This is a genomic window from Streptomyces sp. NPDC055815 (assembly GCF_053616475.1).
In genome coordinates this window covers 1-46395 of the sequence record NZ_JBSHDU010000066.1, presented here as the reverse complement: position 1 = coordinate 46395, position 46395 = coordinate 1, and the positions used below count along the sequence as shown (strand labels likewise).

Below are 46395 nucleotides of genomic sequence, written 5' to 3'. Positions count from 1 at the left end.
CGCCACCTTCCAGTCGATCGGGATCATGGTCCTGATGCGCGGGGTCGTCGACGGCGGCTCCGAGGCGCGCGCCGTCGTGGCCGGCTCCACCGTCCTCGTCGTCGCCTTCGTCGCGCTCAACCTGCTCGCCCAGTACTTCGGACAGCTGCGGGCCGGCGGCGGCCTCGACCACTACGCCACCCTGCCCGTGCCGCCCGCCGCCGTCGTGCTCGGCGCCGCCGGGGCGTACGCCTCCTTCACCGTGCCCGGCACCGCCGTCACCGCCGTCGCCGGCTCCGTGCTCTTCGGGCTGCCCCTCGCCCACCTGTGGATCCTCGCCGCCGTCGTCCCGCTCGCCGGGGCGGCCCTCGCCGGTCTCGGCGCGGCCCTCGGGCTCCTCGCACCCCGCCAGGAGCTGGCCACCCTGCTCGGCCAGCTCGGCATGTCGGCGGCCCTGCTCCTCGGCGTCCTCCCGGCCGAACGGCTGCCGGGACCGATCGGCTGGGCGCGGGACCTGCTGCCGTCCACGTACGGCGTGGAAGCCATGGCCCGCACCTTCGACCCGCACCCCGACTGGGCGGCCGTCGCCCTCGACCTCGCCGTGTGCGGGGCCGTCGGCCTCGTCTCGCTCGCCGTCGCCACCTGGGCCTACCGGCGGGCCGCCGTCCGCTGAGGCGGGCCACAGGGACACCTGGCACGATGGCGGGGTGACCGCACCTCTGACTCCGCCTCACCAGCCACAGCCGCACGATCCCGACCGGCCCCCGCCGCCCCCGCCGTCGGACGGCCCGGCCGGTGACCCGATCACGGCCGCCGAGGTCGTACAGGGCGTGCTGGTGACCCTCGTCTCCGCGGTCGCGGGGGCGCTGCTCGGGGTGCTGTGGCTGAACCTGGCCCCGCGGGTCCTGCTCATCTCGGACGGCAAGGGCGTCTACCTGCGGAACTCGGAGGGGGAGCAGGCGATCGGCGCCGACGGAACGTTCGTCCTCCTCGCGCTCGCCTTCGGCGCGGTCGCCGCGCTCGTCGTCTTCCTGCTGCGCCGCAAGGGCGGGGTCCCGCTCGTGCTCGGCCTGGCCGTCGGCGGCGGCCTGGGCTCGCTGCTCGCCTGGGGGATCGGCACCTACTTCGGCCCCACCGACGACGTCGTCGCCCATGCCAAGGCCGTCGGCCCGAACGTCACCTTCGAGGCGCCGCTCGAACTGAACCTGGGGGCCGCCGCGATGCTGGCCTGGCCGCTCGCCGCGATGATCGTCCACCTGGCGCTGACGGCAGCCTTCGGACCCCGCGACCCGGAGCCGGAGGCCTGGGGCCGGCCGACGCCGTACACCCCGGGACCGGGCACCCACTGACGACCGCGCGCGGCCGCGCCTGATCTCAGGCGCGGCCGATCGGGGCCACCACCGCCGAGGTGAGGGCGGCCAGGTCCGCGGGGGAGAGCTCCACCTCGAGCCCGCGGCGGCCCGCCGAGATGCAGACCGTCGCGTGGTCCGAGGCCGAGGAGTCGAGGACGGTACGGAGCCGCTTGCGCTGGCCCAGCGGGGAGATGCCGCCCCGGACGTACCCCGTCGTGCGCTCCGCCGCCGCCGGGTCCGCCATCGCGGCCCGCTTCCCGCCGACCGCCGAGGCCAGGGCCTTCAGGTCCAGCTGGCCCGCCACCGGGACCACCGCGACCGTCAGCTCCCCGTCCACGTCGGCGACCAGCGTCTTGAAGACCCGGTCGGGGGAGACGCCGAGGGCCTCCGCCGCCTCCTCGCCGTACGAGGGCGAGGCCGGGTCGTGCTCGTACGCGTGCAGGGTGAACGGGGTGCCGGCCGCCGTCAGGGCCACCGTCGCCGGAGTGCCTCCGCTGTTCTTCTTCTGCTTCTTCGCCACGCGCTCTTCCTCGGCTCGGTCGGCTCAGTTCGGGTACGTCGGGGCCTGCGTCAGGTCCACCACCGGCAGTGACGGCAGATGCCGCAGCACCGCCGTCTCCGCGCGCAGCAGCGTCAGCTCCTCGCGCAGCCGGGTCGCCGTGTCCGGCGCCTGGAGCAGCCGCTGCTTCGACGGCGTGTCCAGCACCGCGGCGGCCGCGACCAGGTACGACACCACGGAGGGCTCGTCCGGCAGCTCACTCGTCGTCAGCGAACGCTCCCGGGCCCCGGCGAGACGCTTCTGGTAGTTCCGGAAGGCCCGCAGCACCCCCTCGGCGAGCGTGCCCGCCTCCTCGCCCTGCTCCTCGGGGATCTCCTCGACCTCGGCCGTCAGGAACGGCCCGCTCGCGTCGACCGACAGCAGCTTCACCCGGGTCGTACCGGTCGCCATCACCTCGAAGCTGCCGTCGGCGCGCTCCCGGATCGACGCCGCGTCGGCGACGCAGCCGACGCGGTGGAAGGACTGGAGGGGATCGGAGCCGAAGCCCGCCGCCGGGCCCTTCTCCGGCAGCGCGGTCTGGTCCGGCATTCCGGGAGCCGTCGGCGCGACCTCGCGGCCGTCGCGGATGGCGACGACGGCGAACCGGCGCGGCTGGGCGTCATCGATCGCGAGCAGTTCGCGCATCATGGCGCGATAACGCTCCTCGAAGACGTTCAGGGGCAGTACGAGGCCCGGGAACAGCACCGTGTTGAGCGGGAAGAGAGGCAGACGGGCGGTGGTCACAGCCGCCAAGCCTAATGGCCGCCGGGCCCGCCCCGTCCGGCCCTTCCACGACCCGTGCCGCGGAGGAGCGTCCGAGGGGCCGGTTCGCCCCACACCCGGTCCCGCGCGGCCAGGAACCGCACCAGGGGATCCTGCGGTGCGGCACCCCGCGCGGCACCCCAGGGGAACGAGGTCGCGTACGGGCCGATCCGCCCGAACTCCTCCCGCGCCTCCTCCCAGCGCCCCAGCTCGACCAGCACGAACGCGAGCAGGTTGCGGACCTCGGCCGGCCACGGGTCGCCCGGCGGGAACTCCGCCGACAGGCCCAGCGCACGGACCACCGCCCGGTCGACCCGGGCGGCCGGCACGGACCCGTCGGGACCCGGCGGCACCCGGAGCCCGTCGTAGGCCGCGCGGACCGGCAGCGCCCCGACGAGCGAGCCCGGCGCGGCGTCGTCGGCGGCCTGCTCGGCGAAGTCGAAGGCGGCCCGGTGCGACCCGTACCACTGCGCCGAGAGGTACTTCAGGGCCGCGACATGGCAGCCGTAGTGGTGCGGGGACCGGCGCACGGCCTGCTCCCACAGCGACTCGAAGACCGCGTGCCCGGCGTGCGCCCCGCGCGCGTGGTCGAGGGCGAGCCGCCACGGCACCGGGTCGTGCGGCGCGTCCCCGGCGATCTCCTGGATCAGCGGGGCGAGTTCGCGCAGCCGCTCGGCCCGCGCCGGGGACTCCCAGGCCCGGCGGACGGCGAGCTGCGCCGTGACGAGGAGGGCGTCGGGATCGCCGGGCGTGGCGGCGACCCACCGGGTGAGCCAGTCGCCCCTGTGGTACGCGAAGGTGGCGAGCCGGGTGACGTACCGGTCGCGGTCCTCCCACTCGCCGGCGTCCCGGGTGGTGGCCAGCAGTTTCGCCGCGGGCTCCGGATCGCCGAGGGCGGCGGCGACCAGGGCGGGGGCGAGCCGCTCGTCCGGGGCGTCGAGCAGCACGTCGTCGTCCGGCACGAACCCCGCGGCGAGTCGCGGTGCGTGCCGGGCCGAGCGGAGGGTGCCGACCAGGGCGCGGAGCAAGGACATGGTGCTGTGTATTCTCCCTCGGCCCGGCCCGCCCCGGCAGCCGCATCACCAGGTCACGACAGCACCCTCACCCGGCGGTGACAGCGCTCTCACCCCCTCTGCGCGAGCACGGCCCCGCCCCCGCGCGGCCGCGGCCCTCACCCCCTCCGCGCGGCCGCGGCCCTCACCCCCTCCGCAGCAGCCGGGTCGCGCCCGCCGCCACCGTCGTCGCCAGGATCCAGCCGAGCAGGATCAGGGCCGCCGCCGCCCACTGCCAGATGCCTTCGAGCCGCCAGTAGCCGTCCTGGCCGAGGTTGATCACGGGCAGCAGCAGATCGAGCGCGTACAGCGTGCCGTTCCACTCGGGCGCCTCGTCCGCCTTCAGGGCTATCGGGCGGTAGTGGGAGAAGGCCACCGTGCCCGCCGCCCACAGCACGGCCATCCACAGCGCCGCCCGGCCCGGCCGGTAGCCGTACGCCACCGTCCAGTCCTGGAGGTACCCCCACAGCTTCCCCGCGATCGGCAGGGTCTCCCGTCTGCGCCGCTGCTTGGCGAGCAGCACCTCACGGGCGTCCGCGTCCTCGCCGCTGTTCCGCAGCACCGTCGCGAGCCGCTCGTACGGCTCCGGGGCGTACTCCGGGGTCGCCGCCGCCACCCACTCCAGGCGCCGGGCCAGCGGGAAGTGCCCGTACGGCACGAGGTTCTCGTAGACGAAGCCGCCCATCGCGAGACCGCCGGGCCCGGGCCAGCTCGTCGACAGGTCGATCAGGGTGACGACCTTCGCGCCGTTGAGCACCACCCTCCCCTCCTCCGGCCGCTCGCCGTTGAACCGCAGCTCCGGGGTGACGATCCGGCGCAGCGACAGCTCGTCCCGACGCGCGCCGTTCAGCAGGAACCGGGCGCTGTGCAGGTCCACCGCGTCCCCGAACCGGCCGTCGTCGAGCCGCACCCCGCCGTGGCACTCCACCGGCTTGCGCCGGGTGCCCTGGGCGGGCGTCACCCCGTACGGCGGAGTGGCCGTCGTGTTCCCCGTCCGGCCCGAGCTCCCCGACTCCTCGTACACCCAGGCCGCGTTCAGATAGAGCGAGCGCTCCACCGTCAGCTGCGGGGCGTTCAGCGCGCGGCGGCCCTGCGCCCCGCGCAGCACGCTGCCGCGCAGGCTGAGCGAGACCCCGACCTTCGCCCCGCGCAGGCTCAGCTCCCCGTGGGTCTCGATCAGCTCGGCCTGGAGGTCCTGGGCGACCACCATCCCGTCCGCCGTGATCGCCCGCCCCCGCCGGTCCGGCCACACCTGGATCTGGTTGATCAGCAGGTCCGTGCCGATCTGGGCGTCCGTCAGCCGGATGCCCCGCCGCACCCGGCAGCGCGGCAGGTGCAGGTCCCCCTCCGTGTGCAATCGGGCCGCCTCCATGCGCGGCAGCGCGCACTCGACCATCCGCAGCGTGCCGAACCGGGCCTCGGGCAGCACCACCTCGCCGTCGAACCGGCAGCCGTGCAGCTCCACGTACGGCCCTATCGTCCCGCCCGCCAGGTTCAGCACGCCGGTGATCCTGACCCCGCGCAGCTTCAGCGCGGCCACCCGCCCGGACCGGGCCGGCGGCCCGTCGAGCAGCAGCAGCGCCACCACGTCGGCGCGGACGCTCCGCTCCTCCCCCCACTCCCGTCCCCCGAAGGGGTCGTCCCGCTCCGCGATCCCCTCCGTCAGATCACAGGTCCTGCCGATCCGGAACGCCCGCCACACGGCCCGCTCCGGACCCGTGAGACCCTCCGGCATCCCGTCCTCGTGCGGCTCGGTCACTGCCGCCCCCTCGCTTTCCCCGATGCGCTCCCACGATTCCGCTTACCGGGATTCGTGGATTCGTACAGTCGTTCTTCCCGCGCTGTGACGGGCTGAACGCTAACGGTCAGGAGTGGCGAGGAGACGCCACCGTGGCGTGTATCAGCCAGTGATACGGGCGTCCGGCGCTGTGGGCCGTCTGAGAGAATTGACCCGTGATCTCTCGAATCGATCTGCGCGGCGAGGCCCTCCCCGAGGGTTCCGCACTGCGCGACCTGCTGCCCCGTGCCGAGTTCGACGTGGAAGCCGCCCTGGAGAAGGTGCGGCCGATCTGCGAGGACGTACGGCATCATGGCGCAGCGGCGGTGATCGACTACGGGGAGAAATTCGACGGCGTCCGCGTCTCCACGCTCCGCGTCCCCGCCGAGGCGATCAGCCGCGCCCTCGACGAGCTCGACCCGGCCGTCCGGGCCGCCCTCGAGGAGTCCATCCGGCGCGCCCGGCTCGTCCACCGCGAGCAGCGCCGCACCACCCACACCACCCAGGTCGTCCCCGGCGGCACGGTCACCGAGAAGTGGATCCCCGTCGAGCGCGTCGGTCTGTACGTGCCGGGCGGCCGCTCCGTCTACCCGTCCTCCGTCGTGATGAACGTCGTCCCGGCCCAGGAGGCCGGCGTCGAGGGCGTGGCCATCGCCTCGCCCCCGCAGAAGGAGTTCGGCGGCCTGCCGCACCCGACGATCCTGGCCGCCTGCGCCCTCCTGGGCGTCGACGAGGTCTACGCCGCCGGCGGCGCCCAGGCCATCGCCATGTTCGCGTACGGCACGGAGGGCACCGCCGACGAGCCCGGCTGCGCCCCCGTCAACCTGGTCACCGGCCCCGGCAACATCTACGTGGCCGCCGCCAAGCGCCTCCTCAAGGGCCGCATCGGCATCGACGCCGAGGCCGGTCCGACGGAGATCGCGATCCTCGCGGACTCCACCGCCGACCCCGTGCACGTCGCCGCCGACCTCATCAGCCAGGCCGAGCACGACCCGATGGCCGCCTCCGTCCTCGTCACCGACTCGGACGATCTTGCCGCCGCCACCGAGGCCGAGCTGAAGACCCAGGTCGCCGCCTCCAAGCACGTCGACGACCGGATCGTCCCGGCCCTGGCCGGCCGCCAGTCCGCGATCGTCCTCGTCCGCGACCTCGCCGACGGCCTCAAGGTCGTCGACGCGTACGGCGCCGAGCACCTGGAGATCCAGACCGCCGACGCCGCCGCCGTCGCCGACCGCGTCCGCAACGCGGGCGCGATCTTCGTCGGCCCCTGGGCGCCGGTCTCGCTCGGCGACTACTGCGCCGGCTCCAACCACGTCCTGCCCACCGGCGGCTGCGCCTGCCACTCCTCCGGGCTCTCCGTGCAGTCCTTCCTGCGCGGCGTGCACATCGTGGACTACACGCGCGACGCCCTCGCGGACGTCGCCCACCACGTCGTCACCCTCGCCGAGGCCGAGGACCTGCCCGCCCACGGCGCGGCGATCAAGGCACGGTTCGGATGGAAGGTTCCGTAGAGCAAGTGAGCCAGATCAAGATCGACGACCTCCCCGTCCGGGACGAGCTGCGCGGCAAGTCCCCGTACGGCGCGCCTCAGCTCGACGTCCCCGTCCAGCTGAACACCAACGAGAACCCCTACCCGCTGCCCGAGCCCCTGGTGGCCCGGATCGCGGAGCGGGTCACCGAGGCGGCCCGCGGCCTCAACCGCTACCCCGACCGCGACGCGATCGAGCTCCGCACCGAGCTCGCCGCCTACCTCACCCGGACCGGCGGCCACCGCGTCGGCGTCGAGAACGTCTGGGCGGCCAACGGCTCCAACGAGGTCCTCCAGCAGCTCCTGCAGACCTTCGGCGGCCCCGGCCGCACCGCGATCGGCTTCGAGCCCTCGTACTCGATGCACGCCCTGATCGCCCGCGGCACCGGCACCGGCTGGATCTCGGGACCGCGCAACGAGGACTTCACCATCGACGTGGAGGCCGCCGTCCAGGCCATCGCGGAGAACGCGCCGGACGTCGTCTTCATCACCTCGCCCAACAACCCCACCGGCACCGCGGTCGCGGCCGGCACCGTCCTCGCCCTGTACGAGGCGGCCCAGGCGGCCAAGCCCTCGATGGTGGTCGTGGACGAGGCGTACGTGGAGTTCAGCCACCGCGACTCGCTGCTGCCCCTCATCGAGGGGCGCCCGAACCTGGTGATCTCCCGGACCATGTCCAAGGCCTTCGGCGCCGCCGGCCTCCGCCTCGGCTACCTCGCCGCGCACCCGGCCGTCGTCGACGCCGTGCAGCTGGTCCGCCTGCCGTACCACCTCTCGGCCGTCACCCAGGCCACCGCGCTCGCCGCCCTGGAGCACACCGACACCCTCCTCGGGTACGTCGAGCAGCTCAAGGCCGAGCGCGACCGCCTCGTCACCGAGCTGCGCGCCCTCGGCTGCGAGGTCACCGACTCCGACGCCAACTTCGTGCAGTTCGGGAAGTTCCCCGACACGCACGCGGCCTGGCAGTCGATCCTCGACCGGGGCGTCCTGGTCCGGGACAACGGCGTACCGGGATGGCTGCGGGTCACCGCCGGCACCCCCGAAGAGAACGACGCGTTCCTCGACGCGGTCCGTGAACTGATGAAGGAGCAGAAGCGATGAGCCGCGTAGGCCGCGTTGAGCGCACCACCAAGGAGACCTCCGTCGTCGTCGAGATCGACCTCGACGGCACCGGAAAGGTCGACGTGTCGACCGGGGTCGGCTTCTACGACCACATGCTCGACCAGCTCGGCCGCCACGGGCTCTTCGACCTGACCGTCAAGACCGACGGCGACCTCCACATCGACTCGCACCACACCATCGAGGACACCGCCCTCGCCCTCGGAGCCGCTTTCAAGCAGGCCCTCGGCGACAAGGTCGGCATCTACCGCTTCGGCAACTGCACCGTCCCGCTGGACGAGTCGCTCGCCCAGGTCACCGTCGACCTCTCCGGCCGGCCGTACCTCGTGCACACCGAGCCCGAGAACATGGCGCCGATGATCGGCTCGTACGACACGACGATGACCCGGCACATCCTGGAGTCCTTCGTCGCCCAGGCGCAGATCGCGCTGCACGTCCACGTGCCGTACGGCCGCAACGCCCACCACATCGTGGAGTGCCAGTTCAAGGCCCTCGCCCGCGCCCTGCGCTACGCCTCCGAGCGCGACCCGCGCGCCGCCGGAATCCTCCCCTCCACGAAGGGCGCGCTCTAGTCGTGAACGGCCTCTCCACCATCCTGATCCTCGTCGGGCTCTTCCTGCTCGGCGGCATCTACTCCTTCGTCAAGCAGCAGATGCCCAAGGGCCTCATCGTGCTCCTCGCCATCGGCGCCGCGATGTCCCTCTCCGCCGGTGTGCTGCGTCTGGACGTGTGGTCATGAGCACGACTTCCCCGAAGAAGGTCGTCGTCTTCGACTACGGCTTCGGCAACGTGCGCTCCGCCGAGCGCGCCCTCGCCCGCGTCGGCGCCGACGTCGAGATCACCCGCGACTACGACAAGGCCATGAACGCCGACGGACTCCTCGTCCCCGGCGTCGGCGCGTTCTCCGCCTGCATGCAGGGCCTCAAGGAGGCCCGCGGCGACTGGATCATCGGCCGCCGGCTCTCCGGCGGCCGCCCGGTCATGGGCATCTGCGTCGGCATGCAGATCCTCTTCGCCGAGGGCATCGAGCACGGCGTGCAGACCGAGGGCCTCGACGAGTGGCCCGGCACGGTCGAGCCGCTGAACGCCCCCGTCGTCCCGCACATGGGCTGGAACACCGTCGACGCGCCCGCCGACACCCAGCTCTTCGCGGGCCTCGACGCCGACGCCCGGTACTACTTCGTGCACTCCTACGCGGTGCGCGAGTGGACCCTGGAGGTCGGCAACCCCAACATCCGCGCCCCCAAGGTCACCTGGGCCACCCACGGCGAGCCCTTCGTCGCCGCCGTCGAGAACGGCGCCCTCTGGGCCACCCAGTTCCACCCCGAGAAGTCCGGCGACGCCGGCGCCCAGCTCCTCACCAACTGGATCGGAACCCTGTGAGCACTCTCGAACTCCTCCCCGCCGTCGACGTCCGCGACGGCCAGGCCGTCCGCCTCGTCCACGGCGAGTCCGGCAGCGAGACCTCCTACGGCTCCCCGCTGGAGGCCGCCCTGGCCTGGCAGCGCGCCGGCGCCGAGTGGCTCCACCTGGTCGACCTGGACGCCGCCTTCGGCACCGGCGACAACCGCGACCTGGTCCGCCAGGTCACCGAGGCCATGGACATCAAGGTCGAGCTCTCCGGCGGCATCCGCGACGACGCCTCCCTCGCCGCCGCCCTCGCCACCGGCTGCACCCGCGTCAACCTCGGCACCGCCGCCCTGGAGACCCCCGAGTGGGTCGCCAAGGTCATCGCCCAGTACGGCGACCAGATCGCCGTCGGCCTCGACGTGCGCGGCACGACCCTGCGCGGCCGCGGCTGGACCCGCGACGGCGGCGACCTGTACGAGACGCTCGCCCGCCTCGACTCCGAGGGCTGCTCCCGCTACGTCGTCACCGACATCGCCAAGGACGGCACCCTCCAGGGCCCCAACCTGGAGCTCCTGAAGAACGTCTGCGCGGCCACCGACAAGCCCGTCGTCGCCTCCGGCGGCGTGTCCTCCCTGGACGACCTGCGGGCCCTGTCCGGCCTGGTCCCGCTGGGCGTCGAGGGCGCGATCATCGGCAAGGCGCTGTACGCCAAGGCCTTCACCCTCGAAGAGGCGCTCGCGGCGGTGGCGTCGTGACCTCCGAGATCCGCAAGGTCGTCACGGGCGCTCCCTGGGAGGAGCAGTTCGGCTACTCCCGCGCCGTGGAGCTCCCGAACGGAACGGTCCTGGTCTCCGGCTGCACCTCCGTGGTCGACGGCCAGATCGCCGACGGCGGCCCGTACGACCAGGCGGTCAACTCCTTCAACGTGGCCTTCGGCGCGCTGAAGCAGCTGGGCCTGGGCGCCGAGCACGTCGTCCGCACCCGGATGTACATCACGCACGCCCGGGACGTGGACGAGGTCGGCCGCGCCCACAAGGAGCTGTTCGACGAGGTCCGCCCCGCCGCTTCCATGATCATCGTCTCCGGCTTCGTCGACCCGCGTCTCGTGGTCGAGGTCGAGGTCGAGGCCTACAGGGGTGACGCCGCATGAGTCTCGCCGTACGTGTGATTCCCTGCCTGGACGTGGACAACGGCCGGGTCGTCAAGGGCGTCAACTTCCAGAACCTGCGGGACGCGGGCGACCCCGTCGAGATGGCCAAGCTGTACGACGCCGAGGGCGCCGACGAGCTGACCTTCCTCGACATCACCGCCTCCTCCGGCAACCGGGAGACCACCTACGACGTGGTGCGCCGCACCGCCGAGCAGGTCTTCATCCCGCTCACGGTCGGCGGCGGCGTCCGCTCGGCCGAGGACGTCGACAAGCTGCTGCGGGCCGGCGCCGACAAGGTGGGCGTCAACACCGCGGCCATCGCGCGCCCCGAGCTGATCCAGGAGATCGCGGAGCGCTTCGGCCGCCAGGTCCTCGTCCTGTCGGTCGACGCCCGCCGCACCTCCACCGGCTCCTTCGAGGTGACGACGCACGGCGGCCGCAAGGGCACCGGCATCGACGCCGTCGAGTGGGCGCACCGGGCCGCCGAGCTCGGAGCGGGGGAGATCCTGCTCAACTCGATGGACGCCGACGGCACGAAGGACGGCTACGACACCGAGATGATCGCGGCCGTGCGCAAGCACGTGACGGTCCCGGTGATCGCCTCCGGCGGTGCCGGCAAGCTCGCCGACTTCCCGCCGGCCGTGGCGGCGGGCGCGGACGCGGTGCTCGCGGCCTCCGTCTTCCACTTCGGCGACCTGCGGATCTCGCAGGTCAAGGAGACGCTGCGGGGGGCGGGCCACCCGGTTCGCTGAGTGGACGTTCCGCTTCCGGAAGGGCCCCTTCGGGGGCCCTTCTTCTTTGCCCAGGTATGCAGGATCAGTTGCGCAATTTTCATTGCGCAACTTTTCTTTCGTATCTAGGGTCGGTGTCATGACCTCGTCGGAGAACCGCCGGATCACCGATCTCGGCACCCTCAAAGCGATCGCGCACCCCCTGCGGATGCGCCTCTACCGCGCCCTCTTCGTGGCCCGCACCGCCACCGCCTCCCAGCTCGCCGAGCAGGTCGACGAGGCCGTCTCGCTCGTCAGCTACCACCTGCGCAAGCTCGCCGAGCACGGCCTCATCGAGGAGGCGGACGCCCAGTCCGCGGACGGGCGCGAGCGGTGGTGGCAGCCGAGCTCGTACGGGGTGAGCATCCACGACGAGGACGTCAAGGACACCCCCGAGATGGCCGCCGCGAGCGACGCCCTCGGCCGCACCCTCAACGAGCAGCGCACCGAGCTCCACCGCCGCTTCCTCGACGAGCGCCTGACCTGGTCCGACGAATGGCGCTCCGCCGCCGTCAGCTCCGAATGGCTGCCCCGCCTCACCGCCGCCGAACTCGCCGCCCTCGGCAAGGAGCTCGACGCGCTCCTCGAGAAGTACGACCAGCGGGCCCGCGCCGCCGAGGCCGCCGGCGACACCGAGGGCCGCGAGAACGTCGCCGTCCACCTGTACGGCTTCCCCTACCGGGGGACCGCGTGACCACGGCCGTCGAGACCCCCTCGATCCCCGCCCACCGCAGCCCCCAGGTCCTGCGCTGGCTCGGCGCCTACACCGCCTCCACGCTCGGCGACAGCGTCTTCTACCTCGCCCTCTCCTGGACCGCCGTGAGCAGCGGCACCCCCGCCCAGGCCGGGCTCGTCATGGCCGTCTCCGCCGTGCCCCGCGCCCTGCTCCTGCTCGTCGGCGGAGCGATCGCCGACCGCCTCGGCCCGCGCCGGGTCGTCATCGCCTCCGACACCGTCCGCAGCCTGGTCGTCCTCGGCCTGGCCGCGACCCTCTTCCTCGCCTCACCCGGCCTCTGGGCGCTCGCCGCCGTCGCCCTCGTCTTCGGCGTCGTCGACGCCGTCTTCCTGCCCGCCGTCGGCGCCCTGCCGCCCCGGATCGCCGAGCGCGACCAGCTCGCCCGCGTCCAGGGCATGCGCGGCCTCGCCTACCGCCTGGGCGCCGTCCTCGGCGCCCCGCTGGGCGGTCTCGCCGTCGCCCTCGGCGGCTCCGCCACCGCCTTCGGCATGGCCGGGATCCTCTTCGCGCTCTCCCTGCCCCTGCTCAGCACGCTCCAGCTCCGCCCGCTGCCGCAGGAGGACCAGGCGGGCGACGGCACCGCCCTGCGCGACCTCGCCGACGGCCTGCGCTACCTCCGCGGCCACAAGGCGCTCGGCCCGCTGATGATCGTCGTCCTCCTCGCCGACCTCGGCTTCGCCGGCCCCCTCAACGTCGGCCTCGCGGTCCTCTCCGAGCAGCGCGGCTGGGGCGCCTCCGGCATCGGCTGGGTCCTCGCCGGCTTCGGCATCGGCGCCGGCGCCGCCTCCCTGCTGCTGACCGTCAAGGGACGCATATCCCGGGCCGGCGTCGTCATGGGCTGGACCATGGTGATCGGAGCCGTGTCGATCGGCGCCCTCGCCTACGTCCCCCAGCCGGCCCTCGCCGCCCTCGTCGCGGTCTCCATCGGCCTGCTCGCCGGACTCTCCGGAGCCCTGTGCAACGCCCTCGTCCAGACCGAGTGCGACCCCGCCTACCTCGGCCGGGTGAGCGCCGTCTCCAGCCTCGGCAGCCTCGGCATCGCCCCGCTGAGCTTCCCTGTCACCGGCGCTGCCATCGGCCTCTGGGGCCCCGGCCCGGTCTTCGTCGTCAGCGCGGCGGTCTGCGCCCTGTCCGGCGCATACGCCCTCGCGGTCACGGCCGTCCGCCGCGCCGAACTGCCCCGCTAGCTCAGATCCCCAGCTGCTTCGTCTCCCGCAGCCGCTCGATCGCGTCCGGCTCGCCCTCCAGGGCCACCTTCGCCGAGTCCTGGCGGCCGTACAGGTACATCACCAGCTCGCCCGGCTCCCCGGAGGCCGTCACCACCGGCGTGCCGCGGTGGGCGACCGCCGTCTGGCCGTTCGGGCGGCGCAGCACCAGGCCCACCGGGGCCTTGCGGCCGAGCAGCCGGGCCATCCGCTCCAGACGGGACCAGAGGGCGTCCGCGAAGACCGGGTCCAGCTCGCGGGCCGACCAGTCGGGCTGGGCCCGCCGGACGTCCTCCGCGTGCACATAGAACTCGACGACGTTCGCCCCCTCGTCCACCTGCTTGATGGTGAACGGCGAGAACTTCGGCGGACCCGTACGGATGAGCTGGATCAGCTCCTCGTACGGCTTGTCGGCGAACTCCGCCTGCACCCGGTCCTGCCGTTCCTTCAGCGCCGGTACGAGGGAACCCGCCGCCGCGTCCGGACGCCGCTCCCGCACCACCACATGGGCCGCGAGGTCCCGGGTCCGCCAGCCCTCGCAGAGCGTCGGCGCGTCCGGGCCCGCCGCCTCCAACAGATCGGCGAGCAGAAGCCGTTCACGTTTCGCATGGGTCGACATGCCCGCCAGCGTACGACCGGCCGGTCCCGTCCGCCCAGTGGACGCCCCGCCGGACACCGCCCCGGAGCGCGGCACAATGGCGCCATGAGCAGCACGCCCCGGACCCCCAGCGACCTCGACCCGGCCATCGCCGCCCGCCTCAAGCGCAGCGCCGACGGGCTCGTCCCCGCCATCGCCCAGCAGTACGACACCGGTGAGGTGCTGATGCTCGGCTGGATGGACGACGAGGCACTCCACCGCACCCTCACCACCGGCCGCTGCACCTACTGGTCCCGCAGCCGCAACGAGTACTGGGTCAAGGGCGACACCTCCGGGCACGTCCAGCACGTCAAGTCCGTCGCCCTCGACTGCGACGCCGACACCCTCCTCGTCAAGGTCGACCAGGTCGGAGCCGCCTGCCACACCGGCGCCCGCACCTGCTTCGACGCCGACGTGCTCCCCGTCTCCCAGTAAGGTCCGGTGCCATGGATCTCGAGACCTTCCGCAAGCTGGCGGCCGACCGCCGCGTCATCCCCGTCAGCCGCAGGCTCCTCGCGGACGGCGACACCCCGGTCGGGCTCTACCGCAAGCTCGCCGCCGAACGCCCCGGCACCTTCCTGCTCGAATCCGCGGAGAACGGCCGCAGCTGGTCCCGCTACTCCTTCATCGGAGTCCGCAGCGACGCCACCCTGACGGTCGAGGACGGCGAGGCGCACTGGCTCGGCACCCCGCCCGTCGGCGTCCCGGTCGACGGCGACCCCCTCGCCGCCCTGCGCGCCACCGTCGAAACCCTGCACACCCCGCGCGACCTCGCGTCCGGCATGCCCCCGTTCACCGGCGGCATGGTCGGCTACCTCGGCTACGACATCGTCCGCCGACTGGAGAAGATCGGGGACTCCACCCGCGACGACCTCCAGCTCCCCGAGCTCACCATGCTCCTCACCAGCGACCTCGCGGTCCTCGACCACTGGGACGGCTCGGTCCTGCTGATCGCCAACGCGATCAACCACAACGACCTGGAGACCGGCGTCGACGAGGCGTACGCGCACGCCGTCGCCCGCCTCGACGCGATGGAGGCGGACCTGGCCCGCCCCGTCGCCACCGTCCCCGCCGCCCTGCCGGAGTCCGCCCTCCCCGAGTTCTCGGCGCTCTGGGGCGGCCCGGCCTACCAGGACGCCGTCGAGGACATCAAGGAGCGCATCCGCGCCGGCGAGGCCTTCCAGGTCGTGCCCTCGCAGCGCTTCGAGACCCGCTGCACCGCCTCCGCGCTCGACGTCTACCGGGTCCTGCGGGCCACCAACCCGTCCCCGTACATGTACCTCTTCCGCTTCGAGAACGGCTTCGACGTCGTCGGCTCCTCGCCCGAGGCCCTCGTCAAGGTCGAGGACGGGCAGGCGATGCTCCACCCCATCGCCGGCACCCGGCACCGCGGCGCCACCCCGCAGGAGGACCACGACCTCGCCGAGGAGCTGCTCGCCGACCCCAAGGAGCGCGCCGAGCACCTCATGCTCGTCGACCTCGGCCGCAACGACCTCGGCCGGGTCTGCACGCCCGGCTCGGTGGAGGTCGTCGACTTCATGTCGATCGAGCGCTACTCGCACGTCATGCACATCGTCTCCACCGTCACCGGCGAGGTCGCCGAGGGCCGCACCGCCTTCGACGTCCTCACCGCCTGCTTCCCCGCCGGGACGCTCTCCGGGGCGCCCAAGCCCCGCGCGATGCAGATCATCGAGGAGCTCGAACCCTCCCGGCGCGGGCTGTACGGCGGATGTGTCGGTTATCTCGATTTCGCCGGCGACTCGGACACCGCCATCGCCATCCGTACGGCACTGCTCCGTGACGGAACGGCGTACGTGCAGGCGGGAGCGGGTGTCGTCGCCGACTCCGACCCGGTCGGCGAGGACAACGAGTGCCGCAACAAGGCCGCGGCCGTCCTCCGTGCCGTCCACACCGCCAACCGGATGAACGGCAACTGAGCATGTAGGGGATAGTGGGGTATGTGAGTGCCGTACCCGTACCCCAGCCCCGGGCCGCCCGCGCGGCCGTCCCCACCGGCGGTCGCCGCAGCCTGGCCGCGGCCCTCCTCCTCGGCGCCCTCGGCGCCACCGTCGTCCTGCTCTCCGCGGGCCAGATCTGGGCGGAGGGCACCGCGTCCGTCGGCGGCGGCAGCGTCCCCGTCGAGGCCGACGGCGGCACCGTCACCGGAGTGCCGACCGCCCTCGCGATCGTCGGCCTCGCCGCGCTCTTCGCCGTCTTCGCCGTCCGCCGCACCGGCCGCACCCTCGTCGCCGCGCTCCTCGCGCTCAGCGGCGCCGGCGCCGCGCTCGCCGCGGTCCTGGGCGCCTCCGACAGCGCCGCGCTCGACGCCGAGGCCGCCCGCATCAGCGGTGACACCGCCGCCGCGGTCGCCGGCCTCAGCCACACCATCTGGCCGTACGTGACCGCCGCGGGCGCCGTCCTCATCCTGCTCGCCGGCCTCTTCGCCCTCCGCTTCGGCAAGAACTGGCCCGCGATGGGCGGCCGCTACGAGCGCTCCGGCACCCCGCGCGCCGGCCGCAAGGCCCCCACGACCGACCCGGACCGGCCCGAGGACCTGTGGAAGGCCCTGGACCGCGGCGAGGACCCCACCCGGGGCGAGTGAATCGTTCCGTCCGCGACGCGTGATCGTCCGGGCACCCCCGATTCACCCTCGCGCGCCCGCGTGCGGGACAATGAGCGCCGAGTGTCCGCGCACGCGAGACCTCACCATCGAGCAACTGCAACGAGGAGCAACTCATGGCGGGCAGCGCCCACGGACACACCCCGGCCGCCTGGACCGGTGTCATCATCTCCTTCATCGGCTTCTGCATCGCCGGCGTCTTCATGGTGGCCGCCAACCTGCCCGGCTTCTGGGCCGGTGTGGGCGTCATCGTCCTCGGCGGCATCATCGGCGGCGCGATGAAGGTCGCGGGCCTCGGCATGCCGAAGGACTCCGAGGCCGTCGTCGCCGCCCGCGAGGCCGCGACCGCGACCGCGAAGGCCCGCGCCTGACGCGACCCGACGCACCCGAGGGCGCAGTCCGGCCGAGCCGGGCTGCGCCCTCGCGCGTCAGGGGCCACAATCACCGGGTGGACGCGCAGCCGACGGCCGGAGCCGTGACCGACGATTCCCCCACCCAGCCGGGTGAACCCGCGGGCCCGACCGGGCCGGGTCACCCGGACGCACCGGTGCCACCGGGCGGGGCTGGGCCGCATGGGGCTGTACCCGGTGCGGCTGCACCCGGTGGGATGGGGCCGAGTGGGGCTGGGCCCGGTGAGGCCGCACCCGGTGGGGTCGTGGCGCCCGGCGCCGTACCGCCCGCCGTCGCCTGGCCGGGCGGGTCACTGCCCGCGCCGCCGCCCGTACCGCCGCGGTCCCTCGTGCGACGGCTGCTGCCGCCCGTCTCCACCCTCTCCGGGGTCGTCGCCGCCTTCGCGTACGTCGCGGCCGTCGACCCCAACGAACCCGGGCACTACCCCGTCTGCCCGCTCCTGCGCTTCACCGGCGTCTACTGCCCCGGCTGCGGCGGGCTCCGCAGCGCCCACGCCTTCGCCCACGGCGACCTCCCCGCCGCCCTCGGCGCCAACGCGCTCGCCGTCGTCGGCTACGGGATCTTCGCCGTCGTCATGGCCGTCTGGCTGATTCGCGCCGTCCGCGGAGTGCCCATGCGCCTCGCGATCGCCCCGGTCTGGTGGTGGGGGATCGGGGCCGTCCTCGCCCTCTTCACCCTGGTCCGGAACCTCCCGTTCGGCTCCGCGCTCGCCCCCTGAGAGCCCGTCCTGAGTCCCAGCAGGTGGGACGCCGCTCCGGCCGATGCGAATCCGGGGCCGTCCTGCGGATAGGATCGAAGTGGCTGAACCTGGTTCTTCATCACCGTCACCGTCCCGGAAGGGGGCCCCTCGCGTGAGTGTGCTCGACGAGATCATCGAAGGCGTGCGCGCCGACCTCGCAGAGCGGCAGGCGCGGGTCACCCTCGACGAGCTCAAGGAGCGCGCCGCCAAGGCGCCGCAGGCCAAGGACGGCGTCGCCGCACTGCGCGGGGACGGCGTCAAGGTGATCTGCGAGGTCAAGCGCTCCAGCCCGTCCAAGGGCGCGCTCGCCGCGATCGCCGACCCGGCCGGTCTCGCCGCGGACTACGAGGCGGGCGGCGCCGCCGTCATCTCCGTCCTCACCGAGCAGCGCCGCTTCGGCGGCTCGCTCGCGGACCTGGAGGCCGTCCGCGCCCGGGTCGACATCCCGGTGCTGCGCAAGGACTTCATCGTCACCGCGTACCAGCTCTGGGAGGCGCGCGCGTACGGAGCGGATCTCGCGCTCCTCATCGTCGCCGCCCTGGAGCAGGAGGCGCTGGTCTCCCTCATCGAGCGTGCCGAGTCCATCGGTCTCACCCCGCTGGTCGAGGTCCACGACGAGGAGGAGGTCGAGCGTGCCGTCGAGGCGGGCGCCCGCATCATCGGCGTCAACGCGCGCAACCTCAAGACCCTCAAGGTCGACCGCTCCACCTTCGAGCGCGTCGCCCCCGAGATCCCCGCGCACATCGTCAAGGTCGCCGAGTCCGGCGTCCGCGGCCCGCACGACCTCATCGCCTACGCCAACGCGGGCGCCGACGCGGTCCTGGTCGGCGAGTCCCTCGTCACCGGCCGCGACCCGAAGGCCGCCGTTGCCGACCTCGTCGCCGCCGGCGCCCACCCCGCCCTGCGTCACGGCCGGAGCTGACCCCGCCATGACCCCCGTCCGCGCCACGCCGACCGCCCTGGGCTCCGCCCCGGGCGGCGCCGGCGTGCCCGCGGACGCCTCGGGCCGCCGCGGCCGGCTCCGTACCGCCGCCGCGCCCGTCTCCAAGCACGCGCCCCTCGCCAGGGGGTGCCGTCCGCGCGGCTGCCGCGCGCCCGCCCGCCGTGTCCACGGCCGCCGGGTCCGCTACGTCATCGGCTCCGAGCCGGGCCAGGTCAACGGCATGCGATGGCGCCCGCGCCCCGCGCGCGACCTCACGTACAGCAACGCCTGACGCCGTCGGGCCTCCGCCACCCCCGTTGTGGGCAATCGTTCCGCTGGGGCGGAACGGGTGGGCACAACGGACGGCGCCTTTGGCGGCGCGTCGCCCCCTGTGCCCTGACCCGCACCACGAGCGTGGGCGCCAAGGGTGCGGGTCCAGGCGCGGAAGCCCAGGCCCGGCACGGGGCGCCGTCCCGTGTGCCCACCCGTTCCGCCCTGCGGAACGATTGCCCACACGGGCGGGGCGGGGCGTTGCCGCATACGTGACGGGTCGCGCGCATACCGTGACCACCAACCCCACGTATCCCGGGGCACCCGCCCCGCGAGGAGCATCCGCATGTCCAGCGAGTTCTTCATCCCGGACCTGGAAGGCCAGGTCCCCAGCCCGGAGGGTTACTTCGGCGCCTACGGCGGCAAGTTCATCCCGGAGGCCCTCGTCGCCGCCGTCGACGAGGTCGCCGTCGAGTACGAGAAGGCCAAGGCCGACCCCGAGTTCGCCCGCGAGCTCAACGACCTGATGGTCAACTACACCGGCCGGCCGAGCGCCCTCACCGAGGTCCCCCGGTTCGCCGAGCACGCCGGCGGCGCCCGGATCTTCCTCAAGCGCGAGGACCTCAACCACACCGGCTCGCACAAGATCAACAACGTGCTCGGGCAGGCCCTCCTGACCAAGCGCATGGGCAAGACGCGGGTCATCGCCGAGACCGGCGCCGGCCAGCACGGCGTGGCCACCGCCACCGCCTGCGCCCTCTTCGGCCTCGACTGCACCATCTACATGGGCGAGGTCGACACCCAGCGCCAGGCCCTCAACGTGGCCCGGATGCGGATGCTCGGCGCCGAGGTCGTGGCCGTGAAGTCCGGCAGCCGCACCCTCAAGGACGCCATCAACGAGGCGTTCCGCGACTGGGTCGCCAATGTGGACCGGACGCACTACCTGTTCGGCACGGTCGCGGGCCCGCACCCCTTCCCCGCCATGGTCCGCGACTTCCACCGGGTCATCGGCGTCGAGGCCCGCCGCCAGATCCTGGAGCGCGCCGGCCGCCTCCCCGACGCGGCCATCGCCTGCGTCGGCGGCGGCTCCAACGCCATCGGCCTCTTCCACGCCTTCGTCCCGGACGCGGACGTCCGCCTGATCGGCTGCGAGCCGGCCGGCCACGGCGTCGAGACCGGCGAGCACGCGGCCACCCTCACCGCCGGCGAGCCCGGCATCCTCCACGGGTCCCGCTCGTACGTCCTCCAGGACGAGGAGGGCCAGATCACCGAGCCGTACTCGATCTCCGCGGGACTCGACTACCCCGGCATCGGCCCCGAGCACGCGTACCTCAAGGACAGCGGGCGCGGCGAGTACCGGGCCGTCACCGACGACGCCGCCATGCAGGCGCTGCGGCTGCTCTCCCGTACGGAGGGCATCATCCCGGCCATCGAGTCGGCGCACGCCCTCGCCGGGGCGCTCGAGGTCGGCAAGGAGCTCGGCAAGGACGCCCTGCTCCTGGTGAACCTCTCCGGGCGCGGCGACAAGGACATGGACACCGCCGCCCGCTACTTCGGTCTGTACGACAACGGCGCCGAGGGGGGCTCCAAGTGACCACCGGGAACATCCAGCTGCTGAGCGACACCCTCGCCAAGGCCAAGGCCGAGAACCGGGCCGCGCTCATCGCGTACCTGCCGGCCGGCTTCCCCACCGTCGACGGCGGCATCGCCGCGATCAAGGCGGTCTTCGACGGCGGCGCCGATGTCGTCGAGGTCGGCCTCCCGCACAGCGACCCGGTCCTCGACGGGCCGGTCATCCAGACCGCCGACGACATCGCCCTGCGCGGCGGCGTGAAGATCGCCGACGTCATGCGGACGGTCAAGGAGGCCCACGAGGCCACCGGCAAGCCGGTCCTCGTCATGACGTACTGGAACCCGATCGACCGGTACGGCATCGAGCGCTTCACCGAGGAGCTCGCCGAGGCCGGCGGCGCGGGCTGCATCCTGCCCGACCTGCCGGTCCAGGAGTCCGCCGTCTGGCGCGAGCACGCCGACAAGCACGGTCTCGCGACCGTCTTCGTCGTCGCGCCCAGCAGCAAGGACGAGCGCCTCGCCACCATCACGGCCGCCGGCTCCGGCTTCGTCTACGCCGCCTCGCTCATGGGTGTCACCGGCACCCGCGAGTCGGTCGGCGCGTCGGCCGCCGACCTGGTCCGCCGCACCCGCGCCACCTCCGAACTCCCTGTGTGCGTCGGGCTCGGCGTCTCCAACGCCACGCAGGCGAAGGAGGTCGCCGGCTTCGCCGACGGCGTCATCGTCGGCTCCGCCTTCGTGCAGCGGCTCCTCGACGCCGACGGCGACGAGGCGGCCGGCCTCACCGCCGTAAGGGAACTGGCGGCCGAACTCGCCGAGGGCGTCCGCCGCGTTTCGTAGCCCATTTGGGTGGATCTGGGACCGGGGAGGCGCGGATGTGCCTCCCCGGTTCGTTGCCAGGGGCGTGAGCGAGAACAAGCGGAACGGTCCGCACAGTGCCCGGGAGCGGCTCAAGGAGCAGCGCGAGCGCGACAAGGCCCGCGAGAAGCAGCGGCGCGTCCTGATCGTGTCGGCGGCGGTGGTCGGTGTCCTCGGCCTGGCCGCGGTCGTCGGCGTGATCGCCGCCGGCGGCGACAAGGACAGTGGATCCGACAAGGCCGGCCCGGTGGTCGCGCCGACCGGGGCGACCGACGAGGACGCCAAGCCGGCCATCCCCACGGGCAAGGCGGACGCCCCGTCGACGCTCGCGATCTGGGAGGACTTCCGCTGCCCGGCGTGCGCCCAGTTCGAGAACGTGATGCGGGACTCCATCCACGAGCTCGAGGCCTCCGGCGCGGTCAAGGCCGAGTACCACCTCGCCACCCTCATCGACGGGAACATGGGCGGCAGCGGCTCGCTGCGCGCGGCGAACGCGGCCGCGTGCGCCCAGGACGCGGGGAAGTTCACCGCGTACCACGACACGCTCTACATCAACCAGCCGCCGGAGACGGACGACGCCTACGGCAAGAACGCCAAGCTGATCGAGCTCGCGGCGAAGGTGCCGGGCCTCGACACGCCCGCCTTCCGCAGCTGTGTGAACGACGGAACGCACGACAGCTGGGTGAAGAAGTCGAACGAGGCCTTCCAGAACGGCGGCTTCCGCGGCACCCCGTCCGTCCTCCTCAACGGAGAATCGATCTTCCCGACCAAGGGGAACGAGCAGATCTCCCCGGAGAACCTGAAGAAGTGGGTCGCCGAGGCCAACAAGGGCAAGAAGCCGGGCACGGCCTCCCCGTCGGCGGGCTAGTCACAGGATTGGTTATCCAGAAGTTGCCGGGTGGGCTGCCGTCCCGCCCGCCCGGCAAGGTAGCGTCGGTCCTGCCATGGACCTTGCCTACATTCCCAGCCCGTCGACCGGCGTGATCCACCTCGGACCGATCCCGCTGCGCGGCTATGCCTTCTGCATCATCATCGGTGTCTTCGTCGCCGTCTGGCTCGGCAACAAGCGCTGGATCGCCCGGGGCGGCACCGCCGGCACCGTCGCCGACATCGCCGTCTGGGCGGTGCCCTTCGGCCTCGTCGGCGGCCGCCTCTACCACGTGATCACCGACTACCAGCTGTACTTCAGCGAGGGTGAGAACTGGGTCGACGCCTTCAAGATCTGGGAGGGCGGCCTCGGTATCTGGGGCGCCATCGCGCTCGGCGCGGTGGGCGCCTGGATCGGCTGCCGTCGGCGCGGGATCTCCCTCCCCGTGTACGCGGACGTCATCGCCCCCGGCATCGCCTTCGCCCAGGCCATCGGCCGCTGGGGCAACTGGTTCAACCAGGAGCTGTACGGCAAGCCGACCGACGTGCCGTGGGCGCTGAAGATCACCGAGGGCCCCAACCGCGAGGCGGGCCTGTACCACCCGACCTTCCTGTACGAGTCCCTGTGGAACGTCGCCGTCGGCTTCCTGGTCATCTGGGCCGACCGCCGCTTCAAGCTCGGCCACGGCCGCGCCTTCGCGCTGTACGTCGCCGCCTACTGCTCGGGCCGCGTGTGGACGGAGGCCCTGCGCGTCGACGAGGCGCACCACATCCTCGGCCTGCGGCTCAACGTGTGGACCGCGATCATCGTGGGTCTGCTCGCCGTGGTCTACATGGTGGTCTCGGCGCGTGTCCGGCCGGGCCGCGAGGAGATCGTGGAGCCTCGGAAGGCCGAGAAGGCCGAGAAGACCGAGAGCGCCGTGGACGGTGGCGAGGAGGGCGAGCCGAAGGACGCCGAGCCGAAGGACGCCGCTCCGGACGAGGACTCCTCCGTGGAACCGGAGGATTCCGACACCGAGAAGTCCGAGAAGACCGAGAAGTCTGGGAACGGCGCCGGATCGGCCGCCAAGAGCTGACCTTCCTGGCCGGTGGGCCGTCGGGACCGATCAGGTCCCGGCGGCCCTTTTCTGTGTCGCCCGCCTTCTGTGTCACCCGCTTTCTTCTGTGTCACACCGCGCGCGCCGCGAGCGCGAGGACCCGGTGGGCGCCCTCCACCACCGCCGCGTCGACGAAGCGCCCGTCCGGGAGCGCGAGGGCGCCCCGCTCGGCCGCGGCCGCCTCGACGACCTCACGGGCCGCATCGACCTCCTCCGGGGTCGGGAGGTAGGCGCGCTCGATGACCGGGAGCTGGCGCGGGTGGATCGCCGCCCGGCCGAGGAAGCCCATGGCCCGGCCCCGGGCGCAGCCGGCGGCCAGCGCGTCCAGGTCGGCGACGTCCGGATGGACGGACTGGGCCGGCGGCGGGAGGGCGGCCGCGCGGGCCGCGACCACCACGCGGCCGCGCGGCCAGTCGAGCGCGCTGTCCTCCCGTACCCCCAGGTCGGCGCGGAGGTCGGCCTCGCCTAGGGCGATGCCGCGGACGGCGGGATGGGCGGTGGCGATGGCGTACGCCTGCTCCACGGCGAGGGCGTTCTCCAGGAGCGGATAGAGGGGGAGGCCCGGGGCGAGGTCCGCGATCCGGTGGATGTCAGTGGCGTGTGTCACCTTGGGTACACGGAGACCGCGGAGGCCGGGGAGGGGGGCCAGGGTGGGGATGTCGAGCGGCGTGTGGACGCGGACGTGGACCGGGACGGGATGGACGTCCGCGAGGAGATCGACCGTGGCGTCGAGGGCGTACGCCTTGCGGTGCGGGGCGACCGCGTCCTCCAGATCGACGATCACGACGTCGGCTCCGGAGGACAGGGCCTTGCGGACGACCTCGGGGCGGTCGCCCGGTGCGTACAGCCAGGTGAGGGGGGTGCGGGGGCTCATACCGCGCCCTGCTCGCGGAGGGCGTCGATCTCGGCGGGGGTGAGGCCGAGTTCGGAGAGGACGGCGGTGGTGTCGGCGCCGTGCGGCCGGCCGGACCAGCGGATCGCGCCCGGGGTCTCGGAGAGGCGGAAGAGGACGTTCTGCATCTTGATCGGACCGAGTTCGGGATCCTGCACCTCGGTCACGGTGCGGAGCGCCTGGAACTGGGGATCGGCGACGACGTCCCGGACGTCGTAGACGGGGGCGATGGCCGCCTCCGCCTTCTCGAAGGCCGCCATCGCCTCGTCGCGGGTGCGGCGGGCGATCCACGAGCCGACCGCCTCGTCGAGGACGTCCGCGTGCGCGGCCCGGCCCGTGCCGTCGGCGAACCACGGCTCGTCGATCAGCTCCGGGCGGCCGACGAGCCGCAGCACCCGCTCGGCGATCGACTGGGCGGAGGTGGAGACGGCGACCCAGGAGCCGTCGGAGGTCCGGTAGGTGTTGCGCGGGGCGTTGTTGCGGGAGCGGTTGCCGGTCCTGGGCTGGACGTAACCGAGCTGGTCGTACCAGAGGGGGTGGGGTCCGATGACGGAGAGCATCGGTTCGATGATCGCCATGTCGACGACCTGGCCGCGGCCGGTCGCCGTCCTCGCGGTGAGCGCGGTCATCACCGCGTACGCCGTGGCGAGGGCGGCGATCGAGTCGGCGAGGCCGAAGGGCGGCAGGGTCGGCGGGCCGTCCGGCTCGCCGGTGATCGCGGCGAAGCCGCTCATCGCCTCGGCGAGCGTGCCGAAGCCGGGGCGGTGGGCGTACGGGCCGAACTGGCCGAAGCCGGTGACCCGGGCGAGCACCAGACGCGGGTTGACGGTGGAGAGCTCCTCCCAGCCCAGACCCCAGCGTTCCAGGGTGCCGGGGCGGAAGTTCTCCACGACGACGTCCGCCTCGGCGGCGAGCGCGAGCAGGGTGTCGCGGCCGCCCGGCGAGGACAGGTCGAGGGTGATCGCCCGCTTGTTCCGGCCGAGGACCTTCCACCACAGGCCGATGCCGTCCTTGGCGGGGCCGTGGCCACGCGACGGGTCCGGCTTGCGGGGATGCTCGACCTTGACGACGTCGGCGCCGAAGTCGCCCAGCATCATGGCGGCGAGCGGGCCGGCGAAGAGGGTCGCGAGATCCAGGACGCGCAGCCCCTGCAGGGGCCCTGTGGGCTTCTCGGTGGTCATACGGCGTCGGCCTCCAGGGTGTGGGGGGAGAGGAACGCGGCCTCGATCTCGACGCGGTACGGCATCGAGGTCGACGCCCCCTCGCGCTGGACGGAGAGCGCGGCGGCCGTCTGCGCCCAGGCGAGGGCCTCCGGGGCGGGACGCCCCTCGCCGAGGGCGACCGCGAGGGCGCCGACGAAGGTGTCGCCGGCCCCCGTGGTGTCCACGGCCCGGACCCGGGGCGCGGGCACGGCGACCGGTTCCGCGCCGCGCACCGCGTACAGGCTGCCGGCCGCGCCGAGCGTGACGACCACCTCCGGGACGTCCCGCAGCAGGGCCTGCGCGGCTTCGCGCGGGTCGGTGAGCCCGGTGAGCGCGGCGGCCTCGTGCTCGTTGGGCACCAACAGGTCGGTGGCGGCGAGGAGTTCCGGCGGGAGGGGCTGCGCGGGGGCGGGGGTCAGCACGGTGCGGACGCCGAGCCGACGGGCGGTGACGGCGCCCTCGACGACGACGGACAGGGGGAGTTCGAGCTGGAGGAGCAGGGCGTCGGCGGTACCGATGAGGGCCTCGTCGCCGTGGGTGAGGGAGGTGACGGTGCCGTTGGCGCCGGGGACGACGACGATCGCGTTGCCGCCCTCGTCGTCGACCACGACATGGGCGGTTCCGGATGAGCCCTCGGCGGTGCGCAGCAGATCGGTGTCCACCGCGCAGTGCTCCAGGGTGGCGCGGAGCCGCGCCCCGAAGTCGTCCGCGCCGACCGCGCCGATCATCGCCACCTCGGCGCCCGCGCGGGCGGCGGCGACGGCCTGGTTGGCGCCCTTGCCGCCGGGGATCGTACGGAAGGAGCGGCCGGTGACCGTCTCACCGAGGGCGGGGGCCCGTGGCACATAGGTGACGAGGTCCATGTTCGTGCTGCCGAGCACGACGATGCTGGTCATGGGCGTACTGCCTCCGTGTGTGTCAGTTCGGCCAGGGTGTCGAAGCCGATGCCGTCGAAGGACGGCACCGAGGTCGCCAGACGGTTCTTGAGCGGGGCGGTCCAGCGCTCGGGCAGCCGGTCCGGGTGCCCGGCCAGCAGCCCGGCGACCGATCCGGCCGTCGCGCCGTTGGAGTCGGTGTCCCAGCCGCCCGAGACCGCCGCGCAGACGGAGCGGGAGAAGTCGCCGTCGGCGTGGGTGAGGGCGGCGGCGAGCAGGGCGGCGTTGGGGACGGCATGCACCCAGTGGTACCCGCCGAGTTCGGCGTGCAGGCGGTCGACGACCCTGTCGAAGTCGGGCTCCGCGCCGGCGTACGCGATGCCCCGCCGGACGGCCTCCGCGAGCCGCGAGCGCGGCGGGATCACGGCGAGACCGGCGGCGAGGGACCGATGGACGTCCGCCGTCCCGGTCGCGGCGGTGGCGAGGGTGGCGGCGACGAACATGGCGCCGTAGACGCCGTTGGCGGTGTGCGTGAGCACCGCGTCCCGGTGGGCCTGCGCCGCGGCGGCCACCGGGTCGCCGGGGTGGGTCCAGCCGTGGACGTCGGCCCGGATCTGGGCGCCGATCCACTCGCGGAAGGGGTTGCGGCGGAGGGCGGTCAGCGGGGGTTCGACGCCGTCGAGGAGGTTGCGGTAGGCGACGCGCTCGGCCGTGAAGGTGCGGCCGGCGGGGAGCTCGTCGAGCCAGAGGCGGGCGACGTCGGCGGTGGTGAAGTCGCGGCCGTACCGCTGGAGGAGCAGCAGGTTGAGGAGGGGGTAGTTGAGGTCGTCGTCCTCGGGCATGCCGTCGATGTTCTCGGCGAGGGAGGTGGCGGCGGAACGGCGGTTCCACGGGTGCGCGGCGAGCAGCTCGGGCGGGACGCCGCGGGCGGTGAACCAGGTGGTGAGGGGCCAGTTGCCGGCGGCGCGGGCGAGGGTGCGGATGGCTTGTAGGGGGAGCTTCTCGACGGGCTTCCCGAGCAGACACCCGACGGCCCGCCCGAGCCAGGCGGCGTGCAGCCGGTCCTGGAGGCCGGTGTCCCACCCCGTTGTGGGCAGGCGTTCCGCAAGGGGCGGAACGGGTGGGCACAACGGAGCGGCGCCCTTGCCGGCGCCAGAGGCTTCCGGGTCCTGACCCGCACCCTTGTGCACCGTCACCGCTGGTGCGGGTCCAGGCGCGGAAGGCGGAGGCGCCGCGGAGGGCGCCGTCCCGTGTGCCCACCCGTCCCGCCCTGCGGGACGATTGCCCACACGGGGGGCTGTCGTCAGGGCCTGGATCGCGGGTAGGGGCGTGGGCTCGTGGGGTGACAGGGGGGACGGGAGGGACGTCAGGGCGTCCAGGAGTTCTTCCGCCAGGGGGCGGAGGTCCGGGCGGGGGACCGGTGACGCGCCGGCCGACGTCGGGGCCGGGGGGCCGCCCGCCGCCGTCCAGCGGGCCGCCAGGGCACCGGTCTCGCGGCCGTCCTCCGACGCCTGGCGGAGTTCGTGGCCCACCAGGTCCTCCGGTTGGACCCAGGTCACGCGGAGGGTCATCGGTCCGCGCTCGTCAGCGTCGCGAAGGCCGACTCGTGGGACCGGCGGGCTTCCACGTCCTTCGTGAAGATCTCCTGGGTCACGTCCGCCAGCGTTCGCGCCGGGGCGTGCAGGTCCAGGCGGCTCGCCTCCGCCACCTGCTTCGCCCACTCCGGAGGGACCGCGGACTCGCCGTGCAGCGCGCCCACGATCGCGCCCGCCATCGTGGCGATCGAGTCGCAGTCCCGGCCGTAGTTGACCGCGCCAAGCACCGTACGGCGGTAGTCGCCCTCCCCGACCAGGAGCATGCCGAGGGCGATGGGGAGTTCCTCGATCGCGTGCAGCCGGGAGGGGCGGCGGGCGCCGAGGGAGGGGGCCCGGTAGTCGGGGCCGACCGAGTCGAAGGGGGCCACCGCCCTGCGCAGCGGGACGAGGGCGGACTCGAAGTCCCGGTGTCCGGCCGCCACTTCGGTGACCGCCTTGATCGCCGCGTACGTTCCGTCCTTCGCCAGGGACAGGGCCGCCGCCACCACCGACTCCGGCGTCGCGCCCGGCGCGCAGGCCGCCGCGACCGCCGCCGCGAAGACCCCCGCCGCCTCCCGGCCGTACGAGGACTGGTGCGCGCCCGTCAGGTCGATCGCCTCGGCGTAGGCGGCGGCCGGGTGGGCGGCGTTGACCAGGCCGACCGGCGCCATGTACATCGCGGCCCCGCAGTTGACGATGTTGCCGGTGCCCGCCTCCCGGGGGTCCACATGGCCGTAGTGGAGCCGGGTCACGATCCACTTCTCGGCGAGGAAGATCCGCTGGAGGGGGAGCGCCTCGGCCTCCAGCTCCGGGATCCAGACGGGGGAGCCCGTGAGTTCGGGGACGAGGTGGTCCGCGACCGCGTACGCGTCGAGGTGGCCGCGGACCTTCTCGTACACCCGGATCAGCGCGTGGGTCATCAAGGTGTCGTCGGTGACGTGCCCGTCGCCCTTGTGGTACGGCGCGATGGGCCGGGCGGTGCGCCAGTCGCCGCCGTTCCAGGGGCCGACGATCCCGGTGACGCGGCCGCCGTGGCGTTCCAGGATCTGTTCGGGGGTGTAGCCCTCGACGGGGCCGCCGAGGGCGTCGCCGACGGCGGCTCCGAGGAGACTGCCGGTGATCCGGTCATCCAGGATGGGCACATCCAGTGTGGGTGTCATGTCGGAATTGTCCACCTGGGGCGGCCGGTTCCGTGGCTCCGAGCAGCCCGGCGAGTTCCACCAGGTCCGTCCCCGCCAGGCGGGGCAGCGCGCAGCCCGCGAGCGTCCTGCACGCCTCGCGCCAGCTCGCCGGGACCGAACGGCCGCCGCCCAGCGCCCCGGTGAGCGCGCCCGCGAGCGCCGGGGCCGAGTCGGCGACCCGGGAGAGGCAGGCGGCGGCCGGTACCGCGGCCGTCATCTCGCCCCGGGCGGCGGTGGCGAGGGCCAGGGCGACCGGGACGGTCTCGGCGGCGGCGATGCCGTAGCTGTAGACGTGGTCCACGATCTGGTGCTCCAGGAGCGGGACCAGTTCGAAGGCGGAGTCGGCGGCCTGGGCGAGCTTCACGGCGTGCCGGGCGTTGCGGCCGATCTCGGTGACGGGCGGGAGTTCGGCGAGCGCCGCCTCGACGGCCTCGTCGACCGTCGCCCCGCCGAGGGCCGCGGCGACGGCCGCCGCCGTCGCACGGGCGCCGTGGACTCCGTCGCCGTCCTGCGTGTACCGCGCGTCGAACTCGGCGAGTTCGGCGGCCGCGGTCGGGTCGCCGGGGTGGACGACGGCGAGGACCGCGGCGCGGACGCAGGCGGCGTCGTCGAAGAAGTGCGGGTTGTCGTGGCCCGTGGCGGGCGGGCGCAGACCGGTGGCGAGATTGCCCAGGCCCGCGCGGACCGAGATCCGGGCGCGCAGGGGGAGTACGGCCGACTCGACCTCGGGGGCGCGGTCGGCGGCGGCGGCGACCTGGCCGGCGAGGGCGTTCCAGGCGAGGTCGACGGCGGCGCGGAGACGGCGGTCCGGGGGGAGGGCGGCGAACACCGGGCCGTCGGCCGTGAGGATCGCCTCGGCGGTGAAGACCGCCCACTCGGCGTCGTCGGAGGGGCCGAGGCGGAGGGGCTCCGGGGGCTGGTTGAGGGCGATGGGGACGGGGAGGGTGGTCGTCGCGTTCTGCTCGGCGAAGGTGTCGAGTTCGCGGGTGAGGCGGCGGGTCCATTCGGGCATGCGGGCGGCGCGGTGCCTTGCGGCGGGCCATCCTGCGGCGTCGCCTGCGGCGAGCCCGAGGAGGAGGCCCTCGACTGCGTCGCGGCCGGGCCTGCGGGGGGCCTCGGGGTGTGGGGCCTGCTGGGCGCCGCCGCCCCACGTCCCGGTTCCCCGCACCAGGGCGCGGTCCCGCAGAGCATCGGTCGCCAGGGCGGTGCCCGGCATCGGGGTCTGTGCCCACCCTCCCCCAAGCTCTCGGCTTCGCTCGACCAGGGGGGACCCCCCTCGCCCTGCGGAACGATTGCCCACAGCGGTGGTGGCGATGCTGTCCGCCTCTGCCGCCTCCCCCACAGAAGTATCCGCGCTCATGCTGCCTCCTCCGGGGTCAGGAGGTCTGCTACGTCCAGGACGTGGTAGCCGCGCATCGACGGGAGGCAGCTGCCGGTCACCGGGGCGATGGCCGAGGCCCAGTCGGACGGGATCGCGTCCACGCCGCCCGCCGCGCCCGCCAGGGCGCCCGCCACCGCCGCCGTCGTGTCGGCGTCGCGGCCCATGTTGACCGCCGTCAGGACCGCCGTACGGAAGTCGCCGCGGGCCGCCGCGAAGGCGCCGAAGGCCAGGCCCACCGCCTCCGGGGCGAGGTCCGTCCACGGGTAGCCGCCGATGACGACCGCCGAGCGGACCTGGCGTTCGCGGGTGAGCGGGTCGGGTTGGACCCGTTGGGCCGCGACGACCGCGCGGCGCAGCGAGCGGGCCGTCCAGGAGTCCATGGGGACGACCGAGAGCGCGGCCGCGATGACCGAGGTGACCGTCGCTCCCGTCATCGCCGCGGCCACTCCCGCCGCCACCGCCTGGCCGCCGTAGATGCCCTCGCCGTCGTGGCTGACGCTGCCGTCGATCGCGACCAGGCGGGCCGCTTCCGCCGGGCGGCCCGCCGCGAACACGCCGAAGGGTGCCGCGCGCATCGCGAGGCCGTCGCTCCACGCGTGGCGGTGCTGGGCCGAGATGGGGGCGGCGAGGCCCCGGCGGAGGTTCTCCAGGGTGCCGCGCTCGGAGAAGCCCGCGCCGCGGAAGGGGCCTTCGTCGAGGTCGGCGATCCAGTGGTGCCAGGCCCGTTCGACGTGGTGGACGGTGAGGGCCGAGCCGTGCCGGGCGAGGAGCAGCGCCGAGAAGATGGCGTACTCCGTGTCGTCGGTGCCCGCCGGGCTGTCCGTCACGAAGCCCTCGATGCGGCCCCAGCGGCGGCGGATCTCGGAGGGCCGCATGTTCTCGGCGGGCGCGCCGAGCGCGTCGCCGACGGCGAGGCCGAGGAGTGCCCCTCTCGCCCGTTCACGCGTGTCGCAGGCCGTGCTGTTCACCATCTCGCGCCCCTTCCTTCGGTGGAGGCGCCGAGAGCGGCGCCCCGTTGCCTGGATCTGTGCCACCACGGGCCGCGAACTCGCCGAAGAAACGTCTCTGTCACCCGCCTGACATCCCGCCAGATGTGGTGTGCCTCAGTGAGGCGGGCCTTAGTAAGTACGGCCTGCCTTGCTGGCGAGCCCCTTACATCGGGCGTATTTTCGAGGGTGTTGGGGGCGGCGGGTGCATCCCGGCCCGCCGGTACGAGGGGAGAACCATGTCCATCATCGAAGCTCAGGCGCCACTGCACGAGGCCCACCGCGACAACCACACGCACCGTGACGTGAACGGCGGTTGGCTGCGCCCGGCGGTGTTCGGCGCGATGGACGGACTCGTCTCCAACCTCGCCCTGATGACCGGTGTCGCCGGTGGCGCGGTCTCCTCGCAGACCATCGTCATCACCGGCCTCGCGGGCCTCGCCGCCGGTGCCTTCTCCATGGCGGCCGGCGAGTACACCTCCGTCGCCTCGCAGCGCGAGCTCGTCCAGGCGGAACTGGACGTCGAGCGCCGCCAGTTGCGCAAGCACCCGATCGACGAGATGGAGGAGCTCGCCGCGCTCTACGTCTCCCGGGGCGTCGAGCCCGCGCTCGCCCGCGAGGTCGCGATGCAGCTGTCGAAGGATCCCGAGCAGGCCCTGGAGATCCACGCCCGCGAGGAGCTCGGCATCGACCCGGACGACCTCCCGTCGCCGACGGTCGCCGCCGTCTCGTCCTTCGGCTCCTTCGCGCTCGGCGCGCTCCTGCCCGTCCTGCCGTACCTGCTCGGCGCGACCGCGCTCTGGCCCGCCGTGCTGCTCGCGCTCCTCGGGCTCTTCGCCTGCGGCGCCCTGGTGGCCCGGGTGACCGCCCGCGGCTGGCTCTTCAGCGGCATGCGCCAGCTCGTCCTGGGTGGTGCCGCGGCGGCCGTGACGTACGGGCTCGGCATGCTCTTCGGGGCCGCGTTGTAGTCCTGGGGGACCGGTGCGGATTCCGTACCACGACAGAAGACCGAGAGGCCCTCGAAAGGGGCCTCTCGGTCTTTTCGTGACACCTTTCCGGGGCGTATGGTGCGGATCGGCTGTGACGTATATCCCTGGCCCGATCGGCCGGGGCGATGAGACACTATGCAGGACGCCACATAAGTAGCCGGTTACTCGGCGGTTTCGAACCCGTGACCAACGGGAAAGAGGCCTGAGCGCCACCGGGCAATGAAGCCCACCCCCAGTGGCGGGTCGCCGGAGACCCGAAACAATCTCCGGACCCTTCGATCCGTCCCCCGCGGGACAGCCTCTGTCGCCGCACCCCACAGGTGAACCACCACCACCGCTCCGTATCGGCGGTGTCCGCATGCTGGAATGAGCTATCCACTTCGCGAGAAGCCAGCCATCATGTAACCTGCACGAAATTTCGCGGAGGGCCAACGTCGTCCCTCGGCAGCTCCATATGCCACGACGACGACGGGAGAGCCGATGCGTTCCGACGCCTGGTCGCCCATGGACGGTCGCCCCGCTCAGCAGGGGATGTACGACCCCCGTAACGAACACGACGCCTGCGGTGTCGGGTTCGTGGCCACCCTCACCGGTGTAGCCAGCCACGCGCTGGTCGAGCAGGCGCTGACCGTACTGCGCAACCTCGAGCACCGCGGCGCCACCGGCTCCGAGCCCGACTCCGGTGACGGCGCCGGCATCCTGCTCCAGGTCCCGGACGCCTTCCTCCGCGAGGTCGCCGGATTCGAGCTCCCCGAGGCCGGCGCGTACGCCGTCGGCATCGCCTTCCTCCCCGAGGACGGCACCGACGAGACCGCCGCGAAGATCGAGACGTTCGCCGCCGAAGAGGGCCTCACCGTCCTCGGCTGGCGCGAGGTCCCCGTCGCCCCCGAGCTGCTCGGCGCCTCCGCCCGCGCCACCATGCCGGTCTTCCGCCAGCTCTTCGTGAAGGACGCCGACGGCGCGGCCACGGGCATCGCCCTCGACCGCAAGGCCTTCGTCCTGCGCAAGCGCGCCGAGCGCGAGGCCGCGACGTACTTCCCGTCGCTCTCCGCCCGCACGATCGTCTACAAGGGCATGCTGACCACCGGCCAGCTGGAACCCTTCTTCCCGGACCTGTCGGACCGCCGCTGCGCCACCGCCGTGGCCCTGGTCCACTCCCGGTTCTCCACCAACACCTTCCCGAGCTGGCCGCTGGCCCACCCGTACCGCTTCGTCGCCCACAACGGTGAGATCAACACCGTCAAGGGCAACCGGAACTGGATGACCGCCCGCGAGGCGCAGCTCGACTCCACCGTCTTCGGTGAGGGCTCCCTGGAGCGGATCTTCCCGATCTGCACCCCGGACGCCTCCGACTCGGCCTCCTTCGACGAGGTCCTGGAGCTCCTCCACCTCGGCGGCCGCTCCCTGCCGCACGCGGTCCTGATGATGGTCCCGGAGGCGTGGGAGAACCACGAGACCATGGACCCGGCCCGCCGCGCCTTCTACCAGTACCACTCCACGATGATGGAGCCCTGGGACGGCCCGGCCTGCGTCACCTTCACCGACGGCGTCCAGGTCGGCGCGGTCCTCGACCGCAACGGTCTGCGCCCCGGCCGCTACTGGGTCACCGACGAGGGCCTCGTCGTCCTCTCCTCCGAGGTCGGCGTCCTCGACATCGACCCCGCCAAGGTCGTCCGCAAGGGCCGCCTCCAGCCCGGCAAGATGTTCCTCGTCGACACCGCCGAGCACCGCATCGTCGAGGACGACGAGATCAAGGCCGCCCTCGCCGCCGAGCACCCCTACGCGGAGTGGCTGGAGACCGGCGAGATCGAGCTCTCCGACCTCCCCGAGCGCGAGCACATCGTGCACACCCACGCCTCGGTCACCCGGCGCCAGCAGACCTTCGGCTACACCGAGGAAGAGCTCCGCGTCATCCTCGCGCCGATGGCCCGCACCGGCGGCGAGCCGCTCGGCTCCATGGGTACGGACTCGCCGATCGCGGCCCTGTCCGCCCGCCCGCGGCTGCTGTTCGACTACTTCACGCAGCTCTTCGCGCAGGTCACCAACCCGCCGCTCGACGCGATCCGCGAGGAGCTCGTCACCTCCCTCCGGTCCTCGCTCGGCCCGCAGGGCAACCTGCTCGAGCCGACCGCCGTGTCGTGTCGCAGCGTCACCCTGCCGTTCCCGGTGATCGACAACGACGAGCTGGCCAAGCTCATCCACATCAACGCCGACGGCGACATGCCCGGCATGAAGGCCGCGACGCTCTCCGGCCTCTACCGGGTCTCCGGCGGCGGCGACGCCCTCGCCGCCCGCATCGAGGCCATCTGCGCCGAGGCCGACACCGCCATCGAGGGCGGCGCCCGCCTGATCGTGCTCTCCGACCGGCACTCCGACGCCGAGCACGCGCCGATCCCCTCGCTGCTGCTCACCGCGGCCGTCCACCACCACCTCATCCGCACCAAGCAGCGCACCAAGGTGGGTCTGCTCGTCGAGGCCGGCGACGTCCGCGAGGTCCACCACGTCGCCCTGCTCATCGGCTACGGCGCCGCGGCGGTCAACCCGTACCTGGCGATGGAGTCCGTCGAGGACCTGGTCCGCGCCGGCACCTTCATCGAGGGCCTGGAGCCCGAGCAGGCCATCCGGAACCTGATCTACGCGCTCGGCAAGGGCGTCCTCAAGGTCATGTCCAAGATGGGCATCTCCACCGTCGCCTCCTACCGCGGCGCCCAGGTCTTCGAGGCCGTCGGCCTCGACGAGACCTTCGTCGCCACGTACTTCAACGGCACGGCCACCAAGATCGGCGGCGCCGGTCTCGACGTCGTCGCCAAGGAGGTCGCCGCCCGCCACGCCAAGGCGTACCCCGCCTCCGGCGTCCCCTCGGCGCACCGCGCCCTGGAGATCGGCGGTGAGTACCAGTGGCGCCGCGAGGGCGAGCCGCACCTGTTCGACCCGGAGACCGTCTTCCGCCTGCAGCACGCCACGCGCACCAAGCGGTACGACATCTTCAAGAAGTACACGGACCGGGTGAACGAGCAGTCCGAGCGCCTCATGACGCTCCGCGGCCTGTTCGGCTTCGCCACCGAAGGCCGTACCCCGATCTCCATCGACGAGGTCGAGCCGGTCTCCGAGATCGTCAAGCGCTTCTCCACCGGCGCCATGTCGTACGGCTCCATCTCCCGCGAGGCGCACGAGACGCTCGCCGTCGCCATGAACCAGCTGGGCGCCAAGTCCAACACCGGTGAGGGCGGCGAGGACCCGGAGCGCCTGTACGACCCGGCGCGCCGCTCCGCGATCAAGCAGGTCGCCTCCGGCCGCTTCGGCGTCACCAGCGAGTACCTGGTCAACGCCGACGACATCCAGATCAAGATGGCCCAGGGCGCCAAGCCCGGCGAGGGCGGCCAGCTGCCCGGCCACAAGGTCTACCCGTGGGTCGCCAAGACGCGTCACTCGACGCCCGGCGTCGGCCTCATCTCGCCGCCGCCGCACCACGACATCTACTCCATCGAGGACCTGGCTCAGCTGATCCACGACCTCAAGAACGCCAACCCGGTCGCCCGCATCCACGTGAAGCTGGTCTCCGAGGTCGGCGTCGGCACGGTCGCCGCCGGTGTCTCCAAGGCCCACGCGGACGTCGTCCTCATCTCCGGCCACGACGGCGGTACGGGCGCCTCCCCGCTGACCTCCCTGAAGCACGCGGGCGGCCCCTGGGAGCTCGGTCTCGCCGAGACCCAGCAGACCCTGCTGCTCAACGGCCTGCGCGACCGGATCGTCGTCCAGACCGACGGCCAGCTGAAGACCGGCCGCGACGTCATCATCGCCGCGCTCCTCGGCGCCGAGGAGTTCGGTTTCGCGACCGCGCCGCTCGTCGTCTCCGGCTGCGTCATGATGCGCGTCTGCCACCTGGACACCTGCCCGGTCGGCATCGCCACCCAGAACCCGGTCCTGCGCGACCGCTTCTCCGGCAAGCCCGAGTTCGTCGTCAACTTCTTCGAGTTCATCGCCGAGGAGGTCCGCGAGCTCCTCGCCGAGCTGGGCTTCCGCTCGATCGAGGAGGCCGTCGGCCACGCCGAGCTGCTCGACACCAGCCGCGCGGTCACGCACTGGAAGGCGCAGGGTCTCGACCTGGAGCCGCTCTTCTACGTGCCCGAGCTGCCCGAGGGCGCGGTCCGCCACGCCCGGGTCGAGCAGGACCACGGCCTGGAGAAGGCCCTCGACAACGAGCTGATCCAGCTCGCCGCCGAGGCCCTGGGTGCCGCCTCCGCCGAGGAGGCCCAGCCGGTCCGCGCCCAGGTCGCCATCCGCAACATCAACCGCACGGTCGGCACCATGCTCGGCCACCAGGTGACGAAGAAGTTCGGCGGCGCCGGCCTCCCGGCCGACACCATCGACATCACCTTCACCGGCTCCGCGGGCCAGTCCTTCGGCGCCTTCCTGCCGGCCGGTGTCACGCTCCGCCTGGAGGGCGACGCCAACGACTACGTCGGCAAGGGCCTCTCCGGCGGCCGGGTGATCGTCCGCCCCGACCGGGGCGCCGACCACCTGGCCGAGTACTCCACCATCGCGGGCAACACGATCGGCTACGGCGCCACCGGCGGCGAGCTGTTCCTCCGCGGCCGCACCGGCGAGCGCTTCTGCGTCCGCAACTCCGGCGCCCTGGTCGTCTCGGAGGGCGTGGGCGACCACGGCTGCGAGTACATGACCGGTGGCACGGCGGTCGTCCTCGGCGAGACCGGCCGCAACTTCGCGGCCGGCATGTCGGGCGGTGTCGCCTACGTGATCGACCTCGACCGGGACAACGTCAACTCCGGGAACCTGGAGGCGATCGAGGCCCTGTCGGACACCGACAAGACCTGGCTGCACGACGTCGTGCGCCGCCACTTCGAGGAGACCGGCTCCACGGTCGCCGAGAAGCTCCTCGCCGACTGGGACGCCGCGGCGGCCCGGTTCAGCAAGATCATCCCCGCCACGTACAAGGCAGTGCTCGCCGCCAAGGACGCCGCTGAGCTCGCCGGTCTCTCCGAGACCGAGACCACCGAGAAGATGATGGAGGCTGCGTCCCATGGCTGACCCCAAGGGCTTCCTGACCACCGGGCGCGAAGTCGCCCAGACCCGACCGGTGGGCGAGCGCGTCAGGGACTGGAACGAGGTCTACGTCCCCGGCTCCCTGCTCCCGATCATCAGCAAGCAGGCCGGCCGCTGCATGGACTGCGGCATCCCGTTCTGCCACAACGGCTGCCCCCTCGGGAACCTGATCCCCGAGTGGAACGACTACGCCTACCGCGAGGACTGGTCGGCGGCGTCGGAGCGGCTGCACGCCACCAACAACTTCCCGGAGTTCACCGGCCGCCTGTGCCCGGCTCCGTGCGAGGCCGCGTGCGTGCTCGGCATCAACCAGCCGGCCGTCACCATCAAGAACGTCGAAGTCTCCATCATCGACAAGGCCTGGGACGCGAACGACGTGAAGCCGCAGGTGCCCGAGCGCCTGTCCGGCAAGACCGCCGCCGTCATCGGCTCGGGCCCGGCGGGTCTGGCCGCCGCCCAGCAGCTCACCCGGGCCGGCCACACCGTGGTCGTGTACGAGCGCGCCGACCGCATCGGCGGCCTGCTGCGCTACGGCATCCCCGAGTTCAAGATGGAGAAGCGGCACATCAACCGCCGCATCGAGCAGATGCGCGCGGAGGGCACCAAGTTCCGCACGGGCATCGAGATCGGCCGCGACCTGACGTCGACGGACCTGCGCAAGCGGTTCGACGCCGTGGTCATCGCCGCCGGCGCCACCACCGCCCGCGACCTGCCCGTCCCGGGCCGGGAGCTGAACGGCATCCACCAGGCGATGGAGTACCTGCCGCTCGCCAACAAGGTCGTCGAGGGCGACTTCGTGGCCCCGCCGATCACCGCCGAGGGCAAGCACGTCGTCGTCATCGGCGGCGGCGACACCGGCGCGGACTGCGTCGGTACGGCACACCGCCAGGGCGCGGCCTCGGTCACGCAGCTGGAGATCATGCCGAAGCCGGGCGACGAGCGGAACGCCGGCCAGCCCTGGCCGACCTTCCCCATGCTCTACAAGGTCACCTCGGCGCACGAGGAGGGCGGCGAGCGGGTCTACTCCGTCTCCACCACCCACTTCGAGGGCGACGAGGACGGCAACGTCCAGTTCCTCCACCTCGTCGAGGTCGAGTTCGTCGACGGCAAGCTGACCCAGAAGCCGGGCACGGAGCGGAAGATCCCCGCCCAGCTCGTCACCCTGGCCATGGGCTTCACCGGCACGGACGTCGAGAACGGCCTGGTCGCGCAGTTCGGTCTGGACCTGGACGAGCGGGGCAACATCGCCCGTGACGCGGACTTCGCCACCAACGTCGACGGCGTGTTCGTCGCCGGTGACGCCGGCCGCGGCCAGTCCCTCATCGTCTGGGCCATCGCCGAGGGCCGCTCGGCCGCCCGCGGCGTCGACCGCTACCTGACCGGCGCCAGCTCCCTGCCGGCCCCGATCCGCCCGACGGACCGCGCCCTGACGGTCTGATCCGGCCGGATCACCTCTGAACGTCCCGTACAACGACGTACGGAACTGAGCACAGCGCCCCCTGAATGTCCCCGACCGGACGCCCTGGGGGCGCTGTGGTGCGTTCTCAGCGGAACCGCGGGATCACCCGCTCGCCCCACTGCCGGATCGTCTCCAGGCAGACCTCCTGCGGCACCGTGCCCATCTGGATCAGGCACATCACCTCGTCCACGCCGATCTCGCGGAGCCGCTCGACGTAGGCGATCGCCGTGGCGGCGTCCCCGTAGGCGTGGTCGGTGTTGTACGTGCCCGTGTCGACCGGACGGGCGGGGATGTCCGCCTCGTGCAGGCGGGCGATCAGCTTCTGGCGCTGCTCGTCCAGCGCCCCGGTGTGGTCCTCGTCCTCCGCGTAGCCCGTGGGGGCCGGGGCGCCGCCGTACCAGTGGGCGATCGACTCCGCGAAGAAGCGCTGGCCCCGGGTGCCGAGCCGGAGCGCGCGGGCCGGGTCGTCCAGGACGATCGTCGGGCACAGGGCGGAGAAGTGGTCGTTGACCTCCGTGGAGACGAACCGGGAGCCGTCCCGGGAGGCGAGGGCCTCGTCGTACACCGCGCGCATCGCCCGGACGTCCTCCGCGCCCGCGAAGCCCATCACCAGGGCGCCGATGCCCAGTTCGGCCGCCTGCCGGAGGGACTCGTGCTGCGAGCAGGCCATGAAGAGCGGCGGATGCGGGGTCTGTACGGGGCGGGGGAGGACCGCGCCGGGGCCGATGTCCAGCGTGCCGTGCCACTCCAGCTCCGGCTCCCGCCAGGCCGAGGCGAAGATCCGCAGGGCCTCCTCGGTCTGCGGGCGGGTGTCCTCCGGGCGCACCCCGAACATCCGGGTCTCCTGACGGGTCGCGCCCCGGCCCGCGCCGACGTCGACCCGGCCGCCGGAGAGGACGTCGAGCATGGCGGCGCGTTCGGCGACCCGGACCGGGTGCTGGTAGCCGAAGGGCATGGTGACCACGCCGTGGCCGACCCGGATGGTCCGGGTGCGGGCCGCGACCCAGGTCAGGAAGATCTCGGACGCGCTCATGTGGGCGTACTGGACGAGGGAGTGGTGCTCGACCGCCCAGATCCGGTCGAAGCCCATCTCCTCGGCGAGGACGGCCTGTTCGACGCAGTCGTGGAGGACCTGGTGTTCGCGGGCGGGGGTGGGGTCGACGAGCTGTGCTTCGAAGATCATGGAGAACTTCACGGGGCGCTCCTCCCGGGGGTAGGCCTTGCGCTGTGTCTCTCTATGCCTAATCGAAATACTTCTAGCAGGCATAGGGAGGGGAGGGAAGGGCCGTAGACTGCCGTCCGTGGTGGACCGAGAGAGCGTGCCAGAGCTTCCCGCGACCAGCTGGGCCGTGCTCGGACTCCTTTCCCACGGACGGGAGTTGTCCGGGTACGACATCAAGAAGTGGTCCGACCGGTCCCTCGGCCTCTTCTACTGGAGCCCCTCCTTCAGCCAGATCTACAGCGAGCTCAAACGCCTGGAGAACAGCGGTTACGCCACCTCGCGGCTCGTCGCCCCCGAGGCCGGCACACGCGACAAACGGGTCTACCGCATCACCGGCGAGGGCCTCGACGCCGTCCGCACCTGGGCCCGCACGGCCCCCCTCGACCCGCCCGTCCTCAAGCACGGGCCGATGCTGCGGCTCTGGCTCGGCCACCTCCTCGAACCCGAGCGGATGCGGGAGATCCTGGCCGCGCACCGGGAGTACGCCGAGCGCATGCGGCGGCGCGCCGAGGCGGACGTGGCGGACGCGGGGGCCGACGAGGCCTGGGCGTACCCCCGGCTCACCCTCATGTGGGCCGAGCGGTACTACACAGCCGAACGCGACCTGGCCGACGCCATGCTCGCGGACATCGAGGAACTGGAGGGGGAGCAGTAGATGGCACTGAGCCTGCGGAAGGTCGAGGAGACCGCGCCCGCCCTGGTGAGTCTCTACAAGGAGGCCGGGGCCTCGCTCGCACGGCACGGGATCGGCGGACAACGGGTCGCCGTCTACCTCGTCGTCGACTACTCGGGGTCCATGAAGCCGTACTACGCCAACGGCAGCGTGCAGGCCCTCGCCGACCGGGTCCTCGGGCTCTCCGCGCACCTCGACGACGACGGACGGGTGCCGGTGGTCTTCTTCTCCACCGACGTCGACGCCGAGACCGACATCCGGCTCGACGACCACGTCGGCCGGATCGACCGGATCGTCGCCGGGCTCGGCCACATGGGCAAGACGAGCTACCACCTCGCCATGGACGCCGTCATCGACCACTACCTGGACAGCGGCTCCACCGCGCCCGCCCTCGTCGTCTTCCAGACCGACGGAGGGCCGATCAACAAGCTCGCCGCCGAGCGGTACGTCTGCAAGGCCGCCCGGCTGCCCCTCTTCTGGCAGTTCATCGGCTTCGGCGACCCCGGAAGCCGGCAGTTCGAGTTCCTGCGCCGGCTCGACGAGCTGGACGTGCCGGCGAAGCGGCCCCTCGACAACGCCGGCTTCTTCCACGCGGGCCAGGACCCGAGCCGGATCCCCGACGCGGAGCTGTACGACCGGCTGGTCGCCGAGTTCCCCGCCTGGCTGGCCGCGGCCCGGGCCCAGGGAGTCGTCCGGTCATGAACCCGAAACCGCTCCCAGGCGGGCGAACTGCTCCTCGGTGAGGGTGACGTCGAGCGCGCCCAGGTTCTCCACGAGGTGGGCCGCCGAGGACGTGCCGGGGATCGGGAGGATGTGCGGGGCCCGGTGCAGCAGCCACGCCAGCGCCGTCTGGGACGGGGTCGCGCCGATCTCGCGGGCCACGCGGGCGACCGGTCCGTCCGGGCCGGCGTGCCCGCCCATGGCGACCGGGAAGAAGGGGACGAAGGCGATCCCGCGCCCGGCCGTGTGGTCGACGACCCGCTCGTGGTCGCGGGTCTCCAGGTTGTAGAGGTTCTGCACGGCCGCGATCGGCGCCGTCGCCTCGGCCTCGGTGAGCTGCTCGACCGTCACCTCCGAGAGCCCGATGTGCCGGACCTTGCCCTCCTCCTGGAGCCGCTTCAGGGCGCCGACCTGCTCGGCGACCGGGACGTTCTCGTCGAGGCGGTGCAGGTACAGCAGGTCGATCCGCTCCGTCCGCAGCCGGCGCAGGCTCAGTTCGGCCTGCTGGCGCAGATAGGCGGGGTGGCCCAGCGGCACCCACTCGGTGGGGGAGGGGCGCACCACACCGACCTTGGTGGCCACCGCGACCCCCTCGCCGTACGGATGCAGCGCCTCGGCGAGCAGCTCCTCGCCGGCCCCCAGGGCGTACGCGTCGGCCGTGTCGAACAGGGTCACGCCCGCCTCGGCGGCCGTGCGCAGCAGCTTCACCGCCGCCGCCCGGTCGGCCGGGCCCGTCCAGATGCGGGCCTCGGGGCCGGTCGGGTCGCCGGGCCCGTCGGCGAGTCGCATCGTGCCGTACCCGACACGCCGGACCGGGAGGTCGCCGCCGAGCTGGAATATCGTCTGGTCCGAGGAGTTGATGTCGTTCGTCATGCTCGGAACCGTAGGAGCTCACACGGATGTGAGGTTCAAGCGCGGACGGGCGAATGTGAGGGGGGTCACATGAAGATCGGTGAGCTGGCGCGCGAGACCGGGGTGAGCGTCCGGCTGCTCCGCTACTACGAGGAGCAGGGCCTCCTCGACTCGGAGCGCACCCCCGGTGGCCAGCGAGTCTACGGCTCCGACGCCCCCGCCGTCGTACGCCGCATCCGCGCCCTCCTCGGTGCCGGACTGCCGACCCGGGTCATCGCCGAGGTCCTCGACTGCGTCTGCGGCAGCGAGGCGGAGATCGAGCCCTGCCTCAGCCCGATGCTCGTCGCCCAGCTCGACGCCATCGACGAGAGGATCCAGGACCTCCAGGGCGCCCGCTCCTCGCTCGCCGCGCTCGTGGCGGTCACGGAGGGCAGGCAACTCGCCGCCACGGACTGATCGTTGGGGAAATCGGTGGCCCCCGGTCGCCGGGGCGCGCGATCATGCCGCCCATGACTTCTCTCGTACGACACGTGACCATCGACTGCGCCGACGCCTACGCCCTGGGGAGCTTCTGGGCCGCCGCCCTCGACGCGAAGCTCGCCGACGACGACTTCCCCGGCGACCCGGAGGCGCTCGTCGAGTCGCCCGGCGCGAACCTCCTCTTCATCCGGGTCCCGGAGGGGAAGGCGGGGAAGAACCGCGTCCACCTCGACCTCCAGCCGCAGGACCGCACGCGTGACGAGGAGGTCGAGCGGCTGCTCGGCCTCGGCGCCACGCTGTTCGAGGACCACCGGAACCCGGACGGCACCGGCTGGGCGACCATGAAGGACCCGGAGGGCAACGAGTTCTGCGTGGAGCGCAGCAAGGCGGAGCGCGCGGCGACCGCCTGAACCCACTGAGCGCGCCGCCACCGCCTGAACCCGCTGAGCTCGCGGCGGCCGCCTGAACCCGCTGGTGAGTCCGGAGTAATCCGGACAGTGGCTGTCAGGTATCCGGTGTTTCCTGGACTCATGGGAGACACAGTCATGGGAGACACCGGAACCACCTGGCCGGCCTTCGAGGCCGAGGAGCCCGAGTTCGCCGCGATCGTGCGGGAGCGCTTCGGGCAGTACACCCACCACGCCCTCGCCACCCTCCGCAAGGACGGCTCGCCCCGGCTCAGCGGCATCGAGGCCGACTTCCGCGGCGGGGAGCTCTGGTTCGGCATGATGCCGAACTCCCGCAAGGCGCTCGACCTGCGCCGCGACCCCCGGTTCGCGCTGCTCGCCAACCCGGGCGCCGGCACCGACATGGGCGGCGGGGACGTCCGGATCTCGGGGCGGGCGGTCGAGGTCACCGACCCGGAGGAGCCGAACCGGTACGCGGCCGAGGCGGGCGAGCCGCAGCCCTTCCACCTGTTCCGGGTGGAGCCGACCGAGGTCGTGCGGACCTGGGTGGACGGCGAGGAGATCGTCCTCCGCAGCTGGGCGCCGGGCCGCCCGACCAGGACGCTCCGGCGCGGCAACGACGACAGTCCGCCCCGCGAGGAGACCTGACCCCTCACCGGCCGCCCGCGCGGAGGACCACAATGGGCACGTGCCGAACACTGCAAGCAAGAAGAAGACCCAGGTGAGCGGCGGGCCCGAGCGGCGCCGTGAACTCCTCGACACGGCGGCCGAGGTGTTCGCCGCCCAGGGGTACAACGCCACCACCGTCCGCAAGATCGCGGACGCCGCCGGGATGCTCGCCGGCAGCCTCTACTACCACTTCGACTCCAAGGAGTCGATGCTCGACGAGATCCTCTCCACCTTCCTGAACGAGCTGTGGGAGGGGTACGACGCCGTGCTCGACGCCGAGCTCGGCCCCCGCGAGACCATCGAGGCCCTGGTCACCGAGTCCTTCCGGGAGATCGACCGGCACCGCGCCGCCGTCGCGATCTACCAGAAGGAGTCCCAGCACCTCGTCGACCAGCCCCGCTTCGGCTATCTGGCCGACTCGCAGCGCAAGTTCGAGAAGGCCTGGCTCGGCACCCTGGAGCGCGGCGTCGCCGCCGGGGTCTTCCGCGCCGACCTCGACGTCCGGCTCACCTACCGGTTCGTCCGCGACACCGTGTGGGTCGCCGCGTCCTGGTACCGGCCGGGCGGCCGGCACAGCCCGGAGGAGATCGCCCGCCAGTACCTGTCGATGGTCCTGGACGGGGTCGCCGTACGCAGAGACTGACCCGACGGCTGTGACGCCGCTCACGGCGGCACGCCGAACCGGGCGGTCGGGGGGCCGTCGAGGGGCGCCCGAGGGGGCGGCCGGGGCGGGAAGCTCCCGAGGCGCACTATTGTTCCGGGTAGAAACAGCCGGGGCCCGCATCGCGTGTTCCGGGGAGAAGCAGCCGGGGCCCGCACCGCGTGTTCCGGGTAGAAACAGCCGGGGCCCGCATCGCGCAGGTGCGGGCCCCGGCTGTGCCGCGCACCGGCCAGGAAGGCACGAATGACCCGCTCCGAACGCCCCCACAAGCGCGGCCCCCGCACCGCCCAGGCGAAGTCCACGTCCCAGCCGAAGGGCCCCCGCGGCGGCCGTCGTCCCGCCGCGCCCCCGCCGCCGCAGGAGTTCACTCCTCCGGAGACGGTGACGCCCGCGCTGCCGCCCGTGGCCTCCTTCGAGGACCTGGACATGCCGGCCGCGCTGCTGCGGACGCTCACCGAGCAGGGTGTGACGGAGCCGTTCCCGATCCAGGCCGCGACCCTGCCGAACTCGATCGCAGGGCGTGACGTCCTCGGCCGGGGGCGCACCGGCTCCGGCAAGACCCTCGCCTTCGGGCTCGCGCTCCTCGCCCGCACCGCCGGCCGCCGCGCCGAGCCGACCGCGCCCCTCGCGCTGGTCCTGGTGCCGACCCGCGAGCTCGCCCAGCAGGTGACCGACGCCCTCACCCCGTACGCCTCCGCGCTGCGGCTGCGGATCACCACGGTCGTCGGCGGCATGTCGATCACCCGGCAGTCCTCGTCCCTGCGGCGCGGCGCCGAGGTCCTCATCGCCACGCCCGGCCGGCTGCACGACCTCATCGAGCGGGGCGACTGCCGCCTGGACCAGGTCGCCGTCACCGTCCTCGACGAGGCCGACCAGATGGCCGACATGGGCTTCCTGCCGCAGGTCACGAAGCTGCTCAAGCAGGTCGAGCCGGGCGGGCAGCGGCTGCTGTTCTCCGCGACCCTGGACCGGAACATCGACCGGCTGGTCAAGATGTTCCTGGACGACCCGGTCGTGCACTCGGTCGACCCCTCGGCCGGTGCGGTGACCACGATGGAGCACCACCTGCTCTACGTGCTCGACGAGACGGACAAGAAGGCGGTCACGCTGCGGATCGCGGCCCGCGAGGGCCGGACGATCCTCTTCATGGACACCAAGCGGTCCGTGGACCGGCTGGTCAAGCGGCTCCTGGCCAACGGCGTCCGGGCCTCCGGGCTGCACGGCGGCCGCTCGCAGCCGCAGCGCAACCGGACCCTGGACCAGTTCAAGACGGGCCAGGTCACCACGCTCGTCGCGACGAACGTGGCGGCCCGCGGCATCCACGTCGACGACCTCGACATGGTCGTGAACGTCGACCCGCCGATCGACCACAAGGACTATCTGCACCGGGGTGGCCGCACGGCCCGCGCCGGCGAGTCCGGCAGCGTCTTCACCCTGGTCCTGCCCGAGCAGAAGCGGGACATGGGCCGGCTGATGTCGAACGCGGGCATCAGCCCCCGGACGGCGCAGATCAGGTCCAGCGACGAGGAGCTCGCCGAGCTCACCGGCGCCCGGGAGCCCTCGGGCGTGCCGGTCGTCATCGAGGTCCCGCAGCCGACCCCGCCGCGCAAGGCGACGGGGACGGGCGGTACCGGCACGGGCGGTGGCCGCCGTCGTCGCCGTCCGGCCGGTTCCGGAGCCGGAAACGGTGGTACGGACACGGCCGCACCGGCCTCGGGCCGCGGCTCCGGCAGCTCCGGCGGCCGCGGGTCCGCCACGCCCGCCGGCCGGGGCTCCGGCGCCGCGACGGGCACGGGC

General features: G+C 73.0%; 47 protein-coding genes. 33 read left to right on the top strand and 14 right to left on the bottom strand.

Annotated elements, in window-relative coordinates; genetic code table 11:
- Both ACWGN5_RS31860 and ACWGN5_RS31855 read left to right on the top strand, forming a co-directional pair.
- Nucleotides 1–652 (top strand): ABC transporter permease (locus tag ACWGN5_RS31860; RefSeq protein ID WP_453521662.1); only part of this gene is annotated, 652 nt, incomplete at its 5' end.
- A 34-nt stretch (nucleotides 653–686) separates the two neighbouring features.
- A complete protein-coding gene (locus tag ACWGN5_RS31855) occupies nucleotides 687–1328 on the top strand; it encodes a DUF2567 domain-containing protein (RefSeq protein ID WP_453521659.1) in 642 nt (213 codons plus the stop codon).
- A 25-nt stretch (nucleotides 1329–1353) separates the two neighbouring features.
- On the opposite strand, the gene ybaK is transcribed toward ACWGN5_RS31855, so the two are convergent.
- From ybaK to ACWGN5_RS31835, 4 genes are all read right to left on the bottom strand, one after another.
- Nucleotides 1354–1851 (bottom strand): Cys-tRNA(Pro) deacylase, encoded by a 498-nt coding sequence (gene ybaK, locus ACWGN5_RS31850; protein ID WP_116161498.1) that lies wholly within the window; start codon nucleotides 1849–1851, stop codon nucleotides 1354–1356.
- A gap of 24 nt (nucleotides 1852–1875) precedes the next feature.
- A complete protein-coding gene (locus ACWGN5_RS31845) occupies nucleotides 1876–2613 on the bottom strand; it encodes an LON peptidase substrate-binding domain-containing protein (protein WP_453521657.1) in 738 nt (245 codons plus the stop codon).
- 11 nt (nucleotides 2614–2624) lie between these two features.
- The gene (locus ACWGN5_RS31840; RefSeq protein ID WP_453521654.1) at nucleotides 2625–3665 is read right to left on the bottom strand and encodes a hypothetical protein; all 1041 of its coding nucleotides are present in this window, start codon (nucleotides 3663–3665) and stop codon (nucleotides 2625–2627) included.
- A gap of 163 nt (nucleotides 3666–3828) precedes the next feature.
- Nucleotides 3829–5442: an oxidoreductase gene (locus ACWGN5_RS31835; protein WP_453521651.1), complete on the bottom strand. Its 1614-nt coding sequence runs from the start codon at nucleotides 5440–5442 to the stop codon at nucleotides 3829–3831.
- Nucleotides 5443–5636: 194 nt separating this feature from the next.
- Between ACWGN5_RS31835 and hisD the strand changes: the two genes are divergently transcribed.
- The 10 genes from hisD to ACWGN5_RS31785 all read left to right on the top strand — a co-directional run bounded on the left by hisD (nucleotide 5637) and on the right by ACWGN5_RS31785 (nucleotide 13300).
- Entirely contained in the window at nucleotides 5637–6971 is a 1335-nt protein-coding gene (hisD, locus tag ACWGN5_RS31830) for a histidinol dehydrogenase (protein ID WP_453521649.1), read from the top strand.
- Between the two features lie 5 nt (nucleotides 6972–6976).
- Nucleotides 6977–8089 (top strand): histidinol-phosphate transaminase, encoded by a 1113-nt coding sequence (locus ACWGN5_RS31825; RefSeq protein WP_453521647.1) that lies wholly within the window; start codon nucleotides 6977–6979, stop codon nucleotides 8087–8089.
- Entirely contained in the window at nucleotides 8086–8679 is a 594-nt protein-coding gene (gene hisB, locus ACWGN5_RS31820; protein WP_030492957.1) for an imidazoleglycerol-phosphate dehydratase HisB, read from the top strand. Before ACWGN5_RS31825 ends, hisB begins: the two co-directional genes overlap by 4 nt.
- 2 nt (nucleotides 8680–8681) lie before the next feature.
- Nucleotides 8682–8846 carry a hypothetical protein gene (locus tag ACWGN5_RS31815; RefSeq protein WP_453521645.1) on the top strand — a complete coding sequence of 55 codons (165 nt, stop codon included), beginning with the start codon at nucleotides 8682–8684 and terminating at the stop codon, nucleotides 8844–8846.
- Nucleotides 8843–9490: an imidazole glycerol phosphate synthase subunit HisH gene (hisH, locus tag ACWGN5_RS31810; protein ID WP_351180751.1), complete on the top strand. Its 648-nt coding sequence runs from the start codon at nucleotides 8843–8845 to the stop codon at nucleotides 9488–9490. The genes ACWGN5_RS31815 and hisH overlap by 4 nt, the downstream gene beginning before the upstream one ends.
- Nucleotides 9487–10212 (top strand): bifunctional 1-(5-phosphoribosyl)-5-((5-phosphoribosylamino)methylideneamino)imidazole-4-carboxamide isomerase/phosphoribosylanthranilate isomerase PriA, encoded by a 726-nt coding sequence (gene priA / locus ACWGN5_RS31805; protein WP_453521643.1) that lies wholly within the window; start codon nucleotides 9487–9489, stop codon nucleotides 10210–10212. The genes hisH and priA overlap by 4 nt, the downstream gene beginning before the upstream one ends.
- Nucleotides 10209–10607, top strand: a complete 399-nt coding sequence (locus ACWGN5_RS31800; protein WP_453521641.1) for a RidA family protein — start codon at nucleotides 10209–10211, stop codon at nucleotides 10605–10607. The genes priA and ACWGN5_RS31800 overlap by 4 nt, the downstream gene beginning before the upstream one ends.
- On the top strand, nucleotides 10604–11359 hold the full coding sequence (hisF, locus tag ACWGN5_RS31795; RefSeq protein ID WP_453521639.1) for an imidazole glycerol phosphate synthase subunit HisF: 756 nt from the start codon (nucleotides 10604–10606) through the stop codon (nucleotides 11357–11359). Before ACWGN5_RS31800 ends, hisF begins: the two co-directional genes overlap by 4 nt.
- 118 nt (nucleotides 11360–11477) lie before the next feature.
- On the top strand, nucleotides 11478–12071 hold the full coding sequence (locus tag ACWGN5_RS31790; protein WP_453521638.1) for an ArsR/SmtB family transcription factor: 594 nt from the start codon (nucleotides 11478–11480) through the stop codon (nucleotides 12069–12071).
- A complete protein-coding gene (locus ACWGN5_RS31785; protein ID WP_453521636.1) occupies nucleotides 12068–13300 on the top strand; it encodes an MFS transporter in 1233 nt (410 codons plus the stop codon). Before ACWGN5_RS31790 ends, ACWGN5_RS31785 begins: the two co-directional genes overlap by 4 nt.
- Nucleotide 13301: 1 nt before the next feature.
- Here ACWGN5_RS31785 and ACWGN5_RS31780 read toward each other — a convergent pair whose 3' ends face one another.
- Nucleotides 13302–13937 carry a TIGR03085 family metal-binding protein gene (locus ACWGN5_RS31780; protein ID WP_453521633.1) on the bottom strand — a complete coding sequence of 212 codons (636 nt, stop codon included), beginning with the start codon at nucleotides 13935–13937 and terminating at the stop codon, nucleotides 13302–13304.
- 84 nt (nucleotides 13938–14021) lie between these two features.
- Here ACWGN5_RS31780 and hisI point away from each other — a divergent pair, with 84 nt between their 5' ends.
- The 11 genes from hisI to lgt all read left to right on the top strand — a co-directional run bounded on the left by hisI (nucleotide 14022) and on the right by lgt (nucleotide 23290).
- Nucleotides 14022–14390 carry a phosphoribosyl-AMP cyclohydrolase gene (gene hisI, locus ACWGN5_RS31775; protein WP_369143715.1) on the top strand — a complete coding sequence of 123 codons (369 nt, stop codon included), beginning with the start codon at nucleotides 14022–14024 and terminating at the stop codon, nucleotides 14388–14390.
- 11 nt (nucleotides 14391–14401) lie between these two features.
- Nucleotides 14402–15892 carry an anthranilate synthase component I gene (locus ACWGN5_RS31770; protein ID WP_453521630.1) on the top strand — a complete coding sequence of 497 codons (1491 nt, stop codon included), beginning with the start codon at nucleotides 14402–14404 and terminating at the stop codon, nucleotides 15890–15892.
- A gap of 14 nt (nucleotides 15893–15906) precedes the next feature.
- Nucleotides 15907–16557 (top strand): TIGR02234 family membrane protein, encoded by a 651-nt coding sequence (locus ACWGN5_RS31765; protein WP_369143713.1) that lies wholly within the window; start codon nucleotides 15907–15909, stop codon nucleotides 16555–16557.
- Nucleotides 16558–16691: 134 nt separating this feature from the next.
- Nucleotides 16692–16946 (top strand): HGxxPAAW family protein, encoded by a 255-nt coding sequence (locus ACWGN5_RS31760; protein ID WP_453521627.1) that lies wholly within the window; start codon nucleotides 16692–16694, stop codon nucleotides 16944–16946.
- A gap of 236 nt (nucleotides 16947–17182) precedes the next feature.
- Nucleotides 17183–17704, top strand: a complete 522-nt coding sequence (locus ACWGN5_RS31755) for a DUF2752 domain-containing protein (protein ID WP_453521626.1) — start codon at nucleotides 17183–17185, stop codon at nucleotides 17702–17704.
- A gap of 133 nt (nucleotides 17705–17837) precedes the next feature.
- The gene (gene trpC, locus ACWGN5_RS31750; protein ID WP_453521624.1) at nucleotides 17838–18647 is read left to right on the top strand and encodes an indole-3-glycerol phosphate synthase TrpC; all 810 of its coding nucleotides are present in this window, start codon (nucleotides 17838–17840) and stop codon (nucleotides 18645–18647) included.
- 7 nt (nucleotides 18648–18654) lie between these two features.
- A complete protein-coding gene (gene trpM / locus ACWGN5_RS31745) occupies nucleotides 18655–18939 on the top strand; it encodes a tryptophan biosynthesis modulator TrpM (protein ID WP_453521622.1) in 285 nt (94 codons plus the stop codon).
- Nucleotides 18940–19263: 324 nt separating this feature from the next.
- The gene (gene trpB / locus ACWGN5_RS31740) at nucleotides 19264–20511 is read left to right on the top strand and encodes a tryptophan synthase subunit beta (protein WP_369143710.1); all 1248 of its coding nucleotides are present in this window, start codon (nucleotides 19264–19266) and stop codon (nucleotides 20509–20511) included.
- Nucleotides 20508–21329 carry a tryptophan synthase subunit alpha gene (gene trpA / locus ACWGN5_RS31735; protein WP_453521620.1) on the top strand — a complete coding sequence of 274 codons (822 nt, stop codon included), beginning with the start codon at nucleotides 20508–20510 and terminating at the stop codon, nucleotides 21327–21329. The genes trpB and trpA overlap by 4 nt, the downstream gene beginning before the upstream one ends.
- Before the next feature lie 64 nt (nucleotides 21330–21393).
- Entirely contained in the window at nucleotides 21394–22215 is an 822-nt protein-coding gene (locus ACWGN5_RS31730; protein WP_453521618.1) for a DsbA family protein, read from the top strand.
- A gap of 76 nt (nucleotides 22216–22291) precedes the next feature.
- On the top strand, nucleotides 22292–23290 hold the full coding sequence (lgt, locus tag ACWGN5_RS31725; protein WP_453521617.1) for a prolipoprotein diacylglyceryl transferase: 999 nt from the start codon (nucleotides 22292–22294) through the stop codon (nucleotides 23288–23290).
- Between the two features lie 91 nt (nucleotides 23291–23381).
- Here lgt and ACWGN5_RS31720 read toward each other — a convergent pair whose 3' ends face one another.
- The 7 genes from ACWGN5_RS31720 to ACWGN5_RS31690 form a co-directional block, all read right to left on the bottom strand.
- Nucleotides 23382–24185, bottom strand: coding sequence for an HpcH/HpaI aldolase/citrate lyase family protein (locus tag ACWGN5_RS31720; RefSeq protein ID WP_453521615.1), 804 nt, complete (start codon nucleotides 24183–24185; stop codon nucleotides 23382–23384).
- Nucleotides 24182–25384, bottom strand: a complete 1203-nt coding sequence (locus ACWGN5_RS31715; RefSeq protein ID WP_453521613.1) for a CaiB/BaiF CoA transferase family protein — start codon at nucleotides 25382–25384, stop codon at nucleotides 24182–24184. The genes ACWGN5_RS31720 and ACWGN5_RS31715 overlap by 4 nt, the downstream gene beginning before the upstream one ends.
- Nucleotides 25381–26301, bottom strand: coding sequence for a ribokinase (gene rbsK, locus ACWGN5_RS31710; RefSeq protein ID WP_453521610.1), 921 nt, complete (start codon nucleotides 26299–26301; stop codon nucleotides 25381–25383). The genes ACWGN5_RS31715 and rbsK overlap by 4 nt, the downstream gene beginning before the upstream one ends.
- Nucleotides 26298–27851 carry an ADP-ribosylglycohydrolase family protein gene (locus tag ACWGN5_RS31705; protein WP_453521608.1) on the bottom strand — a complete coding sequence of 518 codons (1554 nt, stop codon included), beginning with the start codon at nucleotides 27849–27851 and terminating at the stop codon, nucleotides 26298–26300. The genes rbsK and ACWGN5_RS31705 overlap by 4 nt, the downstream gene beginning before the upstream one ends.
- Entirely contained in the window at nucleotides 27848–29014 is a 1167-nt protein-coding gene (locus ACWGN5_RS31700; RefSeq protein WP_453521606.1) for an ADP-ribosylglycohydrolase family protein, read from the bottom strand. Before ACWGN5_RS31700 ends, ACWGN5_RS31705 begins: the two co-directional genes overlap by 4 nt.
- Entirely contained in the window at nucleotides 28980–30251 is a 1272-nt protein-coding gene (locus tag ACWGN5_RS31695) for an ADP-ribosylglycohydrolase family protein (protein WP_453521603.1), read from the bottom strand. Before ACWGN5_RS31695 ends, ACWGN5_RS31700 begins: the two co-directional genes overlap by 35 nt.
- A 140-nt stretch (nucleotides 30252–30391) precedes the next feature.
- Nucleotides 30392–31387: an ADP-ribosylglycohydrolase family protein gene (locus ACWGN5_RS31690; RefSeq protein WP_453521600.1), complete on the bottom strand. Its 996-nt coding sequence runs from the start codon at nucleotides 31385–31387 to the stop codon at nucleotides 30392–30394.
- Between the two features lie 254 nt (nucleotides 31388–31641).
- Here ACWGN5_RS31690 and ACWGN5_RS31685 point away from each other — a divergent pair, with 254 nt between their 5' ends.
- From ACWGN5_RS31685 to ACWGN5_RS31675, 3 genes are all read left to right on the top strand, one after another.
- Nucleotides 31642–32370 (top strand): VIT1/CCC1 transporter family protein, encoded by a 729-nt coding sequence (locus tag ACWGN5_RS31685; protein WP_453521598.1) that lies wholly within the window; start codon nucleotides 31642–31644, stop codon nucleotides 32368–32370.
- Nucleotides 32371–32871: 501 nt separating this feature from the next.
- Nucleotides 32872–37440, top strand: coding sequence for a glutamate synthase large subunit (gltB, locus tag ACWGN5_RS31680; protein ID WP_453521596.1), 4569 nt, complete (start codon nucleotides 32872–32874; stop codon nucleotides 37438–37440).
- Complete coding sequence (locus ACWGN5_RS31675; protein ID WP_453521594.1) at nucleotides 37433–38893, top strand: glutamate synthase subunit beta; 1461 nt, start codon at nucleotides 37433–37435, stop codon at nucleotides 38891–38893. Before gltB ends, ACWGN5_RS31675 begins: the two co-directional genes overlap by 8 nt.
- Before the next feature lie 106 nt (nucleotides 38894–38999).
- Here ACWGN5_RS31675 and ACWGN5_RS31670 read toward each other — a convergent pair whose 3' ends face one another.
- Complete coding sequence (locus ACWGN5_RS31670) at nucleotides 39000–40109, bottom strand: LLM class flavin-dependent oxidoreductase (RefSeq protein ID WP_453521592.1); 1110 nt, start codon at nucleotides 40107–40109, stop codon at nucleotides 39000–39002.
- Between the two features lie 106 nt (nucleotides 40110–40215).
- Here ACWGN5_RS31670 and ACWGN5_RS31665 point away from each other — a divergent pair, with 106 nt between their 5' ends.
- Both ACWGN5_RS31665 and ACWGN5_RS31660 read left to right on the top strand, forming a co-directional pair.
- Nucleotides 40216–40791, top strand: a complete 576-nt coding sequence (locus tag ACWGN5_RS31665; protein ID WP_453521590.1) for a PadR family transcriptional regulator — start codon at nucleotides 40216–40218, stop codon at nucleotides 40789–40791.
- Nucleotides 40792–41511: a VWA domain-containing protein gene (locus ACWGN5_RS31660; RefSeq protein ID WP_453521587.1), complete on the top strand. Its 720-nt coding sequence runs from the start codon at nucleotides 40792–40794 to the stop codon at nucleotides 41509–41511.
- Here the strand turns inward: ACWGN5_RS31660 and ACWGN5_RS31655 are convergent.
- Nucleotides 41506–42402 carry an aldo/keto reductase gene (locus ACWGN5_RS31655; protein ID WP_453521585.1) on the bottom strand — a complete coding sequence of 299 codons (897 nt, stop codon included), beginning with the start codon at nucleotides 42400–42402 and terminating at the stop codon, nucleotides 41506–41508. The genes ACWGN5_RS31660 and ACWGN5_RS31655 overlap by 6 nt on opposite strands.
- Before the next feature lie 69 nt (nucleotides 42403–42471).
- On the opposite strand from ACWGN5_RS31655, the gene ACWGN5_RS31650 reads away from it, so the two are divergent.
- The 5 genes from ACWGN5_RS31650 to ACWGN5_RS31630 form a co-directional block, all read left to right on the top strand.
- A complete protein-coding gene (locus ACWGN5_RS31650; RefSeq protein WP_453521583.1) occupies nucleotides 42472–42837 on the top strand; it encodes a MerR family transcriptional regulator in 366 nt (121 codons plus the stop codon).
- A 53-nt stretch (nucleotides 42838–42890) separates the two neighbouring features.
- On the top strand, nucleotides 42891–43271 hold the full coding sequence (locus tag ACWGN5_RS31645) for a VOC family protein (RefSeq protein ID WP_453521581.1): 381 nt from the start codon (nucleotides 42891–42893) through the stop codon (nucleotides 43269–43271).
- A gap of 135 nt (nucleotides 43272–43406) precedes the next feature.
- Entirely contained in the window at nucleotides 43407–43916 is a 510-nt protein-coding gene (locus ACWGN5_RS31640; RefSeq protein WP_453521579.1) for a pyridoxamine 5'-phosphate oxidase family protein, read from the top strand.
- Nucleotides 43917–43956: 40 nt separating this feature from the next.
- Nucleotides 43957–44580, top strand: a complete 624-nt coding sequence (locus tag ACWGN5_RS31635) for a TetR/AcrR family transcriptional regulator (protein ID WP_453521576.1) — start codon at nucleotides 43957–43959, stop codon at nucleotides 44578–44580.
- Between the two features lie 261 nt (nucleotides 44581–44841).
- Nucleotides 44842–46395 (top strand): DEAD/DEAH box helicase (locus tag ACWGN5_RS31630; RefSeq protein ID WP_453521574.1); only part of this gene is annotated, 1554 nt, incomplete at its 3' end.

Excerpts from the sequence above, each read along its gene's own strand:
- ACWGN5_RS31755 (WP_453521626.1), top strand. The coding sequence starts at position 17,183 with ATGGGGCCGAGTGGGGCTGGGCCCGGTGAGGCCGCACCCGGTGGGGTC.
- trpB (WP_369143710.1), top strand. The coding sequence starts at position 19,264 with ATGTCCAGCGAGTTCTTCATCCCGGACCTGGAAGGCCAGGTCCCCAGC.
- ACWGN5_RS31780 (WP_453521633.1), bottom strand. The coding sequence starts at position 13,937 with ATGTCGACCCATGCGAAACGTGAACGGCTTCTGCTCGCCGATCTGTTG.
- ACWGN5_RS31650 (WP_453521583.1), top strand. The coding sequence starts at position 42,472 with ATGAAGATCGGTGAGCTGGCGCGCGAGACCGGGGTGAGCGTCCGGCTG.
- lgt (WP_453521617.1), top strand. The coding sequence starts at position 22,292 with ATGGACCTTGCCTACATTCCCAGCCCGTCGACCGGCGTGATCCACCTC.
- ACWGN5_RS31685 (WP_453521598.1), top strand. The coding sequence starts at position 31,642 with ATGTCCATCATCGAAGCTCAGGCGCCACTGCACGAGGCCCACCGCGAC.
- ACWGN5_RS31720 (WP_453521615.1), bottom strand. The coding sequence starts at position 24,185 with ATGAGCCCCCGCACCCCCCTCACCTGGCTGTACGCACCGGGCGACCGC.
- trpM (WP_453521622.1), top strand. The coding sequence starts at position 18,655 with ATGACCCCCGTCCGCGCCACGCCGACCGCCCTGGGCTCCGCCCCGGGC.
- ACWGN5_RS31715 (WP_453521613.1), bottom strand. The coding sequence starts at position 25,384 with ATGACCACCGAGAAGCCCACAGGGCCCCTGCAGGGGCTGCGCGTCCTG.
- ACWGN5_RS31645 (WP_453521581.1), top strand. The coding sequence starts at position 42,891 with ATGACTTCTCTCGTACGACACGTGACCATCGACTGCGCCGACGCCTAC.
- hisB (WP_030492957.1), top strand. The coding sequence starts at position 8,086 with ATGAGCCGCGTAGGCCGCGTTGAGCGCACCACCAAGGAGACCTCCGTC.
- hisF (WP_453521639.1), top strand. The coding sequence starts at position 10,604 with ATGAGTCTCGCCGTACGTGTGATTCCCTGCCTGGACGTGGACAACGGC.
- ACWGN5_RS31660 (WP_453521587.1), top strand. The coding sequence starts at position 40,792 with ATGGCACTGAGCCTGCGGAAGGTCGAGGAGACCGCGCCCGCCCTGGTG.
- ACWGN5_RS31640 (WP_453521579.1), top strand. The coding sequence starts at position 43,407 with ATGGGAGACACCGGAACCACCTGGCCGGCCTTCGAGGCCGAGGAGCCC.
- ACWGN5_RS31690 (WP_453521600.1), bottom strand. The coding sequence starts at position 31,387 with ATGGTGAACAGCACGGCCTGCGACACGCGTGAACGGGCGAGAGGGGCA.
- ACWGN5_RS31700 (WP_453521606.1), bottom strand. The coding sequence starts at position 29,014 with ATGACACCCACACTGGATGTGCCCATCCTGGATGACCGGATCACCGGC.
- ACWGN5_RS31705 (WP_453521608.1), bottom strand. The coding sequence starts at position 27,851 with ATGACCCTCCGCGTGACCTGGGTCCAACCGGAGGACCTGGTGGGCCAC.
- ACWGN5_RS31770 (WP_453521630.1), top strand. The coding sequence starts at position 14,402 with ATGGATCTCGAGACCTTCCGCAAGCTGGCGGCCGACCGCCGCGTCATC.
- ACWGN5_RS31760 (WP_453521627.1), top strand. The coding sequence starts at position 16,692 with ATGGCGGGCAGCGCCCACGGACACACCCCGGCCGCCTGGACCGGTGTC.
- ACWGN5_RS31655 (WP_453521585.1), bottom strand. The coding sequence starts at position 42,402 with ATGACGAACGACATCAACTCCTCGGACCAGACGATATTCCAGCTCGGC.
- ACWGN5_RS31840 (WP_453521654.1), bottom strand. The coding sequence starts at position 3,665 with ATGTCCTTGCTCCGCGCCCTGGTCGGCACCCTCCGCTCGGCCCGGCAC.
- ACWGN5_RS31675 (WP_453521594.1), top strand. The coding sequence starts at position 37,433 with ATGGCTGACCCCAAGGGCTTCCTGACCACCGGGCGCGAAGTCGCCCAG.
- rbsK (WP_453521610.1), bottom strand. The coding sequence starts at position 26,301 with ATGACCAGCATCGTCGTGCTCGGCAGCACGAACATGGACCTCGTCACC.
- hisH (WP_351180751.1), top strand. The coding sequence starts at position 8,843 with ATGAGCACGACTTCCCCGAAGAAGGTCGTCGTCTTCGACTACGGCTTC.
- ACWGN5_RS31790 (WP_453521638.1), top strand. The coding sequence starts at position 11,478 with ATGACCTCGTCGGAGAACCGCCGGATCACCGATCTCGGCACCCTCAAA.
- hisI (WP_369143715.1), top strand. The coding sequence starts at position 14,022 with ATGAGCAGCACGCCCCGGACCCCCAGCGACCTCGACCCGGCCATCGCC.
- gltB (WP_453521596.1), top strand. The coding sequence starts at position 32,872 with ATGCGTTCCGACGCCTGGTCGCCCATGGACGGTCGCCCCGCTCAGCAG.
- ACWGN5_RS31695 (WP_453521603.1), bottom strand. The coding sequence starts at position 30,251 with ATGCCGGGCACCGCCCTGGCGACCGATGCTCTGCGGGACCGCGCCCTG.